The 57377-nt window shown below is 64.4% G+C and carries 42 protein-coding genes, 6 tRNA genes, 3 rRNA genes, 1 other RNA gene and 1 pseudogene (2 of these 53 running past the window's edge); 43 read left to right on the forward strand and 10 right to left on the reverse strand.

Going from position 1 to position 57377, the window contains the following annotated elements:
• The 5 genes from S6FBBBH3_RS01845 to lptG all read left to right on the forward strand — a co-directional run.
• Positions 1–59, forward strand: a 16S ribosomal RNA gene (locus tag S6FBBBH3_RS01845) (it extends 1476 nt beyond the left edge of the window).
• Between the two features lie 290 nt (positions 60–349).
• A 23S ribosomal RNA gene (locus S6FBBBH3_RS01850) occupies positions 350–3230 on the forward strand.
• Between the two features lie 96 nt (positions 3231–3326).
• A 5S ribosomal RNA gene (gene rrf / locus S6FBBBH3_RS01855) occupies positions 3327–3441 on the forward strand.
• The 16S, 23S and 5S rRNA genes sit together here, the layout of an rRNA operon.
• 191 nt (positions 3442–3632) lie before the next feature.
• A complete protein-coding gene (gene lptF, locus S6FBBBH3_RS01860; protein ID WP_120176167.1) occupies positions 3633–4772 on the forward strand; it encodes an LPS export ABC transporter permease LptF in 1140 nt (379 codons plus the stop codon).
• Positions 4773–4776: 4 nt separating this feature from the next.
• Entirely contained in the window at positions 4777–5913 is a 1137-nt protein-coding gene (gene lptG / locus S6FBBBH3_RS01865; protein WP_120176168.1) for an LPS export ABC transporter permease LptG, read from the forward strand.
• Between the two features lie 74 nt (positions 5914–5987).
• On the opposite strand, the gene uvrA is transcribed toward lptG, so the two are convergent.
• Entirely contained in the window at positions 5988–11627 is a 5640-nt protein-coding gene (uvrA, locus tag S6FBBBH3_RS01870) for an excinuclease ABC subunit UvrA (protein ID WP_232008810.1), read from the reverse strand.
• Between the two features lie 215 nt (positions 11628–11842).
• Here uvrA and S6FBBBH3_RS01875 point away from each other — a divergent pair.
• The 6 genes from S6FBBBH3_RS01875 (at position 11843) to S6FBBBH3_RS01900 (ending at position 12531) form a co-directional block, all read left to right on the forward strand.
• Positions 11843–11918, forward strand: a tRNA-Ala gene (locus S6FBBBH3_RS01875).
• 7 nt (positions 11919–11925) lie between these two features.
• A tRNA-Glu gene (locus tag S6FBBBH3_RS01880) sits at positions 11926–12001 on the forward strand.
• 81 nt (positions 12002–12082) lie between these two features.
• A tRNA-Ala gene (locus S6FBBBH3_RS01885) sits at positions 12083–12158 on the forward strand.
• A gap of 12 nt (positions 12159–12170) precedes the next feature.
• Positions 12171–12246, forward strand: a tRNA-Glu gene (locus tag S6FBBBH3_RS01890).
• 125 nt (positions 12247–12371) lie between these two features.
• Positions 12372–12447: transfer RNA gene (locus tag S6FBBBH3_RS01895), tRNA-Ala, on the forward strand.
• 8 nt (positions 12448–12455) lie between these two features.
• Positions 12456–12531 (forward strand) — tRNA-Glu (locus tag S6FBBBH3_RS01900).
• A gap of 164 nt (positions 12532–12695) precedes the next feature.
• Here the strand turns inward: S6FBBBH3_RS01900 and S6FBBBH3_RS01905 are convergent.
• Complete coding sequence (locus tag S6FBBBH3_RS01905) at positions 12696–12995, reverse strand: HPF/RaiA family ribosome-associated protein (protein WP_120176170.1); 300 nt, start codon at positions 12993–12995, stop codon at positions 12696–12698.
• Between the two features lie 419 nt (positions 12996–13414).
• On the opposite strand from S6FBBBH3_RS01905, the gene S6FBBBH3_RS01910 reads away from it, so the two are divergent.
• The 7 genes from S6FBBBH3_RS01910 to erpA all read left to right on the forward strand — a co-directional run bounded on the left by S6FBBBH3_RS01910 (position 13415) and on the right by erpA (position 20112).
• Entirely contained in the window at positions 13415–14128 is a 714-nt protein-coding gene (locus S6FBBBH3_RS01910) for a hypothetical protein (protein WP_120176171.1), read from the forward strand.
• A gap of 248 nt (positions 14129–14376) precedes the next feature.
• Positions 14377–15870, forward strand: a complete 1494-nt coding sequence (gene glpK, locus S6FBBBH3_RS01915) for a glycerol kinase GlpK (RefSeq protein WP_120176172.1) — start codon at positions 14377–14379, stop codon at positions 15868–15870.
• Positions 15867–17507, forward strand: coding sequence for a glycerol-3-phosphate dehydrogenase/oxidase (locus tag S6FBBBH3_RS01920; RefSeq protein WP_120176173.1), 1641 nt, complete (start codon positions 15867–15869; stop codon positions 17505–17507). Before glpK ends, S6FBBBH3_RS01920 begins: the two co-directional genes overlap by 4 nt.
• A 229-nt stretch (positions 17508–17736) precedes the next feature.
• Positions 17737–18345, forward strand: coding sequence for a MarC family protein (locus S6FBBBH3_RS01925; RefSeq protein WP_120176174.1), 609 nt, complete (start codon positions 17737–17739; stop codon positions 18343–18345).
• Between the two features lie 283 nt (positions 18346–18628).
• Positions 18629–19057, forward strand: a complete 429-nt coding sequence (gene rplM, locus S6FBBBH3_RS01930) for a 50S ribosomal protein L13 (protein ID WP_120176175.1) — start codon at positions 18629–18631, stop codon at positions 19055–19057.
• A 14-nt stretch (positions 19058–19071) separates the two neighbouring features.
• Positions 19072–19464 (forward strand): 30S ribosomal protein S9, encoded by a 393-nt coding sequence (gene rpsI, locus S6FBBBH3_RS01935; protein ID WP_120176176.1) that lies wholly within the window; start codon positions 19072–19074, stop codon positions 19462–19464.
• Positions 19465–19740: 276 nt separating this feature from the next.
• Positions 19741–20112, forward strand: a complete 372-nt coding sequence (gene erpA / locus S6FBBBH3_RS01940; protein WP_120177782.1) for an iron-sulfur cluster insertion protein ErpA — start codon at positions 19741–19743, stop codon at positions 20110–20112.
• Between the two features lie 109 nt (positions 20113–20221).
• On the opposite strand, the gene S6FBBBH3_RS01945 is transcribed toward erpA, so the two are convergent.
• Positions 20222–21328 (reverse strand): anhydro-N-acetylmuramic acid kinase, encoded by a 1107-nt coding sequence (locus S6FBBBH3_RS01945; RefSeq protein ID WP_120176177.1) that lies wholly within the window; start codon positions 21326–21328, stop codon positions 20222–20224.
• On the reverse strand, positions 21325–22878 hold the full coding sequence (locus S6FBBBH3_RS01950) for a M23 family metallopeptidase (protein WP_120177783.1): 1554 nt from the start codon (positions 22876–22878) through the stop codon (positions 21325–21327). The genes S6FBBBH3_RS01945 and S6FBBBH3_RS01950 overlap by 4 nt, the downstream gene beginning before the upstream one ends.
• Positions 22879–23076: 198 nt before the next feature.
• Here S6FBBBH3_RS01950 and tyrS point away from each other — a divergent pair, with 198 nt between their 5' ends.
• From tyrS to S6FBBBH3_RS02020, 14 genes and pseudogenes are all read left to right on the forward strand, one after another.
• Entirely contained in the window at positions 23077–24333 is a 1257-nt protein-coding gene (gene tyrS, locus S6FBBBH3_RS01955; RefSeq protein ID WP_120176178.1) for a tyrosine--tRNA ligase, read from the forward strand.
• 7 nt (positions 24334–24340) lie between these two features.
• Complete coding sequence (dtd, locus tag S6FBBBH3_RS01960; protein WP_120176179.1) at positions 24341–24787, forward strand: D-aminoacyl-tRNA deacylase; 447 nt, start codon at positions 24341–24343, stop codon at positions 24785–24787.
• Positions 24788–24985: 198 nt separating this feature from the next.
• Positions 24986–25594, forward strand: a complete 609-nt coding sequence (locus tag S6FBBBH3_RS01965; RefSeq protein ID WP_120176180.1) for a YbhB/YbcL family Raf kinase inhibitor-like protein — start codon at positions 24986–24988, stop codon at positions 25592–25594.
• Positions 25595–25643: 49 nt separating this feature from the next.
• Positions 25644–26906, forward strand: coding sequence for a serine hydroxymethyltransferase (gene glyA / locus S6FBBBH3_RS01970; RefSeq protein ID WP_120176181.1), 1263 nt, complete (start codon positions 25644–25646; stop codon positions 26904–26906).
• A gap of 284 nt (positions 26907–27190) precedes the next feature.
• Positions 27191–27622 (forward strand): annotated as a pseudogene (gene nrdR / locus S6FBBBH3_RS01975) (transcriptional regulator NrdR); the annotation flags it as partial.
• Between the two features lie 144 nt (positions 27623–27766).
• The gene (gene ribD, locus S6FBBBH3_RS01980; RefSeq protein WP_120176183.1) at positions 27767–28972 is read left to right on the forward strand and encodes a bifunctional diaminohydroxyphosphoribosylaminopyrimidine deaminase/5-amino-6-(5-phosphoribosylamino)uracil reductase RibD; all 1206 of its coding nucleotides are present in this window, start codon (positions 27767–27769) and stop codon (positions 28970–28972) included.
• 3 nt (positions 28973–28975) lie between these two features.
• Entirely contained in the window at positions 28976–29593 is a 618-nt protein-coding gene (locus S6FBBBH3_RS01985; RefSeq protein ID WP_120176184.1) for a riboflavin synthase, read from the forward strand.
• Between the two features lie 228 nt (positions 29594–29821).
• Positions 29822–30313, forward strand: coding sequence for a 6,7-dimethyl-8-ribityllumazine synthase (ribH, locus tag S6FBBBH3_RS01990; protein ID WP_120176185.1), 492 nt, complete (start codon positions 29822–29824; stop codon positions 30311–30313).
• Between the two features lie 3 nt (positions 30314–30316).
• On the forward strand, positions 30317–30817 hold the full coding sequence (gene nusB / locus S6FBBBH3_RS01995) for a transcription antitermination factor NusB (RefSeq protein ID WP_120176186.1): 501 nt from the start codon (positions 30317–30319) through the stop codon (positions 30815–30817).
• A gap of 190 nt (positions 30818–31007) precedes the next feature.
• Positions 31008–32006: a thiamine-phosphate kinase gene (gene thiL / locus S6FBBBH3_RS02000; protein WP_120176187.1), complete on the forward strand. Its 999-nt coding sequence runs from the start codon at positions 31008–31010 to the stop codon at positions 32004–32006.
• A gap of 40 nt (positions 32007–32046) precedes the next feature.
• Positions 32047–32574, forward strand: a complete 528-nt coding sequence (locus tag S6FBBBH3_RS02005; protein ID WP_120176188.1) for a phosphatidylglycerophosphatase A family protein — start codon at positions 32047–32049, stop codon at positions 32572–32574.
• 87 nt (positions 32575–32661) lie between these two features.
• The gene (locus S6FBBBH3_RS02010) at positions 32662–33204 is read left to right on the forward strand and encodes a CinA family protein (RefSeq protein ID WP_120176189.1); all 543 of its coding nucleotides are present in this window, start codon (positions 32662–32664) and stop codon (positions 33202–33204) included.
• A gap of 78 nt (positions 33205–33282) precedes the next feature.
• The gene (locus S6FBBBH3_RS02015; RefSeq protein ID WP_120176190.1) at positions 33283–34620 is read left to right on the forward strand and encodes a hemolysin family protein; all 1338 of its coding nucleotides are present in this window, start codon (positions 33283–33285) and stop codon (positions 34618–34620) included.
• 39 nt (positions 34621–34659) lie between these two features.
• The gene (locus tag S6FBBBH3_RS02020) at positions 34660–35937 is read left to right on the forward strand and encodes a hypothetical protein (protein WP_120176191.1); all 1278 of its coding nucleotides are present in this window, start codon (positions 34660–34662) and stop codon (positions 35935–35937) included.
• A 174-nt stretch (positions 35938–36111) separates the two neighbouring features.
• On the opposite strand, the gene pyrF is transcribed toward S6FBBBH3_RS02020, so the two are convergent.
• Positions 36112–36927 (reverse strand): orotidine-5'-phosphate decarboxylase, encoded by an 816-nt coding sequence (gene pyrF, locus S6FBBBH3_RS02025; RefSeq protein ID WP_120176192.1) that lies wholly within the window; start codon positions 36925–36927, stop codon positions 36112–36114.
• Between the two features lie 264 nt (positions 36928–37191).
• On the opposite strand from pyrF, the gene S6FBBBH3_RS02030 reads away from it, so the two are divergent.
• Positions 37192–37806 carry a hypothetical protein gene (locus tag S6FBBBH3_RS02030; protein ID WP_232008812.1) on the forward strand — a complete coding sequence of 205 codons (615 nt, stop codon included), beginning with the start codon at positions 37192–37194 and terminating at the stop codon, positions 37804–37806.
• Positions 37807–37956: 150 nt separating this feature from the next.
• Here S6FBBBH3_RS02030 and groL read toward each other — a convergent pair whose 3' ends face one another.
• Both groL and S6FBBBH3_RS02040 read right to left on the reverse strand, forming a co-directional pair.
• Positions 37957–39594, reverse strand: a complete 1638-nt coding sequence (gene groL, locus S6FBBBH3_RS02035; protein WP_120176193.1) for a chaperonin GroEL — start codon at positions 39592–39594, stop codon at positions 37957–37959.
• A gap of 55 nt (positions 39595–39649) precedes the next feature.
• On the reverse strand, positions 39650–39937 hold the full coding sequence (locus tag S6FBBBH3_RS02040) for a co-chaperone GroES (protein WP_120176194.1): 288 nt from the start codon (positions 39935–39937) through the stop codon (positions 39650–39652).
• A 196-nt stretch (positions 39938–40133) separates the two neighbouring features.
• Here S6FBBBH3_RS02040 and dacB point away from each other — a divergent pair, with 196 nt between their 5' ends.
• Positions 40134–41828: a D-alanyl-D-alanine carboxypeptidase/D-alanyl-D-alanine endopeptidase gene (gene dacB, locus S6FBBBH3_RS02045; RefSeq protein WP_232008813.1), complete on the forward strand. Its 1695-nt coding sequence runs from the start codon at positions 40134–40136 to the stop codon at positions 41826–41828.
• Between the two features lie 237 nt (positions 41829–42065).
• On the opposite strand, the gene S6FBBBH3_RS02050 is transcribed toward dacB, so the two are convergent.
• From S6FBBBH3_RS02050 to S6FBBBH3_RS02060, 3 genes are all read right to left on the reverse strand, one after another.
• Positions 42066–44246 (reverse strand): protein-disulfide reductase DsbD family protein, encoded by a 2181-nt coding sequence (locus tag S6FBBBH3_RS02050; protein ID WP_120176195.1) that lies wholly within the window; start codon positions 44244–44246, stop codon positions 42066–42068.
• Positions 44247–44424: 178 nt separating this feature from the next.
• On the reverse strand, positions 44425–45705 hold the full coding sequence (hemL, locus tag S6FBBBH3_RS02055) for a glutamate-1-semialdehyde 2,1-aminomutase (protein WP_120176196.1): 1281 nt from the start codon (positions 45703–45705) through the stop codon (positions 44425–44427).
• A gap of 225 nt (positions 45706–45930) precedes the next feature.
• Positions 45931–47097, reverse strand: a complete 1167-nt coding sequence (locus tag S6FBBBH3_RS02060; protein ID WP_120176197.1) for an outer membrane beta-barrel protein — start codon at positions 47095–47097, stop codon at positions 45931–45933.
• Between the two features lie 173 nt (positions 47098–47270).
• Between S6FBBBH3_RS02060 and rnpB the strand changes: the two genes are divergently transcribed.
• The 9 genes from rnpB to murD form a co-directional block, all read left to right on the forward strand.
• An RNA gene (gene rnpB / locus S6FBBBH3_RS02065) (RNase P RNA component class A) lies at positions 47271–47580 on the forward strand.
• Positions 47581–47959: 379 nt separating this feature from the next.
• Entirely contained in the window at positions 47960–48382 is a 423-nt protein-coding gene (gene mraZ / locus S6FBBBH3_RS02070; RefSeq protein WP_120176198.1) for a division/cell wall cluster transcriptional repressor MraZ, read from the forward strand.
• 144 nt (positions 48383–48526) lie between these two features.
• The gene (gene rsmH / locus S6FBBBH3_RS02075) at positions 48527–49492 is read left to right on the forward strand and encodes a 16S rRNA (cytosine(1402)-N(4))-methyltransferase RsmH (RefSeq protein WP_120176199.1); all 966 of its coding nucleotides are present in this window, start codon (positions 48527–48529) and stop codon (positions 49490–49492) included.
• Between the two features lie 2 nt (positions 49493–49494).
• Complete coding sequence (locus S6FBBBH3_RS02080; RefSeq protein WP_120176200.1) at positions 49495–49902, forward strand: hypothetical protein; 408 nt, start codon at positions 49495–49497, stop codon at positions 49900–49902.
• A gap of 17 nt (positions 49903–49919) precedes the next feature.
• On the forward strand, positions 49920–51716 hold the full coding sequence (locus tag S6FBBBH3_RS02085; protein WP_179950562.1) for a peptidoglycan D,D-transpeptidase FtsI family protein: 1797 nt from the start codon (positions 49920–49922) through the stop codon (positions 51714–51716).
• A gap of 43 nt (positions 51717–51759) precedes the next feature.
• Positions 51760–53295: a UDP-N-acetylmuramoyl-L-alanyl-D-glutamate--2,6-diaminopimelate ligase gene (locus S6FBBBH3_RS02090; RefSeq protein ID WP_120176202.1), complete on the forward strand. Its 1536-nt coding sequence runs from the start codon at positions 51760–51762 to the stop codon at positions 53293–53295.
• A gap of 19 nt (positions 53296–53314) precedes the next feature.
• Complete coding sequence (locus tag S6FBBBH3_RS02095) at positions 53315–54772, forward strand: UDP-N-acetylmuramoyl-tripeptide--D-alanyl-D-alanine ligase (protein WP_170143795.1); 1458 nt, start codon at positions 53315–53317, stop codon at positions 54770–54772.
• A gap of 37 nt (positions 54773–54809) precedes the next feature.
• Positions 54810–55964: a phospho-N-acetylmuramoyl-pentapeptide-transferase gene (gene mraY / locus S6FBBBH3_RS02100; RefSeq protein WP_120176204.1), complete on the forward strand. Its 1155-nt coding sequence runs from the start codon at positions 54810–54812 to the stop codon at positions 55962–55964.
• Positions 55965–56013: 49 nt separating this feature from the next.
• A protein-coding gene (gene murD, locus S6FBBBH3_RS02105; protein WP_120176205.1) for a UDP-N-acetylmuramoyl-L-alanine--D-glutamate ligase crosses the window boundary here: on the forward strand, positions 56014–57377 show its 5' portion. The gene runs 181 nt beyond the window's last position; the window shows 1364 of its 1545 coding nt (coding positions 1–1364); it begins with the start codon at positions 56014–56016; its stop codon lies off the right edge, out of view.

Here is a 57377-nt window from a genome sequence, read left to right on the forward strand (position 1 = left end):
CTGGGGTGAAGTCGTAACAAGGTAGCCGTACCGGAAGGTGCGGCTGGATCACCTCCTTTAAAGAGAGCAAGTCCGAACGGCCTGCCGCTCTTCACGGTGTTCACACTTATCCGTGTCGTTGAAATGATTTTCGAAGACAGGAATGTTCTTTAAAAATTTGGAAAAGAAATGAAGCGTTCAACTGAATGCGCCGGCTCTTGATGAGAGGGTCGGAGATGCAGCAGTTGAGGGTTGTGATTGCATTCATTTGATTTCATGAAGTTCTCAAGAACCGACATAAATCAGAGAAACAGCGAAACACGTTACAGGTTGCTTGTAGCTTTGAAGGCAAAAGGCTTCAGAGTTATAGGATCAAGTGACTAAGTGTATGTGGTGGATGCCTTGGCGATCACAGGCGATGAAGGACGTGACAGCCTGCGAAAAGCTGTGGGGAGCTGGCAAATAAGCTTTGATCCACAGGTCTCCGAATGAGGAAACTCACCTGTTTTACAGGTATTCATAACTGAATACATAGGTTATGAAGGCGAACGCGGTGAACTGAAACATCTAAGTAACCGCAGGAAAAGAAATCAACCGAGATTCCGAAAGTAGCGGCGAGCGAAATCGGAGAAGCCCTGTGTTTGATAATGACTTCGATACCGGAACGATCTGGAAAGTTCGGCTATAGAGGGTGACAGCCCCGTACGGGAAATCGCAGTCATGGTACTAAGAACACGACAAGTAAGGCGGGACACGTGACATCCTGTCTGAAGACGGGGGGACCATCCTCCAAGGCTAAATACTCGTGATCGACCGATAGTGAACCAGTACTGTGAAGGAAAGGTAAAAAGAACCCCGGGAGGGGAGTGAAATAGATCCTGAAACCGCATACATACAAACAGTAGGAGCCTCGTAAGGGGTGACTGCGTACCTTTTGCATAATGGGTCAGCGACTTACGTTCAATGGCAAGCTTAACCGTATAGGGGAGGCGCAGCGAAAGCGAGTTCGAACAGAGCGATTCAGTCGTTGGGCGTAGACCCGAAACCAGATGATCTATCCATGGCCAGGTTGAAGGTGTGGTAACACACACTGGAGGACCGAACCGACTAGTGTTGCAAAATTAGCGGATGAGCTGTGGATAGGGGTGAAAGGCTAAACAAATCTGGAGATAGCTGGTTCTCCCCGAAAACTATTGAGGTAGTGCCTCGTGTATGACTCCAGGGGGTAGAGCACTGTTATGGCTAGGGGGACATGGCGTCTTACCAAACCATGGCAAACTCCGAATACTTGGAAGTTTGAGCACGGGAGACAGAGCACCGGGTGCTAACGTCCGGACTCAAAAGGGAAACAACCCAGACCGCCGGCTAAGGTCCCTAATATTGACTAAGTGGAAAACGAAGTGGGAAGGCTAAGACAGTCAGGAAGTTGGCTTAGAAGCAGCCATCCTTCAAAGAAAGCGTAATAGCTCACTGATCGAGTCTTCCTGCGCGGAAGATGTAACGGGGCTAAGTCAATAACCGAAGCCGCGGATGCACAGCAATGTGCGTGGTAGGGGAGCGTTCCGTAAGCCTGCGAAGGTGACTTGCAAAGGTTGCTGGAGGTATCGGAAGTGCGAATGCTGACATGAGTAACGTTAAAGCGGGTGAAAAGCCCGCTCGCCGTAAGCCCAAGGTTTCCTGCTCTACGTTCATCGGAGCAGGGTGAGTCGGCCCCTAAGGCGAGGCTGAGAAGCGTAGCTGATGGGAACAAGGTTAATATTCCTTGACCGCCGCCAAGTGCGAAGGGGGGACGGAGTATTGAAGATCATCCGGGTGTTGGAAGTCCCGGTTTCCGAGCGTAGGAAGTCGACAGGCAAATCCGTCGACGAATTTCCGAGGCGAAGGATCGAGGTTCTACGGAACCGAAGTGATTGGATGTGCTTCCAGGAAAAGCCTCTAAGCTCCAGCTTGGCGGGACCGTACCGCAAACCGACACTGGTGGGCGAGCTGAATATGCTCAGGCGCTTGAGAGAACTCAGGAGAAGGAACTCGGCAAATTGACACCGTAACTTCGGGATAAGGTGTGCCTTGGTAGCGTGAAGGGAGAAACACCCGGAGCGTGAAGAGGTCTCAGAGAATCGGTGGCTGCGACTGTTTACTAAAAACACAGCACTCTGCAAAGACGAAAGTCGACGTATAGGGTGTGATGCCTGCCCGGTGCTGGAAGATTAATTGATGGGGTGCAAGCTCCTGATCGAAGTCCCAGTAAACGGCGGCCGTAACTATAACGGTCCTAAGGTAGCGAAATTCCTTGTCGGGCAAGTTCCGACCTGCACGAATGGCATAACGATGGCCACACTGTCTCCTCCTGAGACTCAGTGAAGTTGAAGTGTTTGTGATGATGCAATCTCCCCGCGGCTAGACGGAAAGACCCCATGAACCTTTACTGTAGCTTTGCATTGGACTTTGAACCGATCTGTGTAGGATAGGCGGGAGACTGTGAAGCGAGGACGCCAGTTCTCGCGGAGTCGTCCTTGAAATACCGCCCTGATTTGTTTGAGGTTCTAACCTAGGTCAGTCATCCTGATCGGGGACCGTGCATGGTAGGCAGTTTGACTGGGGCGGTCTCCTCCTAAAGGGTAACGGAGGAGTGCGAAGGTACGCTAGGTACGGTCGGAAATCGTGCTGATAGTGCAATGGCAAAAGCGTGCTTGACTGCGAGACCGACAAGTCGAGCAGATACGAAAGTAGGTCATAGTGATCCGGTGGCTCTGTATGGAAGGGCCATCGCTCAACGGATAAAAGGTACTCTGGGGATAACAGGCTGATACCGCCCAAGAGTTCATATCGACGGCGGTGTTTGGCACCTCGATGTCGGCTCATCTCATCCTGGGGCTGTAGCCGGTCCCAAGGGTATGGCTGTTCGCCATTTAAAGAGGTACGTGAGCTGGGTTTAAAACGTCGTGAGACAGTTTTGTCCCTATCTGCCGTGGGCGTTGGAAGATTGACGGGGGCTGCTCCTAGTACGAGAGGACCGGAGTGGACTGACCTCTGGTGTACCGGTTGTCACGCCAGTGGCATCGCCGGGTAGCTATGTCGGGAAGAGATAACCGCTGAAAGCATCTAAGCGGGAAACTTGCCTGAAGATAAGTCTTCCTGGAGGCTTGACCTCCCTAAAGAGTCGTTCGAGACCAGGACGTTGATAGGTTGGGTGTGTAAGCGCTGTGAGGCGTTGAGCTAACCAATACTAATTGCTCGTGCAGCTTGATCCTATAACCGTGAAGCTTTTCTCCTGTCGGAGAGAACTTCGAAATCGATGGGCATCGCAGCCCGCTTCATTTCGATTCCGTACAAAATTCAAAGTTTTGTCTGGCGACCATAGCGAGGTGGCCCCACTCCTTCCCATTCCGAACAGGACAGTGAAACGCCTTAGCGTCGATGATAGTCGGTTGTATTTCCGGTGAAAGTAGAACATCGCCAGACTCCCCATTCAAGAACCCTCGGTACTTCGGTGCCGGGGGTTTTTGTTTTGTCTGAAAACTCTTGAGAGGACGAACCGCTCCGGTTCTCGACTACAATCGAGACACCCTTCAAGGCGACGGAGGGGGCGGCCCGTGCGCTTCGCGACAACGGGCAGCCCACTCGTTGCCGATCGAACTCGAACGACGACACTCATGATCTTCAAGCGTTCCCAGGTCTCCGAATTCGCCAACAGCGCGGGCGGGGTCTTCACCGTACTCTTCACCATCGTCATTGCCGTCGGCATGGTGCGCATCCTGAGCCTTGCCGCGGGCGGACGCATCGACAACGCGGCGGTCCTGCAGATGGTGCTCTACAACGCGCTCACGAACCTGCCGCCCCTCTTGGCGGTGTCGCTCTTTGCGGCCGTGCTGATGACGCTCATGCGCTGGTGGCAGGACAACGAAATGGTGGTTTGGTTTTCCTCGGGCGGCCGGTCGCTCCTCTCCTGGATCGGCCCCGTTTTGCGCTTCGCGCTTCCGCTCGTGGCGGTCATCGCGCTTTTGTCGCTCTTCATTTCGCCCTGGGCGCGGTCTCAGACGGAAATGATCCGCACGCAGTATCAGCAGCGTGACGAAGTGAATGCGATTGCTCCGGGGCGTTTCATCGAAACGATGGGCGGTCGCCGGGTTTTCTTCATCGAGTCGGCGGGCGATGCCCCGAACCGCGTGGGACGCATTTTCGTGGCCGAAGCGGGTCTCGACAAAGAGTCGACCGTGATGGCCGAAGGCGGCTCGATTGAAATCAACGAAGAGGGCGACCGCTACATCGTCCTCAACAACGGCCGTCGCTACGAAACGCAGAAGGATTCCGCGCAGACCCGCGTGCTCGAATTCGACACCTACGGGATCCGCGTCGACATCAAGGTCGATCAGACGTTCCGGGCTTCGCGCGTCTCGAGTCAGCCCCTCACGGTGCTCCTTGCAAGCCCCACGCCCGAATTCCAAGGGGAGCTCCTCTGGCGCCTCTCCTGGCCCCTGGCGGCCCTGAACCTCGTTCTCCTCGCCGTACCCCTTTCCTGCACGAGTCCCCGTGCGGGGCGCAGCCTCAACCTGATCCTCGCCGCCCTCATCTTCATCCTCTACTTGAACGGGGTGTCGATCACGGAAAGCTGGGTGTCGCACGAGACGATTTCGTTCTGGACGGGGTTGATCGGACTCAACGGCACCGCGTTCCTTCTGGCGGTGCTCCTTTACGTGCGTCGTGTTTACATGATGCGGTGGCTTCCCGCCTGGTGCTCCTGGTGGAGACTCAAAGAAATTCTTGCCGCCCGACGTCCGAAGAAGGAGGCGTAACGCCATGCGCGTCATTACCCGACAGTTCACCAAAGAAATTCTCGTCTCGACCTTGTTCGTCCTGACGGCCCTCGTAGCGATCTTCGCGTTTTTCGAGTTGATCGGACAGCTCGACGACGTGAGCAAAGACTACCCGATGAGCTTTGCGCTTCTGATGACGGTCCTGGTGCTCCCCGACCGCATCTACGAAGTGATGCCGCTCGCGGTCCTCTTGGCGGCGGTCTATACGATGTCGCGCTGGTCCGCCTCGTCCGAGTACACGGTGCTGCGCGTGGCGGGGATGTCGCCCGCCCGCATGGCGCTCTCGCTTCTCTTGCCGGGGTTGCTCCTTGTTGCGGCCACCTATGGCGTGGGCGAATTCCTCTCGCCCTGGTCGGAGCGCTACGCGCAGGAGCAGCAAACGCTGCAGCGCAACGCCACCCTGCGGGCCCGCGGCTACGCCTCGGGCGTCTGGGTGCGCGACGTGACGACGAACGTGCGCGGCGAAGAGGTCGACCGCTACATCAACGTGAGCAACCTCATTGCGGGCGAAAGCAACGCGACGGGGGCCTGGCGTCTCTTCGAATTTTCGCCCGAAGGGAAGCTCATGCGCATGATCCGTGCGGACTCCGCCCACTTCGAAGAGGGTAAGGGCTGGTGGCTCCACGACGCCGTGGCCGTGACGTACCCCGACGTCGACCCCCGATCGACCGAGCCCACCGACGCCCGGATCGTGACGGAACCCGCCGAAGACTTCTTTTTGAAGTCCTCGCTCGGACCCGAGATCCTGGGCGTTATGACGACGAAACCCGCCGACATGTCGATGCGCGATCTGGATCGGTACCTGAAGCACCTGGAGCGCACCAACCAGCAGAAGGAACAGTACGAAATCGCCTTCTGGTCGAAGGTCTTCTACCCGCTTGCGATTCTCGTGATGCTTGCGCTCTCCATGCCCTTTGCCTACATGAACGCGCGTGCGGGGGGCGTGGCGATCAAGATCTTCGGCGGCGTGATGATCGGGATCGTCTTTTACGCGATGAACAACCTTTTCGCGTACCTGGGCGTTCTCAACACCTGGTCGCCTCTGGCGGCAAGCCTCGCGCCGACGGTCGTGATGCTCGTCGCGGCGGCCTGCGCTCTTTACTGGGTGGAAAAGCGCTGAGGCTTTCGCGGAGATGACAAAGTGCAAAAAGGGCGGCCCTTTCGGGCCACCCTTTTTGATGCCGGGCTCAAGCGTCAGGCGCTTTTCGCGCGGCTCCTGCTCTTCTTGCGGGCGTGGGCCTTCAGGAACGCTTTGAGGGCCTTGCCCGTATGGGTGGGAAGCGCCGCGATGTCGCGGGGCGAGCCTTCACCGACGATGCGCCCGCCCGCGCTTCCGCCTTCGGGCCCGAGGTCGATCACCCAGTCGGCCTCGGCCGCAACGTCGAGGTTGTGCTCGATCACAAGGACCGTGTTCCCCGCTTCGACGAGGCGCGAAAGGACGCCGATCAGCTTCTCGACGTCGGCCATGTGAAGCCCCATGGTGGGTTCGTCCAGAACGTAGAGGGTCTTCGGAGCCGCGCGGCGAACGCGGCCCGGTGCCGCATGTGCTTTGGCAAGTTCCGTCACGAGCTTGATGCGCTGCGCTTCGCCGCCCGAGAGCGTGGGCGAGGGCTGACCGAGCGTGAGGTAGCCGAGCCCCACGTCCTGCATGAGTTGCAGGGGATGCGCGATCGAGGGCATGGAGGCAAAGAACTCGACCGCCTCGTCGACCTCCATCGTGAGGATGTCGCCGATCGTCTTTCCCTTCCACGTGACGCTGAGCGTCTCGGGGTTGAAGCGCTTCCCTTCGCAGGCTTCGCACGGCACCTTGACGTTCGGGAGGAACGACATTTCGATCGTGCGCAGCCCTTGGCCCGAGCAGTAGGGGCAGGAGCCTTCGGCGTTGTTGAAGGAGAAGCGGCTTGCCGTGTAACCGCGCCCGAGCGCTTCGACCGTACCCGCAAAGACCTTGCGGATCTGATCGAAAAAGCCCACGTAGGTGGCGGGCGACGAACGGGGGGTCTTCCCGATCGGCGTCTGGTCGACTTCGAGGACGCGATCGATCGCATCGAGCCCGTCGATGCGTTCGACGTCCGTCCAGACGCGCTTTTCGGGCGCGACCTTCACGTTGCGGCTCGCGTTCGCAAAGAGCACTTCGCGCGAGAGGGTCGACTTGCCGGAGCCGGAAACGCCCGTCACGACGACGAGGCGCCCGAGAGGAATGCGTACGCTCTCCAGCTTGAGGTTGTTCTTTTCAACGCCGCGGAGCGTGAGCCAGGCGGTCTCGGGATCCTCCGGATCCACGGGACGCGCGGGGATCCCCGTGTGCACGATCGGGTTCTTGAGGTAGCGCCCCGTCACGGACTCGGGGTCGGCCTTGATTTCGGCCACGGTCCCTTCGGAGACGACCCGGCCTCCGCGAATGCCCGCTCCCGGACCGATGTCGAGCACGTGGTCCGCGCGACGGATGGTCTCTTCGTCGTGTTCGACCACGAGGAGGGTATTGCCCTTGCGGGTGAGGTCTTCGATGGCGTCGATCAGGATGTCGTTGTCGCGCGGATGCAGACCGATCGTCGGTTCGTCGAGTACGTAGCAGACGCCCCGCAGATTGGTGCCGAGTTCGGCGGCCAGACGAATGCGCTGCGCTTCGCCCCCGGAGAGGGTCGGGGCGCTGCGCTCGAGCGTGAGGTAGCCGAGACCGACGCGCTTCAGGAAGTGGAGTCGCGAGCGGATTTCCGCCACGGCGTCGCGCGCCACCGCCGCTTCGCGGTCGGTGAGCTCGAGCGACGCGAAGAAGGCTTCCGCCTCGTCGATCGTTTTGCCGCTCACGGCCTGGATGGGCTCGCCGTGCCAGAGCACGTTGCGGGCCGCTTCGTTCAGGCGCGCGCCGTGGCAGTCCGGGCACACGGTGCGCACTTCGTCGTCGTCGCCGAGTTCGTCCTTGAAGGCCACCCCCTTGCGAACGGCCTTGCGGATCGTCTCCGTCACGAAGCCGTAGCCCGAGCACGTGGGGCAGGCGCCCGCCGCGGCGTTGTAGGAAAAGAGGCGCGAGTCGAGCTCGGGGAAGCTGCGGCGGCAAATCGGGCAGGCGCGTTTCACCGAGTAGAGACGCGGTTCGGCGTCGCTGTCGGCAAGCGCCAAAATCGAGGGCGCGTCAAAGCGCGTGAAGACGTCGTGCAGCACCCCCGCGCGCTCCGACCCGCTCATGGCGTGCCCGAGCGTTGCGGCGGGCAGTTCGATCGTGTGCAGGCTGTTGCGCGCAAGCGTCGGGATGCGCTCCGCGATGTCGACGTACGTGCCGTCGATGCGCAGACGCGTGACGCCCATCGAGCGGGCGCTTTCCATCTCGGCGCGGAAGATCCCCTTGCGGTTGCGAACGAGCGGCACGAGGAGCGTCACGTCCTGTCCGGGATAGTCCCGCCCGAGGCTCTGAAGAATCTCTTCGGGGCTCTGGGGTTCGACGGGTACGTGACAGTCCGGGCAGTACTGCGTGCCGAGCTTCACGTAAAGGAGTCGCAGGAAGTGGTGGATTTCCGTCATGGTCGCCACCGTCGAGCGCAGGCCCCCGCGGCTCGTACGCTGCTCGATCGCGACCGTGGGGGGAATCCCGCGCACGGCGTCGACGTCCGGAACGGGCGGCGGCTGCACCATGGAGCGGGCGTAGGCGTTGAGGCTTTCGAGGTAACGGCGCTGGCCCTCGGCAAAGACGATGTCAAACGCAAGCGTCGACTTGCCGGAGCCCGAGGGGCCCGTGACGACCGTAAAGCGGTCGCGCGGCAGCGCGACGGTGACGTTCTTGAGGTTGTGCTCGCGAGCGCCCTCGACGCGGATTTCTTCGCACGGGGCGTCTTCCGTTCGGGGCGATTCGAGGGGCGGCAGGTTGAAGAAACTCTCGCGGCTCGCGTCGCCCTCAAGCGCCCGTCGCCAGGCGGAGAGCGCTTCGCCCGTCAAGGTGCCCGCGGCCGCCATTGCGTCGGGCGTCCCTTCGAAGACGAGTTCGCCCCCTTCGTCGCCGCCCTCCGGCCCGAGTTCGATCACCCAGTCGGCGTTGTTGAGGACGTCGAGGTTGTGTTCGATCGCGAGCACCGTGTGCCCGAGCGCGATGAGCCGGTCGAAGACGTCGACGAGTCGGTCGATGTCCGCGAAGTGAAGCCCCGTCGTCGGTTCATCGAAGACGAAGAGCTTCCCCGTTTTCGACTTCTTGCGCCCGGCGATCCCTTCGGCGAGGTGGGCGGCGAGCTTGAGGCGCTGCCGCTCGCCCCCGGAAAGCGTCGTCAAGGGCTGCCCGAGCGTGAGGTAGCCGAGACCGACGAGCCTCAGGTACGAGAGCGACGAGCCCACCGCGGGGTGCTTTGCGAAAAGCTCCACCGCCTGATCGACGGTGAATTCGAGAACGTCGGCGATCGAATAGTCCTTCCCGTCCGCGAGCGTCGCGGTGACTTCGAGGATTTCGTCGCGGTAGCGTCGGCCGTTGCATTCGGGGCAGGGGAGATAGACGTCGGAGAGGAACTGCATCTCGACGTGCTCGGTCCCGGAGCCGAGGCACCGCGGGCAGCGCCCGCGCCCGCCGTTGAAGGAGAAGTCGCCGCGGGTGAAGCCCTTCGCGACGGCTTTGGGCGTCATGGCGAAGATGTTGCGGATCACGTCGAACGCGCCCACGTAACTCACGGGGTTCCCGCGGGTGGTGGTCCCCATGGGGCTTTGGTCGACGAAGACGACGTCGGAAGGAATCGTCCCCGAGAGCTCTTCCCCGCCCGCTTCCGCGGCGACCGCCAGGCCGAGCTTGCGCGAGAGCGCGGGCACAAGCGAGTCGGCCACGAGAGTCGACTTGCCGGAGCCCGAAACACCCGCCACGGCGACGAAGCGCCCGAGCGGAAACGAGACCGTGAGGTCTTTGAGGTTGTGTTTCGTCGCGTGCGCGATCGTAAGCCGCGGCGTCGCGTCCGTCACCTCGAGCGTGCGGCGCGCGATGCGCTTGCGCCCCGAGAGGTAGTCGGCCGTGAGCGTGGAGGCGGCAAGCGCCTCGCGGGTGGTGCCGTTGAAGACGATTTGGCCGCCCGCGCGACCCGCGCCCGGACCGAGGTCGATGAGGCGGTTGCCGGCCAACATCACCTGAGGATCGTGCTCGACGACGACGAGCGTGTTGCCCGCTCGGGCCAGACGGCGCAAAACGCCGTTGACGCGGTCCATGTCGCGGGGGTGCAGACCGATCGACGGTTCGTCGAGCACGAAGAGCGTGTTGACGAGGTTCGTGCCGAGCGCCGTCGTGAGGTTCACGCGTTCGACTTCGCCGCCCGAGAGGGTGCGGCCCTGCCGGTCGAGTGTGAGGTAGGAAAGACCCACGTTGCGCAGGAACCCGAGCCGCGCCGTGATTTCGTCAAGGAGCAGGCGGTGTGCTTCGTCGAGGTCGTCGCGCTTGAGGCGCGCTTCGAAGAGCGCGGCGAGGCGCCCGATCGGAAGCGTCATGAGTTCGTGAAAGTTGAAGCCCGGAAGTTCGTTGCTCGCTTCGGGCGAAAGCCGCGCGCCCGGCACGGGGAAATTCTCGGGCGGACAGGCGCGACGCTCGTCGAGCGTGCCGTAGCGCCACGCGAGGGCTTCCCCCTTGAGGTGCGAGCCCTTGCAGTCCGGGCAGGTCGTGTAGGAGCGGTAGCGCGAGAGGAGTACGCGCACGTGCATCTTGTAGCTCTTCGTCTCGAGCCACTCGAAGTAGTGACGCACGCCGTACCACTGGCGCTTCCAGTCGCCCGACCAGTCGGGGTCGCCCTCGATCACCCAGGTGCGATCGGCTTCGGAAAGTTCTTCGAAGGGCGTATGGACATCGATTCCGCGCGCCTTCGCATGGCGCAGAAGGTCCGCCTGACAGTCGGCGTTCGTCTTCGTCTGCCAGGGGCGAATGCAGCCGCCCGCAAGCGTCTTCGACGTGTCCGGAATGACGAGCGACATGTCGGTCTCGATGATGCGCCCGAAGCCGCGGCAGCTTTCGCAGGCGCCCACGGCGGAATTGAAGCTGAAGAGGTTCGGTGCGGGCGAAGAGAACCGTCGGCCGCACGCGGGGCAGACGCGCCCCCGCCGGTAGGTGCGAAGCGCTTCGAATCGACCGTCGCGCTCGACGTAGAGGGTCGTTTCGCCCACGCCCTTTTCGAGCGCCGTTTCGATCGCTTCGACGGCGCGGCTCCTCTCGACGCTTCCCCACTTGAAGCGGTCCGCGGCGACGACGAGACGGGTGGAGCCGTCGGGGCGGCGTTCCTCTTCGACGATGCGGGTGAAGCCCTGGGCGGAGAGCCCCGAAAGCGCGGTTTCCAAAGGAAGCTCCTTCGGAACCTTTACGGCGAAGGTCACGTAAAGACGTGCGTTCTCCCCTTCGGGAAGCGTCGCCGCCGTGCGGCCGAAGTCCTCCCAAATGACGTCGGGATTGAAGTCGGGGACGGGCACGCCGCAGTCCGGACAGAAAAGCTCGGCCTCGTGCGCGAACAGGAGCTTCAGGTGGTCGTTGAGCTCCGTCATCGTCCCCACCGTTGAGCGCGAGGTGCGCACCGACCCCGAACGGTCGATCGCAATCGCCGGGGGAACCCCCTCGACCGCGTCGACGTGGGGTCGGTTCATGCGGTCGAGGAACTGACGCGCATAGGGCGAAAAGGTTTCGACGTAACGGCGCTGCCCTTCGGCGTAGAGCGTGTCGAAGGCCAGCGAGCTTTTCCCCGAGCCCGAGAGCCCCGTGACGACCGTGAACTCCCCGACGGGGATGTCCAGATCGAACCCTTTGAGATTGTTTTGACGGGCGCCGCGAATGCGGATCGTTCGCCCGGCCTCGTCGCCCGCCACTTCGTGGCGCGGCGCTTTGCTCGATGTCGTCAAGATCGTCCTCTTAGGATGAAAGTTGTTGAGAGGATAGGGGGCCCGAGCCCGTCCCTCTGCGGTAGGAACCATTCTACGGAGCGCACCGCCCGAGGGCGCCGCCCCCGGGGGGCCGGGGCGTAAAAATCGGCAAATGTAAAAAAGTGTAAGAATTCGGGATTCTGCTCTTGCCAAAACGAAAAAGACTCGGCATAATTCAACTCTCTCAAGACAACGGGGGATTAGCTCAGCTGGGAGAGCGCTTGCATGGCATGCAAGAGGTCAGCGGTTCGATCCCGCTATCCTCCACCAAGATAAGGTCCCTATCGTCTAGAGGCCTAGGACACGACCCTTTCACGGTCGGTACCGGGGTTCGAATCCCCGTGGGGACGCCAGTATAAAAGCCCGTCGAGTTAGCGCTCGGCGGGCTTTCGGCTATTTATGAGAGGGTTGCTTTTTGCAATCCACGCCCGAGTGGGGGATTAGCTCAGCTGGGAGAGCGCTTGCATGGCATGCAAGAGGTCAGCGGTTCGATCCCGCTATCCTCCACCAACGTTTTTTCGTGTCCCTATCGTCTAGAGGCCTAGGACACGACCCTTTCACGGTCGGTACCGGGGTTCGAATCCCCGTGGGGACGCCAACACTTCCTCGAAGCGGGAGCTTTGGGTCGAGGTGGAAGCACCGCCGAAAAAACAGGGTGCCGGAGCAACGGGTTCCAGTTGACAAATACGCAGAACCACGCTAGAATTACTCTTCTCGTTGACCGGGGGATTAGCTCAGCTGGGAGAGCGCTTGCATGGCATGCAAGAGGTCAGCGGTTCGATCCCGCTATCCTCCACCAAGAACAAGGTCCCTATCGTCTAGAGGCCTAGGACACGACCCTTTCACGGTCGGTACCGGGGTTCGAATCCCCGTGGGGACGCCAATTTCAAAGCCCGTCGAGTTAGCGCTCGGCGGGCTTTTGGCTTTTTGGGTTTTCCGGGCTCGCGGCGTTCGCGTTTCGCGGGGGCAAAAAAAATCGACCTCGGGTCCGGAGCCCGAAGCCGATTTTTCGAGCGGGCGTCGCTGCGCCCGCCCTCTCTCGTTCGTTTAGTGCTGACGACGCTTGTCGGCTTCTTCCTTGACGGAGCGGCGCACCGTGTCGAATGCTTCGTTCAGGGCGGCCATGACGTCCATGTTCGTGCGGTTGACGATGACGGGGTGACCCGAGGCCATGAGGTCGATGCGCACGGTGAAGGCGCCGATCGTCTGGTGGCCTTCCTGCGTGACGGTCACCTTGCAGTCGGTGAGCTGCTGGTCGAAGCGCTTGAGAGCTTCCCACTTTTCGGCGACGGCCGTTTCAACGGCGGCAGAGCGGTTGATGCCATGGAAAACAGTCTGAACGGTCATAGAAACCTCACTTTGTAGTTTTTGTATTGTTATCGGGAAGTCCGAGGGGTTGAACACCTCGCCCTTTCGTCCCTCCTTTGATTCAAGTGTAGCGAGACGGCGGGGTCGGCAAAAAACTTTACGCAAACACTTGTTTCAGGCCAGAGAACCTCAAGATTCGTCTCGCGCCCCGCGGCGTTATCTCTTAAAATGCGCACCGTTCGTTTAAGAGGGCGTTTTCATGCGGCGACGCGCCGCTGGTCGGACCCGACGCCGTCCGTCCGACTCGCTCCGGCCGGTCGCCCGACCGGCTTCGTGCCCCGAGAACGGGGGGCCCGACGGAGTTTTTCCGCCCCACACCCGTATTCATTTCATCCGAGACGCGCTTTTCGGCTTTTACTGAAGCAAGGCGTCTCCGACTCACCTCAAGGAATTCCAACATGGATCGCAAACCCTGGCAGGGCAACGGCCCCCGTCGTTCGTTCGACGACCGCCGCGAACGCTCGGACCGCTCGGATCGCTTCGACCGTTTCGAGCGCTCGGACCGCGCCGATCGTTCCGATCGCTCGGATCGTTTCGGCCGCTTCGAACGTTCCGATCGTACGGATCGCGCCGAACGCCCGAACCGTTTCGAACGCTTCGAACGCACGGACCGCTTCGAGCGCTCCGACCGCGCGGAACGCGGCGAACGCCGCTTCGGCAATCGTTCGGACCGTTCCGATCGCTCCGACCGCCGCGGCGGCGACTTCCGCAAGGGCCCGCGCGCTTTCGGTAAGGAACGCGCCGACTTCGGTCAGCGCTCTGGCCCGCGCGCCCGCGCCTTCGAAACGCGCCGCTTTGCCGAACGCAGCGACTTCGCCAAGCAGGCCGTGGTGAAGCTCGACGCCGACATCGCGGACTTTTTCAAGAGCGCCGAAGACGTCAACAAGTTCCTGCGCCTCGTCCTGACGGCGGCCGACCTCGTGAAGAAGCCCGCCGAGGAAGAAGCCGAAACGGTGACGCCCGACACGGCCGCGACCCTCTTTGCCGAAACGGATCTCGAAGACGACGAAGAGTCGAGCTACGGTGAAGGGGCCGAAGAGGCCGTCGCCGAAGAGGCCGACGACGAGGACGACGCCGAAGAAGCCCGCGAAGCGGCGCCGAAGGCCGAATAACGGCATCGGAGCCCGCTTCGAGAGGCACCATGCACGCGGCGCTCCCGCGCGAAGAAGAACTTCGCGCCGGGGCGCCGTTTTCGCAGATGCCCGTCGATTCTTAAGGTCGCACGAAGGCGGCCTCGGCTAAACTATCGGGATGGACGGCATCCTCCGAAAGGATGAGAGCGCCGCTCCGTCTTCCGTCGGGCTCTCCGCCCCTTTTTTTGTTTCAACGCCCCCCGCTTTTTCTACGTGAGGCTCCGCGCATGACGACGTACGTTCTTGCTCTCGATCAGGGCACGACGAGTTCCCGAGCGTTGCTCTTCAATCGACGCGCTCAGGTCGTGGCTCTCGAGCAGATGGAGTTCCGGCAGTACTATCCGCAACCCGGTCGGGTCGAGCACGATGCCGAAGAAATCTGGAATACGCAGCTCGCGGTGGCGCGTGCGTGTCTGCGCAAGGCGGGCGTTTCGGCGAGCGAAGTCGCTGCCGTGGGCGTGACGAACCAGCGCGAAACCACCGTCATTTGGGACCGCCGCACGGGCGTGCCGATTGCACCGGCCGTCGTCTGGCAGGACCGCCGCACGTCGGACGTCTGCGAAGCGCTCATGAGCGCGGGCGAGGCGCCCTTGGTGACGGGCAAAACGGGTCTTCGCATCGACCCCTACTTCTCCGCCACCAAAATCGCCTGGCTGCTCGACAACGTGCCGGGCGCGCGTGCGCGCGCCGAACGCGGCGAACTCGCCTTCGGCACGATCGACACGTGGCTCATGTGGAAGCTGACGGGCGGGGCCCTGCACGCGACGGACGTCTCGAACGCGAGCCGCACGCTCCTTTGCGACCTGCGCACGGGCCAGTGGGACGACGAACTCCTGCAGCTCTTCAACGTGCCCGAGACGCTTCTCCCCGAAATCGTGCCGAGCTCGGACGTGCTCGGCTATACCGATCCGGAACTTTTCGGCGCTCCCATCCCGATTGCGGGCGTGGCGGGCGACCAGCAGGCGGCCACCTTCGGGCAGGCGTGCTTCGAGCCGGGGTGCGCGAAAAACACGTACGGCACCGGCGGCTTCCTGCTCATGAACGTGGGCGAAACGCCGCGCGAAAGCCTTCACCGACTGATTGCCACCGCGGGGTGGCGTCTCGACGAGGACCCCACCCAATACGCGCTCGAAGGGAGCGTCTTCATCGCGGGCGCGGTCGTGCAGTGGCTTCGCGACGGATTGCAGTTTTTCAAGTCCGCCGAGGAAATCGAAAGCCTGGCGCGCAGCGTCCCCGACAGCGACGGGGTCTACCTCGTGCCCGCCTTCGTCGGGCTCGGCGCCCCGCATTGGGACTCGGACGCGCGCGGCCTCATCGTGGGGCTTACGCGCGGGACGACCCGCGCCCACATCGCGCGCGCGGCTTTGGACGGGATCGCTTTCCAGTGCGCCGAAGTGCTCGATGCGATGCAGCGCGACGCGCACACGCCGCTCAAAGAGCTTCGCGTTGACGGGGGCGCCTCCCGCAACAACCTTCTCATGCAGTTTCAGGCCGATATTTCGGGCGTTCCCGTCATTCGGCCGGCCATCACGGAAACGACCGCCCTCGGGGCGGCCTTCCTCGCGGGGCTGGCTACGGGCGTCTGGACCGACTGTTCCGAAATCGCTTCGATGTGGCGCGTCGATCGGGTGTTCGAACCCGCGATGAGCCAGGATCAACGAGACACTTTGATGAACCAATGGACCCGTGCCGTCGGGCGGGCCCGCAAATGGAACCAATGACCATGTCTGATGTGAAACCCATCGTCCGCGAGGATATGCTCGCGCAGCTTCGTGAAGACGTTCTCTGGGACGTCGTTGTGATCGGGGGCGGCGCCACCGGTACGGGCATCGCGGTTGACGCCGCGTCGCGCGGCCTCAAGGTCGTGCTCCTCGAGGCGCAGGACTTCTCCGCGGGTACCTCTTCGCGCTCGACGAAGCTCATTCACGGGGGCGTTCGCTACATGAAGAACCCCCGCGACTGGGGGCTCGTGCGCGAAGCGCTCAAGGAACGCCGTCTGCTCATCCAGAACGCGCCCCATCTCGTGCACTCGAAGCCCTTCATCCTCCCCTGCTACAAGAAGTGGGAGCGTGAGTTCTACACGGTCGGTCTCGGCATCTACGCGGCCATGACCTACGGCGGCTACGGCATCGGCCGAACGAGCAGCCTTTCGCGCGAAGAAACCATGTCGCGACTCCCCGGCGTGAAGGCCGAAGGCCTCATGGGTGGCGTGCAGTTCTACGACGGTCAGTTCGACGACGCGCGTCTCGCGGTGGCCCTCATGCGCACCGCGCACGACCAGGGTGCGCTCACCCTCAACTACATGCCCGTCACCGGCATCGAATACCGCGGCGGCTGGATCCAGTCCGTCACGGCCACCGACAAGGAAACGGGCGAAGAATTCCGCATCCGCACGAAGATGGTCTTCAACGCCGCGGGTGCCTGGGTCGATCCGATCCGCCGCATGGTCGATCCGGAAGCGTCGACCCTCGTGCAGGTTTCGCGCGGCTCGCACATCCTGCTCGACAAGTCCTTCATGCCGGGCGAAACCGGCATGCTCATCCCGAAGACGCGCGACGGCCGCGTGCTCTTTGCCATTCCCTGGCATGAAATGCTCCTCGTCGGCACGACCGACGTCGAACAGCGCGAAGCCGACTTCGATCCGAAGGTGAGCGACGAAGAAATCGACTTCATGATCGAAACGGCCTCGGGCTACCTCGACAAGCCCATCACCCGCGCCGACGTGAAGGCGACCTTTGCGGGTCTGCGTCCGCTCTTCAACCCGCAGGCGACGGGTTCGGCGGGCGGGACGGCCAAGGTCTCGCGCGAACACGCCGTCTTGCCCGAATTCGGTAACATGATCACCGTGACGGGCGGCAAGTGGACGGCCTACCGCAAGATGGCCGAACACGCCATGACGGAAGCGACCCTGCGTCACCTCGTGGCGCCGCGCCTCTGCGTGACGAAGACTCTCCCGATCCTCAACGACGAAACGTGGGATCCGGCCGCGCTCGAAGTCGAAGCCGAACGCTCCGACGCCGCGGACGACAAGGTCGTCGCCTACGCGCTTTACTGCCGCGAATTCGAAGCCGCCCGTACGGCCGAAGACGTGCTCTTCCGTCGTCTGCGCCTCGGCCAGATGAACGAAGCCCGCACGAACGAACTCCTGCCGAAGGTGCGCGCCGCGTTTGCGGGCGAAGCCCAAGTCGAAAAGGAAGTGGCCGCCGTCGTTGCCGCGACCGAAGCCGCCGAGCCCGTCGAAGCGAAGGCGGAAGCGGCCGTCGAGGCTCCCGAAACGGTTGAAAAGGTCGAAGCCGCCGAAGTCGTTGAGGCGGTCGAAGCGGTCGAAGCCGAAAAGGACGGGAAGGCCGAAAAGTAAAAGGCCCGAGGGCCTTGCAGAATCGCCGTGCCGCGACGAACGGGTAAATGTGTAGTGTATCCGGCGCTCGTTCGTCGCGGTGCGTGCGATGCTTGACGGATGGTCGGCGGGAAAGAACGTTCTTTTCCCGCCGCACGTCGGTGGTCGGGGTGCATGAAGCGCCCCGATTTTCTTTTTCGTGTTCGGACGGCGCCCCGCGCGCGCCGTTCTTTTTCCGAGGTTCTCACTCATGGAGTACGGCTTCTGGGGCGCGCTCATGCTGATGGTTCTCATGGCGGACCCGCTCGGCAACATCCCCATTACGCTTGCCTGCCTGAAGACGGTGCCCAACAACCGTCGCCCGATCGTACTGATCCGGGAGTGTCTCATCGCGATGGTGACGCTTCTGCTCGCGATGTTTTTCGGTCGGAGTTTCCTGGAGTCGATCGGGCTCACGGACGCGGCGCTCAGTATCGGGGGTTCCGTCATCGTCATGCTGATGGCGATTCGCATGGTCTTCCCCACGAAGGACGGGGTCTTCGGCGAAACGCCGGGGGGAGAGCCCCTCATCGTGCCGCTTGCGATTCCCGCTCTCGCGGGGCCGTCGACGCTCGCCACGATCATGATGCTCGCGGCGAGCGACCCCTCGCGCATGCCCGAGTGGGGCCTGATCGTCGTCATCACGATGGTGGTGAGCTGCGTGACGCTCCTTGCGGCGGAGTGGCTCCAGAAGAAGCTCGGCGATAAGGTGACGCTTGCGATCGAACGCCTGACTGGTCTCATCCTCGCGATGATGGCCACGCAGATGGCGCTCTCGGGGATCGCCTCCTACGTCAAGGGGCTCGGGCTCGGGGCGTGAAAAAATCGGCCCTTTCGGTGGACATCTGAGAGACCTTGAGATAAAATCCGCACCCTGACTTTGCGTCGCGGATTGCTTCCCCATCATTTTCCACTGGCGCCGCGAACTGCGTGGAGTCGGTATACCAAACTGTTCTCGGGATCACGGAGGAAGCGCGGTCGTTGACGGCTGCTCCGACGCAGATCCTATCGTTTTAGTTTTCGTTGCAGGAAACGCACCCGTTGTGGCGGCGCCATCCGCCGGCGTGCGAACCTGTCAACAGCAACCAATTAGGTGAAACGCAATGAAGACCTTCTCGGCCAAGCCGCTTGAGGTTAAGCGCGACTGGTTCGTGGTCGATGCCAGTGAAAAGGTGCTCGGCCGCCTCGCCGCGGAAATCGCTCTGCGCCTTCGTGGCAAGCACAAGCCCGAATACACGCCCCACGTCGACACGGGCGACTTCATCGTCGTCGTGAACGCCGACAAGCTCGTTCTCTCCGCTGAAAAGGCGGGCAAGAAGACGTACTACCGCCACACGGGCTACCCCGGCGGCATCTACGAAACGACCTTCAAGGAAATGCAGGCGAAGCACCCGGGCCGCGCGCTCGAAATCGCCGTCAAGGGCATGCTTCCGAAGGGCCCCCTCGGCTACGCCATGATCAAGAAGCTCAAGATCTACGCCGGTGCCGAACACCCGCACACCGCCCAGCAACCCAAGGTCCTCGACCTCTAATAAAGGCTTGAAAGATGATCGGCAACTACAACTACGGCACCGGCCGTCGCAAGAGCTCGGTCGCTCGCGTCTTCATTAAGCGCGGTACCGGCAAGATCGTGATCAACGGTCGCTCGCTCGAACAGTACTTCAACCGCGAAACGGGCCGCATGGTCGTCATGCAGCCGCTCGAACTCACGGAAAACGTCGAAACGTTCGACATCACCGTGAACGTTCACGGTGGCGGCGAATCCGGCCAGGCCGGCGCCATCCGTCACGGCATCACGCGCGCCCTCATCGACTACGATGAAGGCCTCAAGTCCGTTCTGTCGAACGCCGGCCTCGTCACGCGCGACGCCCGCGAAGTCGAACGTAAGAAGGTTGGTCTCCGCAAGGCCCGCCGCGCCAAGCAGTTCAGCAAGCGCTAATCGGACCTCGTGCTCTCGCGGATCGGATCTTTCGAATCCGATCCGTCGACAAGCCTCGAAAACGCCGTATCCCGAAGTCGGGGTGCGGCGTTTTTTTCGTTGCATGTCGGCCGTCGAAACCCGTCCGAGAGTCTCGCGCGGACCGAGGGATTTCGTGTACGATTGAATCCTGATTTTTTCGGTGGTTCGACTTCGATCGATCGACGTCGCATCACCCCGTTGGGGACCCCGCGCGGGTCCCGCACGCAGAAGGAATTCGCAAGCATGACGGAAGAAATGAACACCACCGCTCCGACCGAAGACGTTCCGGAGCTCATTCCCGATCCCATCAACTTCACGGACGCCGCCGTCGCGAAGGTGAAGAGCCTCATGGACGAAGAGGGCAACCCCAACCTGAAGCTGCGCGTCTTCGTGCAGGGCGGCGGTTGCGCGGGTTTCCAGTACGGCTTCACGTTCGATGAAGTGCAGAACCCCGACGACGCCGTGATGGAAAAGGGCGGCGTGACGCTCCTCATCGACTCGATGAGCTACCAGTACCTCGTCGGCGCCAAGATCGACTACAAGGAAAGCCTCTCGGGCGAACAGTTCGTGATCGACAACCCGAACGCCGTGACGACGTGCGGGTGCGGTTCTTCGTTCGGGGTTTGAGTTTCCGAACTCGACCGAACGGCACGACTGCCACGCAATGCGAAAAGGCCGCGGACTCCGGGTTCGCGGCCTTTTTTCAATCGCGTTGCGTGTTCGCGGGCACGGGTACTCAGGCCGGGTACCAGCAGCCGAGAATCCGGGGACCGCGAGCGCTCGTGACGGCGGGCAGATTCCCGGGGAGGCGCAAAAGGAACATGCGCGCAAGCCACGCGAAGGCGGCGCCCTCGACCTCCATGGGGTCAAGCCCGTATTCGCCCGTATCGGTGACGCGAACGTCGGGCAGGTGCGCCGCAAGGCGCGTTCTCAATGTGGGGTTGAGCGCTCCTCCGCCGCAGAGGAGCACCTCCGCGGTGCCGGGCTGCGTTTCGAGGATCGCGCGTGCGGCGGTAAGGGCGGTGAGTTCCGTCACCGTGGCGGCAACGTCCCGGGGGTCGAGCGTTCGACGGGGATCGAGCTTGAGGAGGCGCGCTTCGAGCCACGCGAAGTCGAAGCGCTCGCGCCCCGTCGATTTCGGGGGCGGAAGTCGGAAATAGGGTTCGTCGAGAAAGGCTTCGAGGAGGGGCTCGAGGACGCGCCCCTCGGCCGCCGTACGGCCGTCTTCGTCGAAGAGTCGCCCGAAGGCCTCCGACATCCACGCGTCAAGGAGCATGTTCCCCGGGCCCGTGTCGAACCCCGAAACGGGCGTCGCGTCCCCGAGCGCCGGAAGCAGCGTCGCGTTGGCGATGCCGCCGATATTGAGTACGGCGCGAGGGAAATTCGTCCGAAACCTTTCCGCGTGAAAGGCGGGAACGAGCGGAGCGCCTTCGCCGCCTGCCGCCACGTCCCGGGAGCGAAAGTCGGCGACGACGTCGATCCCCGTGAGTTCCGCAAGCAGTGCCGGGTAATTGAGCTGCACCGTAAAGCCCCGTTCGGGCCGGTGACGAATCGTCTGCCCGTGCGCGCCGAGGGCGGCGACGTCTTCGCGCGCGAGGTGCGTTTGCCTAAGAAGCCGCTCTACGGCGAGGGCGTACGCTTCGGCCAACCCCCGGGAGGCGTCCCCCATGCGTTCGATTTCGTTCTCACACCCGAGGGCGAGCGCGAGGAGTTCCGAGCGCAACTCGGGCACAAAAGGCGCGTGAGCGCGTCCGAGAAGTTGCATGCGATTAGCTTCGAAGTCGACCGCAACGGCGTCGACCCCGTCGAGACTCGTGCCCGACATCAAACCGATCGTGATCACTTCGTCTTCTCCCCGGACTTTTCGGGCTTTTCGGATTTTTTGGTGGCCGCCTCGGCTGCTTCGGCGGCTTCGCGCTCTTCGCGCAGCGTCTCTTCTTCCTCGCGTCGCAACTCTTCGGCGCGCGCGAGCGCGGCGGCGCGCTTGAGCTCTCCGGGGCTTATCGCCCCTTCGGCGCGGGCGGCTTCTTCGAAGCGCTCGAGTAACGGCGCCGCCAGGGCACGCAACTGCGCCGTCTGGTAGGGGGAGAGATTTTCCGTATCGGGCAGGTCGGCCGTCTTCGGATTGATCTGCACGCCGTCGATCATGAGTTCGTAGTGGAGGTGCGGTCCCGTGGCCAAACCCGTCATCCCGACGTAGCCGATCACCTGGCCCTTTTCGACGCGCTGACCCGAACGCAGCCCGCGCGCCACCTTCGACATGTGGGCGTAGAGCGTCGTGCGGCCGAGCCCGTGGTCGATTTTCACGTAGTGGCCGTAACCGCGCGCTTCGTAGGAAACGCGCTCGACGACGCCGTCGGCGGCGGCGAAAATGCGCGAGCCCGTCGGGGCGCGCAGGTCCGTGCCGTTGTGGGCGCGCAGAACGCCCGTCACCGGGTGGCGCCTCAGGGGCGAAAACTCCGAACTCACGTCCTTCACGTCGAGCGGAATGCGCATGAACGTTTGCGAGGCCGAACGGCCGTCGATCGTGTAGAAGCCCTCGGAGCGCGCGCCCGCGTAGAGGAACGCTTCGTCGACGGTGTCGCCGCGCACGGTTTCGATGGCGAGAAGCCGCCCGTTACGCACGAAGTGACCGTCGGCGTACTTCTTTTCGTAGATGAGTCGAAGCGTGTCGCCCGCGCGGAGTCGGGCGATCGGGTCGTTCGCGCCCTCCCAGACGAGGGGCAGTTGGTCGGCGACCTCTTCGGGGATGCCGAGCGCCTTCACCGTGGCGGCCGTCGAGCGGCCGACCGTCCCCGAGACGAGTTCGTCGGTGGTCGAATAGACGAAGGGCTCCACCGAGGCCGTGAAGATCGTCCCCTCGCGGCGGATTTCGACGCGGCGCGAGTCGGCGTCGTGGGGGCCTTCCATGTAGAGGTGCAAAAAGGCGATGCGACCGTCCTCAAAAACGCCTGCCGTCACGAACTGACCGGGCTGCGGGTGCACGAAGGGACGGGTCTTGGGGGAGGAGCGCAGGAAGCGAAGCGCTTCCGTGTCGGTGAGTCCCAAGCGCGCGAAGAGCGTCGTAAGCGTGTCGCCCGTTTCGAGCACCGCAAAGCGCGTCTCGACGGGGGCGTTCGCGGCAAGCGCCCGGAGCGAATCGCGCAGCCCCGCAAGCTCCACGGGTTCGACCACCGTAGTTGCGGGGGCGGGGACGCCGCGAAGTTCTGGGCCCGCATGGAGCGCGAACACCGTGCCGCCGACGGCGAACGCGATCAGACCGCCGAGCGCGAGCAGGCGGTTTCGGGCTCGAACGAGCGGGAAACGGCGGCGCGCGGCAAAGCCCCGCTGCCAATGCAGAAACGAGCGGCCGAGGCCGCGCAACGAAGCGGCGACAAGGGTTGGGGAGGTCATGGTAAAGCGGCGCGAGAAAACATCGGGCATTTTAGAGGAGATCCGTTCGGCGGTTTCGCGGGGAGGGCGACGCGTTTGGGCTAAAATTTCGGGACCCGCGCCTTCGGGCGTTGCCGTTTGCCCGCCCGACGGGCGAGCGAACCGCGCGGCGGCTCTCGGAGGGAGTCCCTGCGCCGATTCAACCGAAAGGAATTGACGATGACTGAGGAAAAGAAACCGTCGGCCGCTCCGCTCTACCCGGTGACCGACGACATCCGCGAAGCGATGGCTCTCATCCGCCGCGGCACCGACACCTTCCTGATCGAGGAAGAGTTCGAACAAAAGCTCGCCCGCTCGAAGGCGACGGGCGTGCCGCTGCGCTGCAAGCTCGGGCTCGACCCGACGGCGCCCGACATCCACGTCGGCCACACGGTGGTGCTCAACAAGCTCCGTCAGCTTCAGGATCTCGGTCACACGGTGATCTTCCTCGTGGGCGACTTCACGGCCGCGATCGGCGATCCTTCGGGCCGCAACGCGACCCGTCCGCCGCTCTCGCGCGAACAGATCGAAACGAACGCGCAGACCTACCTCAACCAGGCCGGTCTCGTGCTCGATCTTGATCGCACCGAAGTGCGCTACAACTCCGAGTGGTGCAACCCGCTCGGGTCCGTGGGCCTCATCCAGCTCGCGAGCCGCTACACGCTCGCGCGCCTTCTCGAACGCGACGACTTCGCGAAGCGTTGGGCCGAACAGGCTCCGATCGCGATGCACGAGCTCCTCTACCCCCTCATGCAGGGCTACGACTCGGTGGCGCTCAAGGCCGACCTCGAACTCGGCGGCTCGGACCAGCGCTTCAACCTCCTCGTCGGTCGCGAACTCCAGCGCCAGTACGGTCAGGAACCGCAGTGCGTGCTGACGATGCCTCTGCTCGTGGGTCTGGACGGCGTCGTCAAGATGAGCAAGAGCAAGCACAACTACATCGGCATCACGGACGCGCCCAACGACATGTTCGGCAAGGTCATGTCGATTTCCGACGACCTGATGTGGAACTGGTACGACCTCCTGTCGCTGCGCGGGAACGACGAAATCGCCCGCTTCAAGAAGGAATGCGCCGAAGGGCGCAATCCCCGCGACGTGAAGGTGCTTCTTGCCAAGGAAATCGTCACGCGCTTCCACAACGCGAGCGCCGCGGATGCGGCCGAAGCCGAATTCGTGAACCGCTTCCGTGCGGGCGCGATGCCGACCGACATGCCCGAAGTGACGGTCGAAGCTCCGGCGGGCGAAATCGGCATTGCGGCGCTCATCAAGGCGGTGAATTTCGCCCCTTCGAACAGCGAAGCCTTCCGCAACGTCGACGGCCGCGCCGTTCGCATCGACGGCGAAGTCGTGACCGACCGCGGTCTCAAGATCGCCGCGGGCGCGAACTTCGTGCTCCAGGTCGGCAAGCGCAAGTGGGCGCGCGTCACGGTGAAGTAAAAGCGCCGTGCGGATCGTACTTCAACGCGTAACCTTCGCGTCGGTCGAGGTGCGGGAACGCATCGTCGGACGCACGGACGGGGGCTTTCTCGCGCTCGTCTGTGCGGAGCCCGGCGACACGCCCGAGCTCGTCGCCAAGGCGGCCCGCAAGACCGCGAAGCTGCGCGTCTTTTCCGACGAAAACGACCGCATGAACCGCTCGATCCTCGATACGGGCGGTTCGGTGCTTGCGGTCTCCCAGTTCACGCTCGCGGCCGACTGCCTCTCGGGAAACCGCCCGAGCTTCTCGAACGCGGCCCCGCCCGACGAAGCGCGCGCTCTCTTCGACGCGTACGTCGAAGCGTTGCGCGCCGAAGGCGTGAAGACGGAAACGGGTGAGTTCGGCGAACACATGCGGGTGTCGCTTCTCAACGACGGCCCCGCCACGTTTTTGCTCGACTATCGGGCGCAGTAAACCCGACCGAAGCCCGCTTCCGGGCTTCGTACGCCGTACCCGTGCCGAACGCACGACGAAACGCCCCGATTCCGCAAGGACTCGGGGCGTTTCGCTTCTCGTCCTTTTGCGCCCCGACCTAGGACGATCGGCGTAGTCGAGTCCTCCTCCGGAGCCGCTACACTGAAAGGCGATCCTCACCAACCATCGGAGGCCTGCATGGAACTCTATTCGAAGACGCTCGCTCAAGGCGGGCGCATTCCCGAACGTTGCGCCTACGGGCGCCTCGGGGAATCGGGCGAAACCGTCCCGTCGGACAACCTCAATCCGCACCTCGCCTGGTCGAAGGTTCCCGAGGGAACGCGCGCCTACGTCGTGGCGTGCCTCGACGACGACGTGCCGACCGATTTCGGCGAACTCGTCGACGGGGAACTGCCCGCCTGGCAGCCGCGTCGCCGGTTCGTCCATTGGGTGCAGGCGAACGTGCCCGCCGAGGTGACGGAAATCGCCGAAGGGGCGCTTTCGAACGATTCGAAACTCGCGCCGGGCTTCGGCCTTGCGGGCGTCAACGACTACAGCCGGGGGAACCCCGTCGAGCCGGGTGCGGTCGGTACGGGCTACGACGGCCCCTGCCCTCCGGGGATCGATTCGCGTCACCACGTCTACCGCTGGATCGTGGCGGCGCTCGACGCCGAGCTTCAGTTGCCCGAAGTCTTCACGTGGAGCGACGTTGCCGAAGCGATGAAGGGGCACGTGCTCGCGTGCTCGGAATTGCAGGGCTTTTATTCGCTCAACCCGCGCCTGGCCGAACGCGCTGGGACGCATTGATTTTCCATTCCAACTTTTTCCCCGAGGCTCTCGGGAAAGGATGACTCCCATGTTCAAGACGTCGCTGGAAAACGAAGACGCCGAAGTCTGGCAGTGGATCGAGGCGGAACGACGCCGTCAGGAAGATCACATCGAACTCATCGCGAGCGAAAACTACGCTTCGCCCGCCGTGATGCGCGCTCAGGGGAGCGTGCTCACGAACAAGTACGCGGAAGGCTACCCCGGGAAGCGCTACTACGGCGGCTGCGAATACGTCGACGAAGTCGAAAAGATCGCGATCGAACGCGCGAAGCGCCTCTTTTGCGAACCCGCGGGCGTCGAAATGGCCGTGAACGTGCAGCCGCACTCGGGCGCGCAGGCCAATGCCGCCGTCTATTTCGGGCTCCTCGAGCCGGGCGACACGATTCTGGGTCTGTCGCTTGCCGAAGGCGGCCATCTCACGCACGGGATGCACCTCAATATTTCGGGCCGCTACTACCGTGCCGTTCCCTACGGGCTCGGCGCCGACGAAGCGATCGACTACGACGCGCTCGAGCGCCTTGCGCGGGAAGAAAAGCCCAAGCTCATCGTGGCGGGGGCGTCCGCGTATTCGCTCAGGATCGACTTCAAGCGTTTTGCCGAGATCGCGCACTCCGTGGGGGCGCTCCTCATGGTGGACATGGCCCACTACGCGGGGCTCGTGGCGGCCGGGGTCTATCCCACGCCCTTCGGTCACGCCGACATCGTGACGACGACCACGCACAAGACGCTGCGCGGCCCGCGCGGGGGCATGATCTTCATGCGTCCCGAGCTTGAAAAGAAAATCAACTCCGCCGTCTTCCCGGGCACGCAGGGCGGCCCCCTCATGCACGTCATCGCCGCGAAGGCCGTGGCGCTCGGCGAAGCGCTCACGCCCGAGTTCCGCAACTACCAGGCGGCCGTCGTCGAAAACGCCCGCGTGCTCGCGGAAACGCTCGTCGCGCGGGGTCTGCGCATCGTTTCGGGCCGCACGGAAAGCCACGTGATGCTCGTCGACCTGCGCCCGCTCGGCATTACCGGCAAAGCCGCCGAGACGCTCCTCAACGCCGCACACATCACGGTCAACAAGAACGCCATTCCGAACGACCCGGAAAAGCCCTTCGTCACCTCGGGCATCCGCCTCGGCACGCCCGCCATGACGACGCGCGGCTTCGGTCCCGAAGAGGTGCGCAAGACGGGTAACCTGATCGTCGACCTCCTCGAAGCGCCCGAAGACGAAGCCGTTCTCGAGCGCGTTCGCGCGGAAGTCGCGAAGCTCACCGCCGCGCATCCCGTCTACGGCGTGCCGGTCTGACGGGCGCCTCCTGCGATTCCCGGCGAGTCTCGTCGGGACGCTTGAGGGGCGTGTGACCGCAAGCCTCCTCAGGCCTCCCCAGGCGCCCCGACGCGACCGAAACCCTTTCCGAAGCGCGTTTGCGAAGCCCTTTCGCACGCGCTTCGGTCGCATTCGGGGGACGGGTTTCGAGGCACAGCCCATCCTAATTTTGGGGTTTTCACCCCGTCCGCGCACCACCCGTGGTATTTGACGGGGGCGATGCGCTAAACTTTCTCCGCCCCCTCAACCTCAGGAGCCTTCCCATGCGTTGTCCCTTCTGTCTTCACTCGAGCACGAACGTGATCGATTCCCGTGCTCCGGACGCCGGAGCCGTGATTCGGCGTCGGCGTCAATGCTCCAAATGCGGCAAACGCTTTACGACGTTCGAGCGCGTTTCCTTTTCGATGCCGTACGTCGTCAAGAAGGGCGGCGCCCGCATGGAGTACGACCGAAAGAAGCTCTGCGCCTCGATGGCGCTTGCACTCCGGAAACGCCCCGTTTCGCCCGATCGCATCGAAGAAGCGGTCGACCAGATCGAACGCGTGCTCGTTCTGACGGGCGAGCGCGAAGTTCGCGCGAGCCGCATCGGGGAGCTCGTCCTCGAGGCCCTGAAGCGCCTCGACATCATCGCCTACATTCGCTTCGCGTCGGTGTACTTCAACGTGAACGACCCCGAGAGCTTCGTCGAAATGATTCATCGCGCGGTTGCGGAACGTCAGCAGGCCGAAGAAGCGGAAAAAGCGGGCGAAGTCGCGGAGCCCCTGATCGACGAAGCGGGCGAAGCGGCGCTTGCGAAGGCCGACCGTTCCACGGGCCTCACGCGCGGGGTGAAGTAAGCGATGTGTGCGACGTGCGGCAAGAGCGATGCGACGGTCTCGGACGAGTCCGTCGACCTTAAGCCGTCGGGTTACGACGGCTTTTCGAAAGAATTCACCGAAGAAGACGTCCGCTGGATGCGCCTGGCGCTGGCCGAAGCGCAAAAAGCCAAGCGCATCTCGCCTCCCAACCCGTCGGTGGGGGCGGTGATTGTGCGCGACGGGCGACTGCTCGGCGCGGGCTTCACGCAGCAAACGGGCGGGCCGCATGCCGAAGTCATGGCGATGCGCGACGTCGAAGCGCGCGGCGAGACCGTCGAAGGCGCCACCGTCTACGTGACGCTCGAACCCTGCTCGCACTACGGCAGAACGCCCCCGTGCGCGCTGGCGTTGATCGAACACCGTGCGGCCCGCGTCGTGGTGGCGACGGGCGACCCCAATCCCAAGGTGGCCGGGCGCGGTCTGCGCATGCTCGAAGAAGCGGGCGTTGCGGTGACGTTCGGCGTCCTTTCCGACGAAGCCTACGAGACGAATTTGGGCTTCATGACCCGCATGACGCGCGGCACGCCCTGGGTGCGACTCAAGGCCGCCACCACGTTGGACGGCTTCATTGCGCTTCCCGACGGGTGCTCGCAGTGGATCACGGGCGAAGCGGCGCGCGCCGACGGGCACGCGTGGCGTGCCGTGGCGGGGGCGATTCTCACGGGAATCGGTACGGTGCTTGCGGACGACCCGCAAATGAACGTGAGGTTGCCCGGCGAAACCGCGGTGCGGCAGCCCCTGCGCGTCGTCGTCGACCGGCACCTCGAAACGCCGACCGGGGCGAAACTCCTTACGACGCCGGGCGGTCGAGTCCTCATCGTCACGACGAGCGAAGGCGCCTCGCACGTCGAGCGTCGCGCGGCCCTTGAAGCCGCGGGCGCCGAAGTGATCGTTCTCGACGACGCCGAGCGCGCGGGGTACGTGGACCTCGGGCGTTTGCTTATAGAATTGGCCAAACGCGAGGTGAACGAGGTTCACGTCGAAGCGGGAGCGGGGCTTTCGGGCGCGCTTCTCTCGGCCGACCTCGTCGACGAACTGCTTTGGTACGTGGCGCCCTGTGTTTTCGGCGCGGGGCTCTCGCCCCTGCGTCTTTCGCCGCCCGCGAGTCCCGGGGCGGCGCCGCGCTGGCGCGTGCGCGAGACCGCTCCCCTGGGCGGCGACATTCGCATTATTTGTAGGAGAAACTAAACGATGTTTACCGGCATTATTCAGGCCATCGGCAAGGTTCGCGAACCCGAGAAGCTCGGCAACGGCGTGCGTCTCACGATTCTGGCGCCCGACCTCGGCCTCGAGGACGTGAAGATCGGCGACTCGATCGCCGTGAACGGTGCCTGCATGACGGTGGTCGACAAGACGGACCGCGAATTCAAGGTGGACGTGTCGGCCGAAAGCCTCTCGAAGACGACGGGTCTCGACACGTTCGGCGAAGTGAACCTCGAAAAGGCCATGCGCCTCGGCGACCGCGTCGACGGTCACCTCGTTTCGGGTCACGTCGACGGCGTCGGTCAGGTCGAGTCGATGGAACCCGTCGCCGAATCCTGGAAGCTCGTCGTGCGCGCGCCGCGCAAGCTCTCGCCCTATCTCGCCTACAAGGGCTCGATCACGGTGAACGGCGTTTCGCTCACGATCAACTCGGTCGAAGACACGGCGCTCGACACGCTCGTCTCGATCAACCTCATCCCGCACACGGTCGAAGTGACGACGCTCAAGAACCTCAAGGCGCAGAGCTACGTCAACCTCGAAATCGACACCATCGCCCGCTACGTCGAGCGCATGATGGCCCTGAAGGACGAAGATTCGCTCTTCTGATCCTTCCGGCACGGGGGCCCGCGAGGCCCCCGAAGCGAAGACTCGGGTCGGGTTTGAGAACCCGACCCGTCTTTTTTGTCGGCGTTGCGCGTTTCGAGCGCCCGCAGGAAGGGCCCCGACGGTGCGACCGATGTAAAATACGACGATTCCGTGCGGCGCTTTCGTCCGCACGATGTTTCTTAGATTTCCTTCTCCCGACCCCGTCCGGGGTCACTCTTGGAGACCAAAATGGCTGTTGATATTGTTCCCACGTCCTTTGAAGGGGCGGAGCTTCGCATCGGTATCGTGGTGGCGCGCTTCAACGAGTACGCCGGCCGCGGCGAATTTGAAGCCTGCATGGACGAACTGCGCAAGCTCGGCGTCGTGGACGAAGACGTCACGAAGATCTCCGTTCCGGGCGCTCTTGAAATCCCGTTCGCCCTGCAGAAGCTCGCGGGCACGGGCGAATACGACGCGCTGATCGCTCTCGGTGCCGTCATCCGCGGCGAAACCTACCACTTCGAACTCGTCTCGAACGAGTCGGGCGCCGGCATCACCCGCATTTCGCTCGACTACGGCATCCCGATCGCCAACGGCGTGCTCACGACCGAAAACGACGAACAGTGCGAAGAACGCATCGACATGAAGGGCCGCGACTGCGCCCGTTGCGCCGTTGAAATGGCCAACCTCGCGAAGGAATTCGTGGCGGTCGAGTGCGACGAATCGGACGACGAGGAATAAGGGATGACGCAAGAGAAGGCTCATCGCAAGTCCCGCTCCGGTCGACACCTCGCCCGCGTCTTCGCGCTGCTCGGTCTCTACCAGTGGCTCTCAGATCAGGAACTTCGTTTCGCGACGATCGAAGCGAATCTCGAAGGACTCATGCACGACGAAGGCGAACAGCTCGAAGCGTGCGACATCCGTCCGAGCGACTTCGCGCACTGCGACCGCGACCTCTTCCGTGAACTGCTCTCGGGCGTGATCGCGAACGCCCAGTCGGTGCAGGAAGAGTTTGCGAAGTTCGTCGACCGCGACATGAAGCGCGTTTCGATGGTCGAACACGCGATTCTTTACGTCGGGACGTACGAGCTCATGCACTGTCCGCAGACGCCCTGGCGCGTGGTGCTCAACGAGTCGATCGAACTCGCGAAGGAATTCGGGAGCGGCTACCGCTTCACGAACGCCGTGCTCGAACACGTCGCCCGCGACGTGCGCGCCGAGGAGTGCGCCGAAGCCGCCAAGTAAGGGTTTCGACGCCGCGCCTCGTGCGGGGCAGCGACTTATCGGCAAAAAAGGGCCGCTCTTTGGAGCGGCCTTTTTTTTGCGAACGCGCGTCGTGCTTTTCCGTGAACCCCAAGGCGCCGCCCGGGCGCTAGACTTCACCCGAAACGCGGGGACGCACGGTCCCCCGCACGATTCGAACAAGGAGAAAACCATGCCTCAGGGCGGCGAATTCCAAATCATCGAGCGTTATTTCACGCACGAAGCCTTCGGAGCTTGGCGCAGTCGCGGCGTGGGCGACGACTGCGCGATCATCGACACCGGGGCGGGACGCCTCGCGGTGACGTGCGACATGATGGCGTTGGGCACGCACTTTCTGCCCGACGCGGATCCGGAGGACGTGGGCTACAAGGCGCTCGCCGTGAACCTCTCGGACCTTGCGGCCGCGGGCGCCGTGCCGCGTGCCTTTTTCCTTTCGATCGGGCTGCCGCGTCGCGATGACGGGTGGCTGGCCGATTTCTCGCGCGGCCTCATGCGGCTTGCAGAGCAGTCGGGGTGCGCCCTTCTCGGGGGCGACACGACGCGCACGGCCGAAGTGAAGGGGACGCGCGCCCCCGTGACGATCAGCATCACGGCCATGGGGGAACTCCCCGCGGGGCTCGGTCTCACGCGCGCGGGCGCGACCCCGGGCGACGACGTTTGGGTTTCGGGCACGGTGGGGGACGCCTACGCGGCGCTCAAATACCGTTGGGGCGAATGGGATCTGATGCCCGATGCGGTCGATGCGGTTTTGGCGCGCATGGATCGCCCGACCCCGAGGAACGCGCTCGGCGAAGCGCTTTTGCGTCGTGCGAGTGCGGCGGCCGACGTGTCGGACGGGCTCCTTGCGGACCTCGGGCACATTCTCGAGCGTTCGGGCGTCTCGGCCGAAATCGACTGGGAAGCGGTGCCCGTTTCGACGGCGCTGCGCTCGATGACGATCGCGCGGCAGCACGAAGCGGCCCTGACGGGCGGGGACGACTACGAGCTCGTCTTTACGGCGTCGCCCGAAAAGCGCGACGCCGTGCTTGAGGCGGGCGTCTTGACGGGTACGCCCGTCACCCGCATCGGGCGCGTGACGCCGCGGGCCGAAGGGCGCGTCGTCGTGCGTACCGCCGGGGGTCTCCCCGTCGAACTCCCGAAAGCGGGGTTCGATCATTTCGCCGAAAAGTGATTCGGCCCCCTGCAAGCCCCTTTTCCACCGAAGGAGTGACATGCTTAAAAAATACAGTTCCGAGAATCCCGCACAACGCGTGCGCCTCACGTGGCGTTTTGCCTGGTCGCACCTGGCGCACGTCCTCGCGACCTTTTTCGGAGCGGGCGCGATGCGGCCGGCTCCGGGCACCTGGGGAACGCTCGCGGGCATTCTCGTGTTCGCGCTTCTCTCCCCGTGGGTGTCGACCCTCGGCTGGGTGGTGTTCGCGGCGATTCTCACCGTAGCGGGCGCTTGGGCCGCTGACGTGACGGCCGAGCACCTGGGCGTCGAGGATCACGGCGGCGTCGTGATCGACGAGGTGGTGGCCGTGTGGCTTGTGGCGGCGTTTCTGCCGGCGGGCCTTGCGTGGTGGGTGGCCGCCTTCGCGGCCTTCCGGGTCTTCGATATCGTCAAACTCTGGCCCGTGTCGGTCCTCGACGAAAAGCTCAAAAACGGTTGGGGCGTCATGATCGACGACCTTTTCGCGGCGCTTTACGCCTGGGGTGCGATTCGCATCGTCGCGGAACTCGCGGGCCTCTGGCCCTGAGGTTGCGCGAACCGCACGGCCGGATAAGCCGAGATATTTCGTAGATAACAACAAGTTACGTGTGACTCATCGATTGAGGAGGTCGTCATGCCCGCACCGCTCATGCAACAGCTCGAACTCGCCGCATCGCTCTTGGGATCGATTGCCGCGGAACACCGTCACGTGATCGTCACGGCGGAAAGTCTGACGGGAGGCCTCGTCTCGGCGGCGATCACGTCGGTCGCGGGCTCTTCGGCCTGGTTCGACCGGGGGTTCGTGACATACGCGACGCCGTCGAAGACGGAATTGCTCGACGTGGATCCGGAGGTGATCGAGCGCGAAGGCGTCGTGTCCGAAGCCGTCGCGAAGGCCATGGCGCGAGGCGCCCTCGCACGCTCGCGCGCCACCCTCGCGGTGGCGCTCACGGGGGTGGCGGGGCCGTCGGGGGGCACGCCCGAGAAGCCCGTCGGCACGGTGTGCATCGGTTGGGGGGAACTTACGCCCGACGGGGACATCGTCACCGTGGCGCGCACGATTCACGTGCCGGGCTCGCGCGAAACGGTGCGTCAGGCGGCGGGTATCGTAGCGCTTCAGGGTCTGATGGCCTATATGGGCGGCACGAACCCTCGGCTGATGCCCTGCGAATACTAAAATCGAAAAGTCGTCGGCACGCGGCCGACGGCTTTTTTCGAATTCTCGGCGCTCTCTTCAAGGGGCGCATCGTCCTTTATGTCCAGCTGGTTCGACGTTTTTCTTCTGCTTGCCCTGATCGGCCTGAACGGTCTCTTCGCCCTGAGTGAAATTGCGCTCGTCACGAGCCGAAGGGCCCGGCTCCAACACATGGAAAACGAGCAGGTGCCGGGCGCCGCGCGGGCGCGGGAACTGAACGCCGAGCCGACGCGGGCGCTTTCCACCATTCAGGTGGGCATCACCTCGATCGGGATTCTTTCGGGCATCGTGGGCGAATCGGCCCTGGCGCGCCCCGTGGCCGACTTTCTGACGGACCTCGGCATGAGCCGGGAGACGGCCTCGGGGGTCGGGATCGTGCTCGTCGTCGTGCTCGTCACGTACTTTTCGATCGTGCTCGGGGAACTCGTCCCGAAGCGCATCGGCCAGTTTTACCCCGAGCGGCTCGCGTGCCGCGCGGCCGGTCCGATTCACGCGCTCTCGCTCGTGGCGGCGCCCTTCGTGAAACTTTTGAGCTTGTCGACCGAAACGATCCTCAGGCGCCTCGGTATCCGCGAGAACCCCGATGCGGGCGTCACCGAGGAGGAAATCCACGCCATGATCGACGAAGGGGAGGAAACGGGGATCATCGAGCGGGCGGAGCGCGACATGGTGCGCAACGTCTTCCGACTCGACGACCGTCAGGTGGGCTCCCTCATGACGCCGCGCGCCGACATCGAATGGATCGACCTGGAGGATCCGATCGAAGCGAACATGGAAAAGGTGCGCCGCTCGAACCGCTCGCGCCTTCCGGTGTGCGTGGGAAGCCTCGACAACGTGAAGGGCTTCTGCTCGACGCGTACGCTCTTGAAACAAATGATGGTCGACGGCCGGGCCGATTTCGGCAAGAATCTGATGGAGGTCTCCTACGTGCCCGAGTCGATCACGGGGATGGAACTGCTCGAACACTTCCGCCGCACGGATACGCCCGCGGCGCTCGTCGTCGACGAGTACGGCGAGGTGCAGGGACTTGTGACGCCGCGCGACGTTCTGGAGGCCATTGCGGGCGAATTCAAGCCCGAACAGCCAGGGGACGCCTGGGCGTCGCGCCGCGACGACGGTACGTGGCTTCTCGACGGGCTGATTCCGGTGCCGGAATTGAAGGACGTGCTCGACTTGAAGAGCGTGCCCGACGAGGCCATGGGGCGCTACAACACGCTTGCGGGCATGCTGATGCTGCTCTTGGGGCGCCTTCCCCGCGAGGGGGACCTCGCCGAATGGCAGGGGTGGCGCTTTGAAATCGTCGACATGGACGGGCGCCGCATCGACAAGGTGCTCGTGAGCCGTGCGGACCGTTCGGCGGCCGCGAAAAAATCGACCGACACCACCGATGCGACGTAACCGCGTCGCACGCAACAAAACAACGAGGGAGGAACCGCTATGGGACGACTTCAACCTACGACGGCAGCGGGAGCGGCCGTTCTTCTGGCCGCCGCTGCGGGGATCGGTCTCGTCTATTACGAAGGCCGCACGTACGATGCGGAGGTCGCCCGACTGATCGAACGCGCGAAAGCCGAAGGGTTCGAGGTCTCGTACGTCGAATCGGAGCGCACGTTCCTCGGACGCGTCTTCCGAGTGGGACTCACCGAAGCGGGCGAATCGCTCTACTGGACAGGGAGCACGCGCTTCGGTTGGGGCGTTGAGAGCCGCTTGTCGCTCGATCAGACGGAAGGGCTCGGGACGCTTCCGGAGCAGGCGGGCGTTCGGGGGTTCGAAGACGAACTCGTCCTTTCCTGGGGGCCCTTCGGTGCGATGCGTCCCGTGACGTGGCGCGGGTCGGCTTTTGCCCTGCACGACGAGTCGCTCGGCACGACCTGGTCCATAGGAGAACAAACGATTTCGTTCACGCCCGCCGACGAAGGCGAGTTGCCGACGATCGCGTACACGCTTGAGGGCGTGCGCGTCGAAGATACGATTCCGGTGGAGGGGGCGAAGGAGCCCAAGGTGTGGACTGAAATCGGTCCCGTGCGGCTCGACTACCGGGGGATCTCGGACGACGAGGCCGACATGACGCTCACGATCGAGCGCGCGACCGTGACGGACGACTTTTCCGCGGGGAAGACGACGCTCGCTTATCGATTGGAGCGCATGAAGGACAAAGCCGCCGCAGCCGGGGGCAAAACCGGCGGGGGCGTACTCGATACGGTCGAATCCGAAGCGACCTATGCGGAAAACGTGACCCTTTCCATGGAAAAGCCCGTCGTGAACGGCGTTGCGAACGACCGCTTCTCCGTGCGCGCGCGTCTCACGGGGCTCACGACCGGCATGATCAACGAATTTGCCTCGATCGGCGCGGGGGTCTTCCTCGGGGGGCTCACCGAGGCGCAGCTCCTCACCGCGCTCGGCGCCGTGCAAAACGCCTTCGTGACGGGGGGACTCGCTTGGGAGCTCGACGAGTGCGCGTTGACGCGCGGCGACGCGACGGCGTCCTTTACGGGGCGCCTCGCCTACGAAAGCCCCGATGCGACGACGCCGGGGGCGGCGCCGCGCCTCGGCGCCTTCCAGATGTCGATTCCCGAGTCGTTCGTTCAGCCCGATGCCGTGGCGGCGCCCCTCGCTCAAGGAACCGTGAAGCTCGTGGACGGGAACCTCGTTTCGCACTTCGAAATCTTCGCGGACCGCATCACGGCAAACGGCCAGCTTCTCGAAGCGTTCTGAGGCCCTCCGCCGCTTTCGCTCCGGAGGGCTCGCGTAGCCCTCTCGGGCGGGAAGAGTCCGACAAAAATCCGGCAAAAGAAAGTCCCGCGGGTCGCTGCGACGCGCGGGACTTTTCGTGAGCGTTGCGGGGCGCGGCCCCGCAACGTCGGCAACTTCGGCAACAGCCGGAGGCGATCAGCGACGGGCGGCGTTGATCGCGTCGCGCGTCGCGACCGCGGCGGCGCGGGCCGCATCCTTCCAGTCGTCTTCGGCGCTCGCGTAGATGATGGCGCGGCCCGAGTTGATCACCATGCCGCCCTTCGAGGCGGTCACGCCCGCCTTGACGCAGGCGTCGACGTCGCCGCCCTGAGCGCCGATCCCCGGCACGAGGAGCGGGAGTTCGGGCGCGATGCGGCGCACGTTGGCGAGTTCGTCCGGGTAGGTGGCGCCCACCACGAGACCGAGTTCGCCCGAGGTGTTCCATTCGGTGGCGGCAAGACGCGCGATGCGTTCGTAGATGCGTTCGCCCTCGACGGTGAGCATCTGGATGTCGTCGCCCCCCTTGTTCGAGGTGCGGCAGAGGATGAAGGCGCCCTTGTCTTCGTAGGCGAGGTAGGGCTTGATCGTATCGAAGCCCATGAAGGGCGAAAGCGTCACGCAGTCGGCGCGATAGCGCTCGAAGGCTTCGCGCGCGTAGTGTTCGGCGGTCGACCCGATGTCGCCGCGCTTCGCGTCGAGGATCACCGGGACGGCCGGGTAGTACTCGTGGATGTAGCCGATGACGGCTTCGAGTTCCTTCTCGGCGCCGCAGGAGGCGAAGTAGGCGATCTGGGGCTTGAACGCGCACACGAGATCGGCGGTCGCGTCGACGATGCCGCGGCAGAATTCGTAGATCGCATCGGGCTTCGAGGCCAGGGCCTTCGGGAAGCGCGCGGGATTGGGGTCGAGTCCGACGCAAAGGAGCGTGTCGGCCGCATTCCAGCGGGCTTCAAGCATTTCGGTGAATTTCATTGCAGTCTCGTCTAGGGGTGATGGCGTCGATCCGCGCCGAAAGAGGCGGGTGCTCGCAGCGCCGTTTTTTCGAACGGCCGCTATCTTAACAAATGCCGTGTGCCGAAGTCGGCGCCCGACCGTGTGCGTGTGTACGGCGTTTGAGGGCGCTTGACGACGCTCCTCGGGTCCGCTCGGGTATCGCGCGCGTCGCCGTTGTGTCATGATGGTTGACACAAGCCGCCTTCGCCCGTGAGGACGCGGTACACCCAAGGAGAGAATTGCATGACTCGTTTTTCGCGCCGCGAGGCGCTTTTCGGTGCCGCACTGCTTGCCGCAGGCGGCTTTGTCGCTCCCGCGTCGGCGTACACGTCGTCCTGGCCCGCCAAACCCGCCGTTCCGACGGACTTGAATGCGGAAGAGCTCTTTTGCGAACTTGAAAAGAACGGTCGCGGCGTCACCCTGAAGGGGCCGGAAGACGCCGACGACCTCATCGTCGTTCGCATGGTCTTCGATACGCAGTGCCCGTGGTGCTTGTGGCAGATGAACCAGTACGCGCCGTTTCGCGACCGCGTGCGCTTTGTCTGGCACCCCGTGGCGGTGCTTTCGCGCTGGAGCGCCCCGCAGGGCGCGGCGATTCTGAGCGCGAAGGACCCCGAAGCGACGCTCGTCGAGCACGAAACGCATTTCCGCGACGCGGACTTCCGAGGGCTCGACGTGCGCAAGATGCAGTTGCCCGACGATGCGATCGACGCCGTCTGGACGAATTCGAAAATCTACCGCCGCGCGGGCGGTCGCGACGTGCCGTTCGGCGTGGCGCGCATGCCCGACGGGCGCTACGTGCCGTTGCCCGAAGAGAAGACCCAGGACTTTGCCGAGGCGCTGGGGCTGAAGCTCTGAGCCCCGGGGGCCGAAAGCCCGGCGCGTCGTCGATGACGCACAGTATGACGAAAGGGGCGCTTGCCTTGCGGCAAGCGCCCCTTTCTCGGTATCGGGCTCGGGATCCCGGCATGAATGCCGGGAGTCTCGATCAAGCTCGAACGGCTGAAATTACATCATGCCGTCCATGCCGCCCATACCGCCCATGCCGGCGGGCATGGGCTTGTCTTCCACCGGGAAGTCGGCAACCATGCAGTCGGTCGTCAGGATGAGCGACGCGACGGAGGCGGCGTTCTGAAGGGCCGTACGGGTGACCTTCGTCGGGTCGAGGACGCCCATTTCAACCATGTCGCCGTAGACGCCCGTCTGAGCGTTGTAGCCGTAGTTGCCCTGGCCCTGAGCGACGTTGTTCACGACGACGCTCGGTTCGTCGCCGGCGTTGGCGACGATCTGGCGCAGGGGTTCTTCCATGGCGCGCAGAACGATGCGGATGCCGGCGTTCTGTTCGTCGTTGTCGCCCTTGAGGTCCTTGATGGCGAGCTTGGCGCGGATGAGCGCGACGCCGCCGCCCGGGACGATGCCTTCTTCAACGGCGGCACGGGTGGCGTGCAGCGCGTCTTCGACACGGGCCTTCTTTTCCTTCATTTCGACTTCCGTCGCGGCACCGACCTTGATCAGGGCCACGCCGCCGGCGAGCTTGGCAACGCGTTCCTGGAGCTTTTCGCGGTCGTAGTCGCTCGTGGCGGCTTCGATCTGGGTGCGGATGTTCTTCACGCGGTTTTCGATGGCTTCGGCATTGCCGGCGCCGTCGATGATCGTCGTGTTTTCCTTCGTGATTTCGATCTTCTTCGCGGAGCCGAGCTGTTCGAGCGTGGCCTTGTCGAGCGAGAGGCCGACGGTGCTCGTGATGACCGTGCCGCCCGTGAGGATGGCGATGTCTTCGAGCATGGCCGTACGGCGATCGCCGAAGCCCGGAGCCTTGACGGCGACGACCTTGAGGATGCCGCGGATCGAGTTCACGACGAGCGTGGCGAGCGCTTCGCCGTCGATGTCTTCGGCGATGATGACGAGCGGACGACCGGCCTTGGCGACCTGTTCGAGGATCGGCAGGAGTTCGCGGATGTTGCTGATCTTCTTGTCGTGCAGAAGAACGAACGGATTTTCGTAGACGGCAGCCTGCTTTTCGGGCTGGTTGATGAAGTAGGGCGAGAGGTAGCCACGGTCGAACTGCATGCCTTCGACGACTTCGAGTTCGTTCTTGAGGCTCTTGCCGTCTTCGACCGTGATGACGCCTTCCTTGCCGACCTTGTCCATCGCTTCGGAGATGATTTCACCGATTTCGGCGTCGGAGTTGGCCGAAATGGCGCCGACCTGGGCGATTTCCTTGTTCGTGGTGGTGGGCTTGGAGAGACCCTTGAGTTCTTCGATGGCGGCGGCGACGGCCTTGTCGATGCCGCGCTTGAGGTCCATCGGGTTCATGCCGGCGGCGACGAACTTCATGCCTTCGTCGACGATGGCCTGGGCGAGCACCGTGGCGGTGGTCGTACCGTCACCGGCGTTGTCGCTCGTCTTCGAGGCGACTTCGCGCACCATGGAGGCGCCCATGTTTTCGAACTTGTCCTTGAGTTCGATTTCCTTGGCGACGGACACGCCGTCCTTCGTCACCGTCGGACCGCCGAAGGCGCGTTCGAGCACCACGTTGCGACCCTTCGGGCCGAGCGTCACCTTGACGGCATCAGCGAGAACGTTGATACCGCGAACCATCTTCGAGCGGGCGTCGTCACCAAAAAGAACCTGCTTGGCAGCCATTTTCTTTCCTTAAATCTTGATGTTGAATTCCGGAGCTGTGTGGAGCGGTCTCGACTTATTCGAGCACGCCCATGATGTCTTCTTCGCGCATGACGAGAAGTTCCTGACCGTCGACCTTGACGGTCTGGCCGGAGTACTTGCCGAAGAGGACGCGATCGCCCACCTTGACGTCGAGGGCGATGACGCGGCCGGCTTCGTCGCGCTTGCCGGGACCGACGGCGATCACTTCGCCCTGGTCGGGCTTTTCGCCGGCGGAGTCGGGAATGACGATGCCGAACGACGTGGTCGTTTCCGCTTCGAGGCGCTTGATGATGACGCGGTCGTGCAAGGGACGGATCTGCATTTGAGAATTCTCCAAAAAAGCCCGAATTCCATACGCCGCAGGCGTTCGGAGGGCTACTTTGTAACAAAGAGGGGTAGGGGCGCACTGCACACGGGCGCATTTCCCTTACCATTTGTGACCTATATGGGGACGGTCCCGAAAAATTCAAGGCGGGCCGTCACGTTTTTTTACAGAGACAACGGATGAGGTGAACGGCGTGATCGATCGTTTCCGGGATTGCGCGACGAGCCCGCGTCGGGTGACGTCGGGGATTGTGAAAGGGCTTTGCGTCGGTGTCTGTGCCGCGGTGCTCGGTTTTTCGGGCGCGGTCCGAGCCGACGCCGCGAAAGCGCAGCCGAGCGAAGCGCGAAGCGCCGCGCGCTCGGCCCTGCCCGAGCAGCTCGCGAAGGCGGCCCGCCGCTGGAAGGTGAATCCCGACGACGTGGTCGTGGCGCTCGTGAAGCTCGACGACACGGGGCTCGATGCCAAGGGGCGTTTGAAGAAGACGCCCCTTGCGTTCGCGCACAACGCGGACCGGTCCGTCGCGCCCGCTTCGACCGCCAAACTCGTGACGACGCTTGCGGGCTTTGAAGTGCTCGGCGCCACGCACCACTGGTACACGGGCTTTTACACCGACGCCCGACCCGACGCGTCGGGGGTTCTGAACGGGAACCTCTACGTGCGCGGCGGGGGCGATCCGACGCTCGTGATCGAAGACTTCATGCTGCAAGTCGACCGACTCGCGCAGATGGGCGTGAAGCACTTCAAGGGCGACATCGTCGTCGACCGCTCGTACTTCAACATTCCCCGCCTCGATCCGGGCGCTTTCGACGGACGCCGCTCGCGCCCCTACAACCTGCCGCCCGATGCGGCGCTCCTCAACTACCGCAACCTCAGTCTCGACCTCGTTCCCGATCGGGAAAAGGGCGTGGCGCGGGTCGTCGTCATGCCGCCGCTCGCGGGCGTGACGATTCCGTCGACCGTGAAGCTCACGTCGGGCGCCTGCGGCGACTGGAAGACGAAGTTGGGTTTCCGCGTGCGCAAAAACGCCGACGGCACGAAGCGCGTTTTCCTCGACGGGGGGCTCGCCCGCTCGTGCGGCGCGAAAACCTTCAACGTGATCGCGTTCGAAGCGGACGAATACTTCGAGCGCGTCTTCTGCGCGCTCTGGGTGAAGGACGGCCGCACGTGGACGGGGCACGTCAAGGCGGGGCGGATCCCCGAGAAGGCCGATCGCAGTTTCGTGCGCATGTCGCCGAGCCTCGCGGAAGTGGCCGTGCTCACGAACAAGTGGTCGAACAACGTCATGGCACGCCACATCTTCCTCTCGCTCGGCGAAAAGCGCGTGAAGGACGAGGCGACCGCTCGTGCGAAGAAAGCCGCCGCGTCGGGCGCCAAGGTCGAAAAGCCCCGCTTCGAGCGCGGCATCACTTACGAGGACGCCCGCGGGGCGCTCGCCGACTGGCTCGCGTCGCGCGGGATCGACCCCAAGACGATTCACATCGACAACGGCTCGGGCCTCTCGCGCGAGACGCGCGTCACGGGGCGCGCGATGGCCGAACTCCTCGCCGTCGGCTGGCACGGCCCCTACATGCCCGAATACGCGGCTTCGATGCCCGTGACGGGCAAGGACGGCACGATGCGAAAGCGCAACGTCGCCGTGGCCGAAGGGCGCATCAAGACGGGGTTCCTCGCCGACGTGCGCAGTATCGGGGGCTACATCCACGCCAAAGACGGGACGCGCTACGCGCTCTACGCGAGCGTGCACGGGAAAGCGAACATGCCGGGCGGGATCGCGTTCCTCGACAACGTGATCGACTGGGCGTACAAGCGCCCGGGCGACGCGCCCGAAGCCCGTTCGAGCTCGAAGTCGAACGCGAAGTCGAGCGATAAGGCGGTTGCAAAGCCCTGAGCGCTGCCGAAGGGCTCTGCGAGCCCTTCGCGCGTTTGACGGCAGAAATTGCCGAAACCCCCGCAAACATCGCGTTTGGCGGGGGTTTCGATTATTTTCGCGTAGGGGTATGAGGGCTGTGAAAGCGGCTGCCCGGGGCAGTCCGGAAGACGCACAGCCAAAACGCACAGCAAAAAGGGCGACCGCCTTCACGGCGGTCGCCCTTTCATCCCTTCGATCCCATCGGGTGGGAATCGATCAGCGGGCGTTCTCTTCGAGCGCGTCGATCACGATCGAGGGCGTGAGCAGTTCGGGCAGAACCGTCACCTTCCCCGAGGGGCTGTAGAGGAGATAGAGCGGCACGCCGCTGCGGCCGAATTCGCCGAGCACGCGCGAAATCTCTTCGTTGCGGTTCGTCCAGTCGGCGGTGAGCTTCACGACGTTGAGTTCGTCCATCTTGCGGGCGACCTCGTCGCGGTGGAGCGCCGCCGCTTTGTTCGCCTGACAGGTCACGCACCAGGCGGCGGTGAAGTCGACGAAGACGGGGCGACCCGAGGCCAAACCCGCGCGGACGGCTTCGTCGCTCCAGGCAGACCAGCCGGCTTCGACGTCGATCGTTTCGCTTTGCTTCACAAACGCGTCGTTGCCGCAGACGCCGACCGCAATCAGAGCGATCGCGCCCATGGCGGCCATGAGCGGACGGTTGCGACCGCGCCCCCACTGTTCGCGCCCGAGGAGCCAGAAAAAGACCGCGGCCGCGCCGAGACCGCAGGCAAGAACGAGCATGCCGCGGTAGTCGATCTGCTTCGAGAGAACCCAGCCGAGCCAGACGAGCGCAAGCGCCATCGGAACGGCCATCACGCGTCGGAAGGTTTCCATCCAGGGGCCGGGCTTCGGAAGAAGCTTCGCCCAGGAGGGGAAGACGCAAAGCAAGAGCCACGGGAGCGCCATCCCCGCGCCGAGCGCAAGGAAGATGCCGACCGCTTCGATCGCGGGTTGCGTGAGGGCGTACCCGAGCGCCGCCCCCATGAAGGGCGCCGTGCAGGGGCTCGCCACGATGACGGCGAGCACCCCCGTCAGGAAGGAGTTTGCGGCCCCCGACTTCGGCGCGCCGCGCACGACCTTCGCGTCCGCAACGCCCGAGCCGAGCGTGAATTCGAAGAGCCCGAGGAGGTTGAGCGTGATGGCGCCGAAAAGAAGGATCAAGAGTGCGACGACGACGGGCGACTGAAGCTGGAACCCCCAGCCGAGCGCCATGCCCGCACCGCGAAGCGCCATCAAAACGCCCGAGAGCGCGCCCATCGTCAGGAGCACCCCGCCCGTAAAGGCGAGGCCATGCCCGAGCAGACCCTCGCCCTTCTTGGCACCCTCCAGAAGCTGCAAAAGCTTCAGGGAGAGGACCGGGAAGACGCAGGGCATGAGGTTCAGAATGAGGCCGCCGAGGAACGCGAAGGCGATCGCCGTCCAGGTCGTGATCGACCCCGCGTCTGCGGACGGGAGTTCGACGACGACGGGCTCGGCCGCGCGTTCGGGCGGCGTCACGGTCCCGGCTTCGAGGGGCACCGTCGTTTCGACAGCCCAGCCGCCTTCGGCGGGCCCGCCGTCCGCAACGAGAATGCCCGTCAGGGTTTCGCGAGGCGACTGCGCGAAGGCGTCGCTTGCCGTGAGGTAGAGGGACGAGGCGCCGTTTTCTTCCGCGACGTACTGCGGAAGGACGTTGAGTTTGAAAGCGTCGCCTTCGAGCGGATAGAAGTCGAGCTTCGACTTCACGACCCCCGCCGTTGCGGGGACGTCGATGCGAAGGTTCGTGCCTTCGATTTCGGCCGAAGCGACGTTCTTCACCACTTCGGGTACGAGCGTGAGCGCTTGAGCGACGCGCGGCGCGTCGTCGCTCGGCTGCGCCGCGACGGCAAGCGGCAGCGTAATTTGGGCGGTCGCTTCGCCTGGGACGCAGAGGTCCTTGCAGGCGAGGAATTCGATCTTGACCGAAACGGTCACCTTGTTGCCGAACCGGTTCTGGCGCGGAATGTCGAGCGTGAACGGAAAGAGTGCTTCGGCTCCGTAGCCGAAACTCATGAGCGAACCCGTGACGATCCGTTCGGGCAGGGGGAATTGCGGCGCCGAAGCTTTGAAGCCCGAAGGCGTCGTGAATTGGAACTGCGACGGGAGGCCCGCGTCGCCCGGCATCCGCCAGTAGGTGTGCCAGCCGTCGCGGTGCTCGAGCACCACCGCCAGTCGGTTGAGGGCCTGAGGCGTCAGGGCTTTGTTTTCGGCGATGAGCTTCGCGCTCACTTGGGGAGCGGCCGACTGTTGCTGGGGGGCTTTGCCGAGATCGATGGCCGAAAGCCAGCCCGAGTCGTTTGCGGCCCAAAGGGCGGAGCTCGCCGCACAGCAAAGGGCGGCGGCAACAAGGCGCTTGGTGCTCGTGGAAATGGACATGACGGAAGGGTTTACCAGGCTTACAGGGAGATCGGGATTCGTTCGTGTCCGTCAAGCGTAGAGCAAGACGCTTGCGCGTCGCAAGAGTCCGCGCTCCTGCCGCGTGGAAACGAAACGTTGCCGACGGGCACGAAAAAGGCGCGCGAACCGGTCGGTTGCCGCGCGCCTGTCGGGGCGATTAGGCCACCTTGGCGAACGCTTCGCGCGCGGCCTCGACGGTCTTTGCGATCACGTCATCGGTGTGCGTGATCGAGACGAAGCCCGCCTCGAAGGTCGAGGGAGCGAAGTAGCAGCCGAGTTCGAGCATTTCATGGAACCAACGACCGAAGCGGGCCTGGTCGGCCTTCATGACGTCGGCAAAGCCGCGGGGCTTTTCGTCGAGGAAGTAGATCCCGAACATGCCGCCCACGCTGTCGGCGCAGAAGGGAACGCCCGCTTCGCGCGCGGCTTCGGTGAGGCCGGCCGTGAGCTTGCTCGTCTGAGCGGAGAGTTCGTCGTAGAAGCCCGGACGCTGGATCTGCTTGAGCGTGGCCATGCCGCAGGCGACGGCGACGGGGTTGCCCGAGAGCGTGCCCGCCTGATAGACGGGGCCGCACGGGGCGACCTTCTGCATGATGTCGGCGCGAGCGCCGAAGGCCGCCACGGGCATGCCGCCGCCGATCACCTTGCCGAGCATCGTGATGTCGGGGGTGACGCCGTAGAGCGACTGAGCGCCGCCCAGGGCAACGCGGAAGCCCGTCATCACTTCGTCGACGATGAGAAGCGCCCCGTGCTTCGTGCAGAGTTCGCGCATCGTGCGGATGAATTCGGGCGTGGCGCGCACGAGATTCATGTTGCCCGCCACGGCTTCGACGATCACGCAGGCGATTTCGTCGCCGTAACGCGCGAAGGCTTCTTCGAGCTGCTGCGGGTTGTTGTATTCGAGCACGAGCGTGTGTTCCGTGACGGAAGCGGGAACGCCCGAGGAGGAGGGATTGCCGAAGGTGAGAAGGCCCGAACCCGCCTTCACGAGGAGGGAGTCGGAGTGGCCGTGGTAGCACCCTTCGAACTTCACGATCTTGTCGCGACCCGTGTAGCCGCGGGCGAGACGAATGGCGGACATGCCCGCTTCGGTGCCGGAGCTCACGAGGCGAACTTCTTCCATGGCGGGCACGAGCTTGCGGATTTCTTCGGCGATGACGATTTCGGCTTCCGTGGCCGCACCGAAGGAGATGCCGCGTTCGACGGCTTCCTTGACGGCGGCGACGACGTCGTCGTTGTTGTGGCCGAGGATCATCGGACCCCAGGAGCAGACGTAGTCGATGTAGGACTTGCCTTCGGCGTCCCACATGTAGGGGCCCTTGGCGCGTTCAATGAAGCGCGGGGCGCCGCCCACGGAACGGAAGGCTCGCACGGGCGAGTTGACGCCGCCGGGGATGACCTTCTGCGCGCGGTCGAAGAGTTCCTGATTGTGATCCATCGTTGTGCTCCCAAAGCATGAGAAAAATAGGGGTCGGTCCGACGCGGCTCGGTGCGAATCGGGCGACGAGCACGGCGGGCGCGGGAAAGTGCCCGCATTGTAGCGGCCCGCTCTGAATCGAGCGTTAAGAGTATGCCCGAAGGTCGAAGGTCTCCCGAAGAAGAAAAACGGCGCGCCTTCCCGCCGGGGAAGAGCGCGCCGCTCGGGGTGCGTCGCGGTGCGTTCTTAGAACGCGATGCCGAGACCGAGCGTGAAGTCGGTCGGCATCGGGCGCAGCGTCGGACGCACGTCGCGTTCGGCGTCGAGGCCGTCCCCGAAGCGCGAAATGTTCGTATCCATGCTGCCCGTCAGGTAGATGCGGTCCGTGAACGCCCAGGTAAAGCCGAGGGTCGTCGTCGGGTGAATGCTCGTGTCGGAAATATTCGGCGCTTCGAGGCGCGAGTAGCCCACGCCCGCACCCGCGAAGAGTCGGAAGGTCTTCGTCACGTCGAGGTTGTAGGCGACGGTGAGGCTGTAGGTTTCCAGATCCATCGAGCGGGTGCGACCCGAAACCGTCTTGAAGTCGTAGGAGTTCTTCCGGTACTTGAGGTCGGTCTGCCAGTGGCGGCCCGAGTAGCGACGCAGACCGACGTTCCAGACGGCATCGTTCTTGATCGTGTTGGGCGAATACTCTTCGCCGTTGTCGGCGTAGCTCCAGCCGTAGCCGCCGTAGAGGAGGTTCGCGTGCTTGGCGAAGGGGCTCGTCGCGGGCAACGGATCGTCGCGGCGCTTCGCATTGTCGACCGTGATGCTCGAGTAGAAGAAGAAAACGTTCGTAAAGGGGATGAAGGTGCCGTAAAAGCTCACCGTATCCGAGCCGATCTTGGCGACGGGGAGGGGCAGCGGGCAGGGCAGCCACATGTAGTCCGCGCGCATCGTGAAGCCCGCGAGGTAGCCCGCACCCCAGTGCAGACCGGTGTTGCCGATCGGGTAGCGCGCCACCCACGAGTAACCCACCATCGGTTCGACCTGGTAGTTGGAGTCGACGAAGGCCGTCACGAAGAACATGCGTTCGTTGCCGCGCTCGTCGATCACCTGGCGGGCGAGCCCCATGCCGAAGGGCCAGCCGTTTTCTTCGTCGCGCTGCTCCCAGGCCCAGCGGGGATGGTTCGTGTAGACCGGAGCGACGAGGAGGTCGTTGCCGTTCTTCATGATGAAGTCGGCCCCTTCCTTCGAGTCGGCCCAGAAGCTCTTCCAGTCGCCCGGGCGTTCCGAGGAGGGACGCACGAGGCCGGCCGGGGTCGTGTCCGCAACGGCCTCGAGTGCATTGGAGAAAAAGCCCGCTTGGGCCGAAAGCGACGCCAACGCCGCACCGACGGCCGCGGCCGCCCGAACAATCTTGAAGGGGGTCATGGTGAGGTTCGAGGGACGCCGTAGATACACGTCCCGCAAAAGGGGAAAAAGGACCGCTCATTTTCCCATAACCCGCCCCGACGCGCGCGAGCACGCAGGGACCGAAATTGCAAAAGTCGCGCCCCGCCCTTGATGGGCGCGGGAAAAACGGCTAAAGTGCACGCCCTGCAGCGGGAGTTCTTCGGGCTGTCGTCGGCGGCTTCATGCCGCGGGAGGAAAGTCCGGACTCCGCAGGGCGCCGTAGCAGGTAACACCTGTCCGCCGCGAGGCGAGGATCAGAGCAACAGAGACGAGCCGACTTCGGGTCGGGTGAAACGGGCAATCTCTACGGGGAGCAACATCAAATAGGCAGCCGACGGACCGGCCCGGTCCGGCTGCGGGTAGATGGCTTGAGGCGGCGTGCGAACGCCGTCCTAGACGAATGACCGCCGCGCGTCCCTTCGGGGACGCGAACATAATCCGGCTTACAGAGGGAGTCCCGCTGCAAACGAACTCCGAAAGCACCCGGCGTCCGCGGACGTCGGGTGCTTTTTTTTGACCGTTGCGTCCGTTTTTTTTCGAATATTGTTCAGGCTTTGTTCGATGCGCTTTGTTTTCGCAAGGGCCGGGAAACAGTCCGAGAAACGCCCCCGGGAATGCCCGATTTTCGGGTCCCGGCAAAAGTGTGTCCGAAAAGTGTGTCCGAATCTTGTCCCGCCCCCTTCGGGCCGTTCCCGATTCGCCCGTTTGTGGGAAAATGTGGGGCTAAGTGGGATCGTACGAAATGTCGTGTCGCGGAGGAATCTGCGGACGGGTCGTCCTTCCCGAAGAGGGCAACAGATTTTTGCGGATCGGACCGCAACGATTTCGGGACGCAAAGTACGTGTATCAGGGAACCTCGCTTCTCGTGCTCGACGCCAAAGGGCGTCTTTCGGTGCCCGCGCGGCATCGGGAGGCGTTGTGCGCCGAGTCGGGCGGCGGCGTGGTCGTCACCCGTCACCCCGACGGCTGTCTGGTGATTTATCCGACGCCCGTTTGGGAGGAAAAGTGCGAGGCGCTCCGGCGCCTGCCGTACTCGGCGAGGGCTTTGGTGCGCTTTGTGTTGGGGAGTGCCGTCGAAGTGAATTGGGACGCCGCGGGGCGTCTTTTGATTCCGGCGGAGCTGAGAACGTTGGCGGGTTTGTCGCGCGAAGCGGCGCTTGTGGGCGTCGGGACGCACTTCGAACTCTGGGACCGCGCGGCGCTGCTTGAGCGCGAAGCTCAAGACCTGGCGGCGGGTCTGGACGCGGCGGACTTCGTTTTCTGACGAAGCCCGCTTTCGGCGATGGTTTTCCGGCCGAAAGCCTCTCTTCGGATTGCGGGACGCCCGTTCGGGGCTCTTTGCCGCACCGTTTCTCGCACGCTCCCAGCTTGCCCGCCCGAAACTTCCCACAAAGCAAAGCTTATCGTCATGGCCGAGCCTTTCGTTCATCTTTCCGTTCTCGGCGAGGAGTCGCCCGAGGCGCTCGTCATCCGTCCCGACGGCCTGTACGTCGACGGCACGTTCGGCCGAGGCGGCCACAGCCGCCGCATTCTCGCCAAGCTCGCTCCCGAAGGACGGTTGATCGCGTTCGACCGCGATCCGGAAGCCGTGCGCGCCGCGGCCGAGATCGACGATGCGCGTTTCCGCATCGTGCACGCGCCTTTTTCGACGATGGCCGAAGAGCTCGCGCGCTTGGGCGTTGCCGCGGGCGAAGTGGACGGGGTCTTTCTCGACATCGGCGTTTCCTCTCCGCAGATCGACGACGCTTCGCGCGGGTTTTCCTTCCGCTTCGAGGGGCCGCTCGACATGCGCATGGATACGACGACGGGCGTGACGGCCGCGGAGTGGCTCAATACGACCGATGAAAAAACCATCCGACGCGTGATCGACCTCTACGGCGAAGAGCGCTTCGCCGGGCCCATTGCGCGCGCGATCGTCGCGCGCCGCGCGGAAAAGCCCTTTGCGACGACGGGGGACCTTGCGGATCTCGTCGCCTCGGTCGTGCCGCGCAACAAAAAGGACATGGGCCAGCACCCCGCGACGCGCACCTTCCAGGCGATTCGCATCGAGGTGAACCGCGAGCTCGAAGAACTCCGCACCGCTTTGAACGCCGCGGGGCGCCTCCTCGCGCCCGCGGGGCGCCTGGCCGTCATCAGTTTCCATTCGCTCGAAGACCGCATCGTGAAGCGCTTCTTCGATCGCGCCGCGCATCCCGAGCGCGACCTCGATCCGCGTCTGCCGATTCCCGTCTCCAAGCTTCCGAAGCCCGCTTTCGTCGACGTCGAACGCATCCGACCGAGCGAAGCCGAGTGCGCCGCGAACCCGCGGGCGCGCTCCGCCATCTTGCGTGCGGGCACGCGCACGGCCGAACCCTGGACGAACATCGAGGTGTAACGATGAACCGCACCTCGCCGATCGAACTCGTGTGGGTGGCGGTGCTCGGGTTCGCGCTTTTCGTGAGCGCGCTCTCGCTCGTCGACCTGCACTACCGTACGCGTCAGGTGTTCGTCGCGCACGAGCGCGAACTCGACACGGCGCGCAAACTTCAGGACGACCAGGCCGAACTTCAGATGAAGGTTCGGCGCGCGTCGCTGCCCGGCAGCATCGTCGCGGGCGCGCGCGAGCTCGGCCTCAAGGGCGCCACGGGCGACAACACCGTGACGCTCGTTCGGGCCAAAGACGGTACCGTCGCTCTTTCCGAAGAAACGAAGGCCCGCATCGCCGCCGAAGCGGCCGCGCAGGCCGAACGCCGCGCGAAACTCGAAGCGCAGCGCGCCAAGCGTCAGAGGAGGGCCAAATCGTGAGGAATCCCATCGGCCGCATGGCATCCGCTCTTTTGCGCGCGATCGAAGACGGGATCCGACGCGACCGCGCGGCCCGCAAGGCGGAGCCCACGCACACGTCGAGCCCCCTGATCGTCATACCGATCCCGCGCTGGCGCACGTACTTCACGTTCTTCATCATCGTGACGGCCTTCATTCTGCTGGCCGTCCGAGCGTTCTGGCTTCAGGTCGTGACGAGCGACTTTCTGCAGGGGCAGGGCGAAGCGCGTTACGCGCGCACGCTCTCCATCGCGGGAACGCGCGGCGAAATTCTCGACCGCAACGGCGTGGTGCTCGCATCGTCCCAGCCCGTGCGCAGCATCTGGGCGGACCCCGCGTTTGCCAAAAAGGCGACGCAGGAAGACCTGACGAAGCTCGCGTTCGTGCTCGGGATGACGTACGACGACGTGAAGTACCGAATCGAGAACAGCACCTCGCGCAACTTCGTCTACCTCTCGCGCCAGCGCGACATCGCGACGGCGGAAGCCGTGCGCGAGCTCGGCATTCCCGGGATCGGCATTTCGCCCGAAGTGCTCCGCGAGTATCCGGACGGTCCGGTGATGGCGCACCTCGTGGGCTTTACGGGGCGCGACGACCGCGGGCAGGAAGGGATCGAACTCGCCTGCGACGAACAACTCTCGGGCTACCAGGGCGCGCGCCGCGTCATTCGCGACCGCATCGGGCGCATCGTCGACGACGTGTGGGCCAAGGAAGCGGTGCCGGGCAAGGACGTCACGCTCTCGATCGATTCGCGCGTGCAGTTCATCGCCTACGAGGCGCTGGGCAAGGCCATGGAAGAGACGGAAGCCAAGGCGGGCGCCGTCGTCGTGGCGGACGTGACGACCGGGGAAATCCTCGCGCTCGTCAATGCCCCCACGTACGACCCGAACGACCGCTCGACGATGCAGTTCGATCGCGTGCGCAACCGCGTCCTCACGGACCAGTTCGAGCCGGGCTCGACCATGAAACCCTTTGCGATCGCCAAAGCGCTCGACATGGGGATCGTGAAGCCCCTCACCACCATTCAGACGGCTCCGGGGAAACTCACGATCGGCGACCGCACGATCGGCGACACGCACGACTACGGGTTGCTCACCGTAGCCGAAGTCGTTTCGAAGTCGTCCAACATCGGCACGGCGAAAATCGCGCTCGAAATCGCTCCGCAAACGCTCTGGGACATGTACTCGGCTCTCGGCTTCGGGCGCGCGCCCGACATCGGGTTCCCGGGCGCGACCGCGGGTCGCTTGCGCCCGGCGAAGTCGTGGCGTCCGATCGAACAGGCGACGATTTCCTACGGCCACGGCGTGACGGTCTCCCTCATGCAGCTCGTGCGCGCCTACACGGCGCTTGCGCGCAACGGCGACGTGATCGATCTGACGCTCTTCAAGCGCGATCCGAACGCGGGTCCCGTACAGGGCGAGCAGGTGTATAAGCCCGAAACCGTCCGATCGATCCGCGCCATGATGATGAACACCGTGCGTCGCGGTGGTACGGCGTCCCAGGTGAAAGTGGCGGGCTACTCGGTGGCCGGCAAAACCGGGACCGCCAACAAGGTGAAAAACGGCCGCTACACGAACGACACCGTGGCGAGCTTCGTCGGGATCGTTCCGGCGGTGCAGCCCCGCTTCATCGTGGCCGTCATGATCGACGAACCCAAACGCGGCAGCCATTTCGGCGGCCGCGCCGCGGCGCCCGTATTCAACGCGGTGGCCGCAGGCACCCTGCGCACGCTCATGGTGACGCCCGACGACGCGACGCTCGCGTCGGGGAAGTTCCTCTCCGAGCTGCAGCGGTGAAGACCCCCGCGGATACGACCGAATCCGACACAAAGGAAGCGATATGGAACGAACAACCGCTGAAATTCTCGCGTGGCTCAAGGGCCTCGCTCACGACGGGGCGCGCCTGCGTCTCGACAGCCGCCGGGTGGAGCCCGGCGACATTTTCGTCGCCGTCCCCGGGGCGCGCGTCGACGGGCGCACCTACATTCGCGTGGCGATGGCCCGCGGTGCGGCGGGCGTTCTCCTGGAGGAGCGTCCCGAGGAAAATTCGGGAAGCCTCCCCGCGGCGCCCGAACGGCACCCGATCGCGTCGCTTGCGACCGAAAACCTCACGGCGCGCTTGGGCGAAATCGCCGCGGCCTTTTACGGCGACCCGACCGCCCGCATGACGGGCTTTGCCGTCACGGGTACGAACGGGAAGACGACGACCACGCACTGGATTGCCGAATTGATGACGCGCGCGGGACGCCCGGGCGCCGTCGTCGGCACGATCGGCTGCCGCTTGGGGGGCATGCGCTTTGAGGTGCCCGGACTCACGACGCCCGATGCGGTGTCCTTTCAGGGGGTTGCCGCCGACCTCGTCGCCGCGGGGGCCGAAGCCTTCGCGGTCGAGGCAAGCTCGATCGGCCTCGTACAGGGGCGCCTTTCGGGGACGAAGGTCGACGTTGCCGTCTTTACGAATCTCACGCGCGACCACCTCGACTACCACGGCACGATGGACGCGTATGCCGAAGCAAAGGCACGTCTTTTCGCGTGGCCGGGCCTCAAGGTTGCGGTAGTGAACGCCGACGACCCCGAAGGGGTGCGCATGGCGAAGGCGGCGATCGCCTCGGGGGCCGATCTCTGGACGACGAGCCTCGAAGGACGCACGATCGAAGGGGCCCGCCACCGCGTCGAAGCGCGCGACGTGCGACCGTTCGCCTCGGGGATGCGTTTTTCGCTGGTGCTCGACGGTACGACGCACCCCGTCGAAGCGCGCATCGCGGGCGACTTCAACGTCTCGAACCTGCTTGAAGCCGCGGCCGCAGTGCTCGCGGCGGGCATTCCCCTCGAAGCGGTGCTGCCGCACCTGGAGGGTCTTCTGCCCCCTGCGGGTCGCATGCAGATGATCGAGCGGGCGGGCACGCCCCTGGCGGTCGTCGACTACAGCCACACGCCCGACGCCTTGGAAAAGGCGCTCGAAAGCCTGCGCCCGATCGCCGGGCACCGCGGCGGCCGCCTCTGGGCGGTCTTCGGTTGCGGTGGTGACCGCGACCCGGGCAAGCGCCCGATGATGGGTGCGGCGGCCGTGCGTTTGGCCGACCGTGTGCTCGTCACGAGCGACAACCCGCGTTCGGAAGACCCCGAAGCCATCGCCCGCGACGTGCTCGCGGGGGCGCCCGGGGCCGAGTGCGCGATCGATCGTCGCGAAGCCATTCATCGCGCGATGCTCGAAGCGGCTCCCGAGGACGTCGTCCTCGTTGCGGGCAAAGGGCACGAAGACTATCAGGAGACGGCGGGTGTTCGTCACCACTTCAGCGACGTCGAAGTCGTGAACGAAGCGCTCAACGAGCGCCGCACGATCGAATTCGCGAAGGCCGACCGCGCGCACGACTAATCGGATGAGGAAGATCGGTATGAGTTCCGTACAACGTCTCGGCCTCGACGCCCTGTGGATCAAAGAGGCGCTTGAGGCGGTCGAAGGACTGCTTCTCAAGGCGCCCGAAACGCTTCCCGAGGGAGCGATCGACGCGGTCCTCTCGGATTCGCGCCGCGCAGGCCCGGGCACCTTGTTCGTCGCCCTGCCGGGCGAGCGCTTCGACGGACACGATTTCGTCGCGGACGTCGCTCGTCGCGGTGCGACCGCGGCCCTCGTCGCGCGTCCGGTCGATGCGGACATCGCGCAGTTCGTCGTCGCCGACACGGTCGAAGCCTACGGGGCGATCGCCGCACGGTATCGGCGCGAACTCGGCGCGCGCATCGTCGCGGTGGCGGGGAGCAACGGCAAAACCACCACCACGCAGATGGTTGCGGCGATCATGCGCGCCGCGCACGGCGATCGAACCGCCTCGACCGCGGGGAATTTCAACAACCACGTCGGCGTGCCGCAGACGCTCCTGAGCTTCCCTCGCGGAACCGAGTACGCGGTCGTCGAAGCCGGGATGAATCACCCCGGAGAACTCGCGCGCCTTGCGGACTGGATCCGCCCCGACACGGTGCTCCTTACGAACGCGCAGCGCGAACATCAGGAGTTTCTCGCCGGGGTGCGTGAAACGGCGTGGGAAAACGGCCTGGCCGTTGCGGCGCTCCCGGATTCGGGCTTCGCGGTCTACCCCTCGGACGACGCCTCGTGCGACGTCTGGGCGTCGATCGCGCGCGCCCGCGGCGTGCGTGCGCTCACGTTCGCGACCGACCCCGCCGTCAAGGCCGACGCCCGCATGACGCTCGACGAGCGGGGCGACGCGGTGCTCCGTTTTTCGGACCGCACCCCGGGCGGCGCCGCGTGCCTTGTCTTTCCCTTCGGAATGGCGGGCGAACACAACCGCCACAATGCGGCGGGTGCGGCTCTCGCCGCCCGCACGCTCGGGTTGCCCGATTCGGCGATCGTCGAGGCGCTTACGAACTTTCGCGCTCTTCGCGGCCGCGGTGCGGCGATTCGCACCGAAGACGGCTCCGACATCACGATCTACGACGAGGCCTACAATGCCAACCCCGACAGCATGAAGGCCGCCATGCGGATTCTCGTCGAAGATCCGAGTCCCGCGAAGGTCTTCCTCATGGGCGACATGGGCGAGGTCGGGAAAGACGGTCCCGCCTGTCACGCCGAAGTGGGCGCTTATGCTCGGGAACTGGGGCTCACGCTCTGGACGTGCGGCGAACTCTCGCAGTACGCGGCCGAAGCCTGCGGCGAGCGTGCGCGCCGGTTCGCGACGGTCGCGGAGCTTCTGGAGCACCTCACCGAACTCCCCGCGTCGAAGGCCGCTTTCACCGTGAAGGCGAGTCATTCGATGGGGTTCGATCGGGTCGTTGCCCGACTCCTCGAACTTCATGCGCGCCGAGACGACGCACCCCGAAATCCCACCAACGAAAACTGAGCCGGCCGCGCGTGCGGCGCGATGCTCATCCTTCATCATGCTTCTTGAACTTTTCCGCAACTGGTCGAGCTCCGTCACGGGGTTCGGCGTATTCAACTACCTCACGCTGCGCGCGGTCATGGCCGCGCTCACGGCGCTTTTCATCGGCTTTGCGGCGGGTCCCTGGATGATCCGACGGCTGCGCGCCATGCACTTCGGGCAGGCGGTGCGCGACTGCGGCCCCAAGACCCACCTCGTCAAGGACGGCACGCCCACGATGGGCGGCGCCCTCATGCTCGTTGCGATCACGGTGTCGACGCTCCTCTGGGCCGACCTCTCGAACCGCTTCATCTGGGTGGTGCTCTTCGTGACGCTCGGCTACGGGATCGTCGGCTGGATCGACGACTACCGCAAGGTCGTGCACCACAATCCGCGCGGCATGAGCGCGCGTGAAAAGTTTGCCTGGCAGTCCGTGATCGGGCTCCTGGCTGCCTTCTACCTCGTCTTCGCGCTGAGCGTGCCGGCGGGCGGCACGCTGGCCGAGACGCTTTCCGCCTGGTACGACGCGCGCTTCCCGCTCGACGTGAGCACGAACCTGCATCTCCTCATCCCCTTCTTCAAGGACATCGCGTTGCCATTCGGGATGATCGGCTTCATGGCCTTCACGTACGTCGTGATCGTGGGCTCGTCGAACGCCGTGAACCTCACGGACGGCCTGGACGGTCTGGCGATTCTCCCGTCGGTCCTCGTCGGTTCCGCCCTCGGGATCTTCTGCTACGTGGTCGGGCGCCCCGACTTCGCGAACTACCTGATCTTCCCCTACATCCCGGGAGCGGGCGAACTCGTCGTCATCGCGGCGGCGCTTGCGGGGGCGGGCTTGGCCTTCCTCTGGTTCAACGCGCATCCCGCTCAGGTCTTCATGGGCGACGTGGGCGCGCTTGCTTTGGGCGGATGCCTCGGCACGATGGCGGTCATCGCTCGTCAGGAACTCGTTCTCGCCGTCATGGGCGGGGTGTTCGTCGTCGAAACGCTCTCCGTCATGATTCAGACGGTCTACTTCCGACTCTCGCACGGCAAGCGCATCTTCCTCATGGCGCCGATTCATCACCACTTCGAGCTCAAGGGCTGGAAGGAAACGCAGGTGGTGACGCGCTTCTGGATCATCACGTTCATTTTGGTGTTGATCGGTCTTTCGACCCTCAAGATCCGCTGATCGCGCCCGCTCTACCCCAGGGTTCGTTCGTTTCGAAGGAACACGCATCATGTCGATGGAAACGCCGTTGAAGTCTCAGGAAAACGCGCCGTCCGCCCGCCGGACGGCTCTCGTCGTCGGTCTCGGTGCCTCGGGACTCGCCGCAATCGAATACCTCGTTCGCCGCGGTTGGTCCGTGCGGGCGGCCGACACGCGCGAAGCGCCCGCGGGCGCGAAGACCGCGGCGGAACGCTTCCCCGGGGTCGACGTGCGTACGGGCGGGCTCCCGGAAAGTCTCCTTGACGGGGCGGAGCTCGTCGTCATGTCCCCGGGGCTCTCGCCCGACTACGGGGCGGCCGCGCCCCTCGTTGCGCGGGCGCGCGCCTGCGGGATCGAGGTGATCGGCGAGATCGAATGCTTCGCGCGCGAACTCGCGCGCCTCAAGGCCGAAACGGGCTACGCCCCGAAGGTGGTGGGGATCACGGGGACGAACGGCAAAACGACGACGACCGTACTCACGACGAAGATGCTCGAAGCGGCGGGACTCTCCGCCCGAGCCGCGGGCAACATCGGCCCGAACGCCGTCCTCGAACTTCTGAAGGCCGAGGACGCGGGGGAACTGCCCGACGCGTGGGTGCTCGAACTGTCGAGCTTCCAACTCGCGACCACCTCGAACCTCAAGTGCGACGCGGCGGCGCTTCTCAACGTGACCGAAGACCACCTCGACTGGCACGGCTCGATGGCGGCCTATGCCGAGGCGAAGCGCCGCATCTTTTCCGAAGATACGGTGCGTGTTTTGAATCGCGACGACAAGCTCTCAGTCGCGTCCGCCGACGGGATCGACCCGAAGCGCGTTCGCACCTTCGGGCAGGGCTCGCCCGGCCGTCCCGGCGAATCGGGCCTGATGCACGTCGACGGCCTCGTGTGGCTTGCGTACGTTCCGAGTCTGCCTGCGACGACGCCTGCGAGCGCCGCGGCCCGACGTCTCGCGGGGGAAGAAACCCCCGCGGCCGAAGCGCTCCTTCCCGAAGGGGCCCTCAAAATTCAGGGGCGCCACAACGCGATGAACGCCTTGGCGGCGCTGGCGCTCGTTGAGGCGGTCGGCGCGTCGCTTGCGGGCCCTTTGCGCGTTCTCGAAACCTACTCGGGCGAGCCGCACCGCGTCGAACACGTGATGACCGTCGACGGGGTCGACTTCATCGACGACTCCAAGGGCACGAACGTGGGCGCCGTGATCGCGGCCGTCTCGGGCTTTGCCGCCCAGGGGCGGCGTGTTCTCATCGTCCTCGGCGGGGACGGGAAGGGGCAGGACTTCGCGCCGCTCGGCAAAGCGCTCTCGGGTGCTGCGGCCTGCGCCGCGCTGATCGGGCGCGACGCCGAGGCGATCGGAAAGGTGTTGGTCGACGTCCCGCACGTACGCTCGGCGACGCTCGA

This window comes from Sutterella megalosphaeroides (assembly GCF_003609995.1).
Lineage (GTDB): Bacteria > Pseudomonadota > Gammaproteobacteria > Burkholderiales > Burkholderiaceae_F > Sutterella > Sutterella megalosphaeroides.

Excerpts from the sequence above, each read along its gene's own strand:
- groL (WP_120176193.1), bottom strand. The coding sequence starts at position 39,594 with ATGGCTGCCAAGCAGGTTCTTTTTGGTGACGACGCCCGCTCGAAGATG.
- ribD (WP_120176183.1), top strand. The coding sequence starts at position 27,767 with ATGTGTGCGACGTGCGGCAAGAGCGATGCGACGGTCTCGGACGAGTCC.
- lptG (WP_120176168.1), top strand. The coding sequence starts at position 4,777 with ATGCGCGTCATTACCCGACAGTTCACCAAAGAAATTCTCGTCTCGACC.
- tyrS (WP_120176178.1), top strand. The coding sequence starts at position 23,077 with ATGACTGAGGAAAAGAAACCGTCGGCCGCTCCGCTCTACCCGGTGACC.
- S6FBBBH3_RS02010 (WP_120176189.1), top strand. The coding sequence starts at position 32,662 with ATGCCCGCACCGCTCATGCAACAGCTCGAACTCGCCGCATCGCTCTTG.
- S6FBBBH3_RS02095 (WP_170143795.1), top strand. The coding sequence starts at position 53,315 with ATGAGTTCCGTACAACGTCTCGGCCTCGACGCCCTGTGGATCAAAGAG.
- S6FBBBH3_RS02030 (WP_232008812.1), top strand. The coding sequence starts at position 37,192 with ATGACTCGTTTTTCGCGCCGCGAGGCGCTTTTCGGTGCCGCACTGCTT.
- lptF (WP_120176167.1), top strand. The coding sequence starts at position 3,633 with ATGATCTTCAAGCGTTCCCAGGTCTCCGAATTCGCCAACAGCGCGGGC.
- ribH (WP_120176185.1), top strand. The coding sequence starts at position 29,822 with ATGGCTGTTGATATTGTTCCCACGTCCTTTGAAGGGGCGGAGCTTCGC.
- S6FBBBH3_RS02020 (WP_120176191.1), top strand. The coding sequence starts at position 34,660 with ATGGGACGACTTCAACCTACGACGGCAGCGGGAGCGGCCGTTCTTCTG.
- nusB (WP_120176186.1), top strand. The coding sequence starts at position 30,317 with ATGACGCAAGAGAAGGCTCATCGCAAGTCCCGCTCCGGTCGACACCTC.
- rplM (WP_120176175.1), top strand. The coding sequence starts at position 18,629 with ATGAAGACCTTCTCGGCCAAGCCGCTTGAGGTTAAGCGCGACTGGTTC.
- glyA (WP_120176181.1), top strand. The coding sequence starts at position 25,644 with ATGTTCAAGACGTCGCTGGAAAACGAAGACGCCGAAGTCTGGCAGTGG.
- S6FBBBH3_RS02050 (WP_120176195.1), bottom strand. The coding sequence starts at position 44,246 with ATGTCCATTTCCACGAGCACCAAGCGCCTTGTTGCCGCCGCCCTTTGC.
- S6FBBBH3_RS02060 (WP_120176197.1), bottom strand. The coding sequence starts at position 47,097 with ATGACCCCCTTCAAGATTGTTCGGGCGGCCGCGGCCGTCGGTGCGGCG.
- S6FBBBH3_RS01965 (WP_120176180.1), top strand. The coding sequence starts at position 24,986 with ATGGAACTCTATTCGAAGACGCTCGCTCAAGGCGGGCGCATTCCCGAA.
- S6FBBBH3_RS02085 (WP_179950562.1), top strand. The coding sequence starts at position 49,920 with ATGGCATCCGCTCTTTTGCGCGCGATCGAAGACGGGATCCGACGCGAC.
- hemL (WP_120176196.1), bottom strand. The coding sequence starts at position 45,705 with ATGGATCACAATCAGGAACTCTTCGACCGCGCGCAGAAGGTCATCCCC.
- S6FBBBH3_RS02015 (WP_120176190.1), top strand. The coding sequence starts at position 33,283 with ATGTCCAGCTGGTTCGACGTTTTTCTTCTGCTTGCCCTGATCGGCCTG.
- pyrF (WP_120176192.1), bottom strand. The coding sequence starts at position 36,927 with ATGAAATTCACCGAAATGCTTGAAGCCCGCTGGAATGCGGCCGACACG.
- rsmH (WP_120176199.1), top strand. The coding sequence starts at position 48,527 with ATGGCCGAGCCTTTCGTTCATCTTTCCGTTCTCGGCGAGGAGTCGCCC.
- rpsI (WP_120176176.1), top strand. The coding sequence starts at position 19,072 with ATGATCGGCAACTACAACTACGGCACCGGCCGTCGCAAGAGCTCGGTC.
- S6FBBBH3_RS01950 (WP_120177783.1), bottom strand. The coding sequence starts at position 22,878 with ATGACCTCCCCAACCCTTGTCGCCGCTTCGTTGCGCGGCCTCGGCCGC.
- S6FBBBH3_RS02040 (WP_120176194.1), bottom strand. The coding sequence starts at position 39,937 with ATGCAGATCCGTCCCTTGCACGACCGCGTCATCATCAAGCGCCTCGAA.
- mraY (WP_120176204.1), top strand. The coding sequence starts at position 54,810 with ATGCTTCTTGAACTTTTCCGCAACTGGTCGAGCTCCGTCACGGGGTTC.
- S6FBBBH3_RS02090 (WP_120176202.1), top strand. The coding sequence starts at position 51,760 with ATGGAACGAACAACCGCTGAAATTCTCGCGTGGCTCAAGGGCCTCGCT.
- S6FBBBH3_RS01925 (WP_120176174.1), top strand. The coding sequence starts at position 17,737 with ATGGAGTACGGCTTCTGGGGCGCGCTCATGCTGATGGTTCTCATGGCG.
- S6FBBBH3_RS01985 (WP_120176184.1), top strand. The coding sequence starts at position 28,976 with ATGTTTACCGGCATTATTCAGGCCATCGGCAAGGTTCGCGAACCCGAG.
- erpA (WP_120177782.1), top strand. The coding sequence starts at position 19,741 with ATGAACACCACCGCTCCGACCGAAGACGTTCCGGAGCTCATTCCCGAT.
- glpK (WP_120176172.1), top strand. The coding sequence starts at position 14,377 with ATGACGACGTACGTTCTTGCTCTCGATCAGGGCACGACGAGTTCCCGA.
- S6FBBBH3_RS01905 (WP_120176170.1), bottom strand. The coding sequence starts at position 12,995 with ATGACCGTTCAGACTGTTTTCCATGGCATCAACCGCTCTGCCGCCGTT.
- S6FBBBH3_RS02080 (WP_120176200.1), top strand. The coding sequence starts at position 49,495 with ATGAACCGCACCTCGCCGATCGAACTCGTGTGGGTGGCGGTGCTCGGG.
- S6FBBBH3_RS01920 (WP_120176173.1), top strand. The coding sequence starts at position 15,867 with ATGACCATGTCTGATGTGAAACCCATCGTCCGCGAGGATATGCTCGCG.
- S6FBBBH3_RS01910 (WP_120176171.1), top strand. The coding sequence starts at position 13,415 with ATGGATCGCAAACCCTGGCAGGGCAACGGCCCCCGTCGTTCGTTCGAC.
- S6FBBBH3_RS02005 (WP_120176188.1), top strand. The coding sequence starts at position 32,047 with ATGCTTAAAAAATACAGTTCCGAGAATCCCGCACAACGCGTGCGCCTC.
- thiL (WP_120176187.1), top strand. The coding sequence starts at position 31,008 with ATGCCTCAGGGCGGCGAATTCCAAATCATCGAGCGTTATTTCACGCAC.